At 72.6% G+C, this 57,671-nt stretch carries 48 protein-coding genes and 2 pseudogenes (1 of these 50 running past the window's edge); 27 read left to right on the top strand and 23 right to left on the bottom strand.

All coding sequences use genetic code 11. The annotated features are described in order from the left end of the window. Positions 1-445, bottom strand: partial view of a sensor histidine kinase gene (locus tag ABD353_RS21690; protein ID WP_344625303.1) — the beginning only. The gene continues 1,802 nt to the left of window position 1, outside the view; 445 of the gene's 2,247 nt are visible here — the first part of the coding sequence; the start codon lies at positions 443-445; the stop codon falls past the left edge of the window. 202 nt (positions 446-647) lie between these two features. Between ABD353_RS21690 and ABD353_RS21685 the strand changes: the two genes are divergently transcribed. From ABD353_RS21685 to ABD353_RS21615, 15 genes are all read left to right on the top strand, one after another. Beyond that, the gene (locus tag ABD353_RS21685; RefSeq protein ID WP_344625288.1) at positions 648-1,595 is read left to right on the top strand and encodes a Rossmann-like and DUF2520 domain-containing protein; all 948 of its coding nucleotides are present in this window, start codon (positions 648-650) and stop codon (positions 1,593-1,595) included. After that, the gene (gene panC, locus ABD353_RS21680) at positions 1,595-2,491 is read left to right on the top strand and encodes a pantoate--beta-alanine ligase (protein ID WP_344625289.1); all 897 of its coding nucleotides are present in this window, start codon (positions 1,595-1,597) and stop codon (positions 2,489-2,491) included. Before ABD353_RS21685 ends, panC (ABD353_RS21680) begins: the two co-directional genes overlap by 1 nt. An 89-nt stretch (positions 2,492-2,580) precedes the next feature. After that, positions 2,581-3,030 carry an aspartate 1-decarboxylase gene (panD, locus tag ABD353_RS21675; protein ID WP_344625290.1) on the top strand — a complete coding sequence of 150 codons (450 nt, stop codon included), beginning with the start codon at positions 2,581-2,583 and terminating at the stop codon, positions 3,028-3,030. Positions 3,031-3,046: 16 nt separating this feature from the next. Next, positions 3,047-4,705 carry an L-aspartate oxidase gene (locus tag ABD353_RS21670; protein WP_344625291.1) on the top strand — a complete coding sequence of 553 codons (1,659 nt, stop codon included), beginning with the start codon at positions 3,047-3,049 and terminating at the stop codon, positions 4,703-4,705. 43 nt (positions 4,706-4,748) lie between these two features. After that, positions 4,749-5,708 carry a carboxylating nicotinate-nucleotide diphosphorylase gene (gene nadC / locus ABD353_RS21665; RefSeq protein ID WP_344625292.1) on the top strand — a complete coding sequence of 320 codons (960 nt, stop codon included), beginning with the start codon at positions 4,749-4,751 and terminating at the stop codon, positions 5,706-5,708. A 25-nt stretch (positions 5,709-5,733) separates the two neighbouring features. Next, on the top strand, positions 5,734-6,519 hold the full coding sequence (locus ABD353_RS21660) for a type III pantothenate kinase (RefSeq protein ID WP_344625293.1): 786 nt from the start codon (positions 5,734-5,736) through the stop codon (positions 6,517-6,519). A 175-nt stretch (positions 6,520-6,694) separates the two neighbouring features. Further along, positions 6,695-7,369: a hypothetical protein gene (locus ABD353_RS21655; protein WP_344625294.1), complete on the top strand. Its 675-nt coding sequence runs from the start codon at positions 6,695-6,697 to the stop codon at positions 7,367-7,369. Between the two features lie 204 nt (positions 7,370-7,573). Further along, on the top strand, positions 7,574-9,280 hold the full coding sequence (locus ABD353_RS21650) for a hypothetical protein (protein ID WP_344625295.1): 1,707 nt from the start codon (positions 7,574-7,576) through the stop codon (positions 9,278-9,280). 104 nt (positions 9,281-9,384) lie between these two features. Continuing rightward, positions 9,385-10,971 carry a bifunctional lysylphosphatidylglycerol synthetase/lysine--tRNA ligase LysX gene (gene lysX, locus ABD353_RS21645; protein ID WP_425555221.1) on the top strand — a complete coding sequence of 529 codons (1,587 nt, stop codon included), beginning with the start codon at positions 9,385-9,387 and terminating at the stop codon, positions 10,969-10,971. 4 nt (positions 10,972-10,975) lie between these two features. Continuing rightward, positions 10,976-11,134: a hypothetical protein gene (locus tag ABD353_RS21640; RefSeq protein WP_030267803.1), complete on the top strand. Its 159-nt coding sequence runs from the start codon at positions 10,976-10,978 to the stop codon at positions 11,132-11,134. A 124-nt stretch (positions 11,135-11,258) separates the two neighbouring features. Continuing rightward, positions 11,259-11,687, top strand: a complete 429-nt coding sequence (locus ABD353_RS21635; protein WP_030267802.1) for a BlaI/MecI/CopY family transcriptional regulator — start codon at positions 11,259-11,261, stop codon at positions 11,685-11,687. Positions 11,688-11,696: 9 nt separating this feature from the next. Further along, on the top strand, positions 11,697-12,224 hold the full coding sequence (locus ABD353_RS21630; protein ID WP_344625296.1) for an amino-acid N-acetyltransferase: 528 nt from the start codon (positions 11,697-11,699) through the stop codon (positions 12,222-12,224). Between the two features lie 116 nt (positions 12,225-12,340). Then, positions 12,341-12,697, top strand: coding sequence for a histone-like nucleoid-structuring protein Lsr2 (locus ABD353_RS21625; RefSeq protein WP_344625297.1), 357 nt, complete (start codon positions 12,341-12,343; stop codon positions 12,695-12,697). Between the two features lie 657 nt (positions 12,698-13,354). Further along, positions 13,355-15,874 (top strand): ATP-dependent Clp protease ATP-binding subunit, encoded by a 2,520-nt coding sequence (locus ABD353_RS21620; RefSeq protein ID WP_344625298.1) that lies wholly within the window; start codon positions 13,355-13,357, stop codon positions 15,872-15,874. Between the two features lie 342 nt (positions 15,875-16,216). Next, positions 16,217-18,568, top strand: coding sequence for an immune inhibitor A domain-containing protein (locus ABD353_RS21615; RefSeq protein ID WP_344625299.1), 2,352 nt, complete (start codon positions 16,217-16,219; stop codon positions 18,566-18,568). Positions 18,569-18,659: 91 nt separating this feature from the next. Here the strand turns inward: ABD353_RS21615 and ABD353_RS21610 are convergent, their stop codons facing one another. Then, a complete protein-coding gene (locus tag ABD353_RS21610; RefSeq protein ID WP_344625306.1) occupies positions 18,660-19,769 on the bottom strand; it encodes a threonine aldolase family protein in 1,110 nt (369 codons plus the stop codon). A 414-nt stretch (positions 19,770-20,183) separates the two neighbouring features. Here ABD353_RS21610 and ABD353_RS21605 point away from each other — a divergent pair, with 414 nt between their 5' ends. Then, positions 20,184-21,170, top strand: coding sequence for a M23 family metallopeptidase (locus ABD353_RS21605; protein ID WP_344625300.1), 987 nt, complete (start codon positions 20,184-20,186; stop codon positions 21,168-21,170). 39 nt (positions 21,171-21,209) lie between these two features. On the opposite strand, the gene ABD353_RS21600 is transcribed toward ABD353_RS21605, so the two are convergent. Continuing rightward, a complete protein-coding gene (locus tag ABD353_RS21600; RefSeq protein WP_344625301.1) occupies positions 21,210-21,854 on the bottom strand; it encodes a TetR/AcrR family transcriptional regulator in 645 nt (214 codons plus the stop codon). A gap of 218 nt (positions 21,855-22,072) precedes the next feature. Between ABD353_RS21600 and ABD353_RS21595 the strand changes: the two genes are divergently transcribed. After that, a complete protein-coding gene (locus ABD353_RS21595) occupies positions 22,073-23,662 on the top strand; it encodes an MDR family MFS transporter (protein ID WP_344625302.1) in 1,590 nt (529 codons plus the stop codon). 62 nt (positions 23,663-23,724) lie between these two features. Here ABD353_RS21595 and ABD353_RS21590 read toward each other — a convergent pair whose 3' ends face one another. Further along, on the bottom strand, positions 23,725-25,314 hold the full coding sequence (locus ABD353_RS21590) for an MDR family MFS transporter (protein ID WP_344625302.1): 1,590 nt from the start codon (positions 25,312-25,314) through the stop codon (positions 23,725-23,727). A 218-nt stretch (positions 25,315-25,532) separates the two neighbouring features. Between ABD353_RS21590 and ABD353_RS21585 the strand changes: the two genes are divergently transcribed. Next, positions 25,533-26,177, top strand: coding sequence for a TetR/AcrR family transcriptional regulator (locus ABD353_RS21585; RefSeq protein WP_344625301.1), 645 nt, complete (start codon positions 25,533-25,535; stop codon positions 26,175-26,177). 39 nt (positions 26,178-26,216) lie between these two features. On the opposite strand, the gene ABD353_RS21580 is transcribed toward ABD353_RS21585, so the two are convergent. Beyond that, a complete protein-coding gene (locus tag ABD353_RS21580) occupies positions 26,217-27,203 on the bottom strand; it encodes a M23 family metallopeptidase (protein ID WP_344625300.1) in 987 nt (328 codons plus the stop codon). Between the two features lie 414 nt (positions 27,204-27,617). On the opposite strand from ABD353_RS21580, the gene ABD353_RS21575 reads away from it, so the two are divergent. After that, entirely contained in the window at positions 27,618-28,727 is a 1,110-nt protein-coding gene (locus ABD353_RS21575) for a threonine aldolase family protein (protein WP_344625306.1), read from the top strand. 91 nt (positions 28,728-28,818) lie between these two features. On the opposite strand, the gene ABD353_RS21570 is transcribed toward ABD353_RS21575, so the two are convergent. From ABD353_RS21570 to ABD353_RS21500, 15 genes are all read right to left on the bottom strand, one after another. Next, positions 28,819-31,170 carry an immune inhibitor A domain-containing protein gene (locus ABD353_RS21570; protein ID WP_344625299.1) on the bottom strand — a complete coding sequence of 784 codons (2,352 nt, stop codon included), beginning with the start codon at positions 31,168-31,170 and terminating at the stop codon, positions 28,819-28,821. 342 nt (positions 31,171-31,512) lie between these two features. After that, positions 31,513-34,032: an ATP-dependent Clp protease ATP-binding subunit gene (locus tag ABD353_RS21565; protein WP_344625298.1), complete on the bottom strand. Its 2,520-nt coding sequence runs from the start codon at positions 34,030-34,032 to the stop codon at positions 31,513-31,515. Between the two features lie 657 nt (positions 34,033-34,689). Further along, positions 34,690-35,046 carry a histone-like nucleoid-structuring protein Lsr2 gene (locus ABD353_RS21560; RefSeq protein ID WP_344625297.1) on the bottom strand — a complete coding sequence of 119 codons (357 nt, stop codon included), beginning with the start codon at positions 35,044-35,046 and terminating at the stop codon, positions 34,690-34,692. Positions 35,047-35,162: 116 nt separating this feature from the next. Then, on the bottom strand, positions 35,163-35,690 hold the full coding sequence (locus ABD353_RS21555) for an amino-acid N-acetyltransferase (protein WP_344625296.1): 528 nt from the start codon (positions 35,688-35,690) through the stop codon (positions 35,163-35,165). Positions 35,691-35,699: 9 nt separating this feature from the next. Further along, positions 35,700-36,128 (bottom strand): BlaI/MecI/CopY family transcriptional regulator, encoded by a 429-nt coding sequence (locus tag ABD353_RS21550; protein ID WP_030267802.1) that lies wholly within the window; start codon positions 36,126-36,128, stop codon positions 35,700-35,702. 124 nt (positions 36,129-36,252) lie between these two features. Next, positions 36,253-36,411, bottom strand: a complete 159-nt coding sequence (locus ABD353_RS21545) for a hypothetical protein (RefSeq protein ID WP_030267803.1) — start codon at positions 36,409-36,411, stop codon at positions 36,253-36,255. Between the two features lie 4 nt (positions 36,412-36,415). Beyond that, the gene (gene lysX, locus ABD353_RS21540; RefSeq protein ID WP_425555221.1) at positions 36,416-38,002 is read right to left on the bottom strand and encodes a bifunctional lysylphosphatidylglycerol synthetase/lysine--tRNA ligase LysX; all 1,587 of its coding nucleotides are present in this window, start codon (positions 38,000-38,002) and stop codon (positions 36,416-36,418) included. A gap of 104 nt (positions 38,003-38,106) precedes the next feature. Further along, positions 38,107-39,813: a hypothetical protein gene (locus tag ABD353_RS21535; RefSeq protein ID WP_344625295.1), complete on the bottom strand. Its 1,707-nt coding sequence runs from the start codon at positions 39,811-39,813 to the stop codon at positions 38,107-38,109. A gap of 204 nt (positions 39,814-40,017) precedes the next feature. After that, positions 40,018-40,692, bottom strand: a complete 675-nt coding sequence (locus ABD353_RS21530; RefSeq protein ID WP_344625294.1) for a hypothetical protein — start codon at positions 40,690-40,692, stop codon at positions 40,018-40,020. A gap of 175 nt (positions 40,693-40,867) precedes the next feature. Continuing rightward, a complete protein-coding gene (locus ABD353_RS21525; RefSeq protein WP_344625293.1) occupies positions 40,868-41,653 on the bottom strand; it encodes a type III pantothenate kinase in 786 nt (261 codons plus the stop codon). Between the two features lie 25 nt (positions 41,654-41,678). After that, entirely contained in the window at positions 41,679-42,638 is a 960-nt protein-coding gene (gene nadC / locus ABD353_RS21520) for a carboxylating nicotinate-nucleotide diphosphorylase (protein WP_344625292.1), read from the bottom strand. 43 nt (positions 42,639-42,681) lie between these two features. After that, on the bottom strand, positions 42,682-44,340 hold the full coding sequence (locus ABD353_RS21515; RefSeq protein ID WP_344625291.1) for an L-aspartate oxidase: 1,659 nt from the start codon (positions 44,338-44,340) through the stop codon (positions 42,682-42,684). Positions 44,341-44,356: 16 nt separating this feature from the next. Then, the gene (gene panD, locus ABD353_RS21510; RefSeq protein WP_344625290.1) at positions 44,357-44,806 is read right to left on the bottom strand and encodes an aspartate 1-decarboxylase; all 450 of its coding nucleotides are present in this window, start codon (positions 44,804-44,806) and stop codon (positions 44,357-44,359) included. 89 nt (positions 44,807-44,895) lie between these two features. After that, positions 44,896-45,792, bottom strand: a complete 897-nt coding sequence (gene panC / locus ABD353_RS21505; protein ID WP_344625289.1) for a pantoate--beta-alanine ligase — start codon at positions 45,790-45,792, stop codon at positions 44,896-44,898. After that, positions 45,792-46,739 carry a Rossmann-like and DUF2520 domain-containing protein gene (locus tag ABD353_RS21500; RefSeq protein ID WP_344625288.1) on the bottom strand — a complete coding sequence of 316 codons (948 nt, stop codon included), beginning with the start codon at positions 46,737-46,739 and terminating at the stop codon, positions 45,792-45,794. Before ABD353_RS21500 ends, panC (ABD353_RS21505) begins: the two co-directional genes overlap by 1 nt. Before the next feature lie 202 nt (positions 46,740-46,941). Between ABD353_RS21500 and ABD353_RS21495 the strand changes: the two genes are divergently transcribed. Genes ABD353_RS21495 through ABD353_RS21485 form a run of 3 tightly spaced genes read left to right on the top strand, consistent with a single transcriptional unit; the run spans position 46,942 to position 49,993 of the window. Beyond that, on the top strand, positions 46,942-49,188 hold the full coding sequence (locus ABD353_RS21495) for a sensor histidine kinase (RefSeq protein ID WP_344625287.1): 2,247 nt from the start codon (positions 46,942-46,944) through the stop codon (positions 49,186-49,188). Then, a complete protein-coding gene (locus ABD353_RS21490) occupies positions 49,185-49,628 on the top strand; it encodes a roadblock/LC7 domain-containing protein (RefSeq protein WP_344625286.1) in 444 nt (147 codons plus the stop codon). The genes ABD353_RS21495 and ABD353_RS21490 overlap by 4 nt, the downstream gene beginning before the upstream one ends. Further along, on the top strand, positions 49,625-49,993 hold the full coding sequence (locus tag ABD353_RS21485) for a DUF742 domain-containing protein (protein WP_344625285.1): 369 nt from the start codon (positions 49,625-49,627) through the stop codon (positions 49,991-49,993). The genes ABD353_RS21490 and ABD353_RS21485 overlap by 4 nt, the downstream gene beginning before the upstream one ends. 70 nt (positions 49,994-50,063) lie before the next feature. Here the strand turns inward: ABD353_RS21485 and ABD353_RS21480 are convergent, their stop codons facing one another. Both ABD353_RS21480 and ABD353_RS21475 read right to left on the bottom strand, forming a co-directional pair. Further along, the gene (locus ABD353_RS21480; RefSeq protein ID WP_344625284.1) at positions 50,064-50,753 is read right to left on the bottom strand and encodes a response regulator; all 690 of its coding nucleotides are present in this window, start codon (positions 50,751-50,753) and stop codon (positions 50,064-50,066) included. Positions 50,754-50,791: 38 nt separating this feature from the next. Then, positions 50,792-52,009, bottom strand: a complete 1,218-nt coding sequence (locus tag ABD353_RS21475) for a sensor histidine kinase (protein ID WP_344625283.1) — start codon at positions 52,007-52,009, stop codon at positions 50,792-50,794. Between the two features lie 130 nt (positions 52,010-52,139). Between ABD353_RS21475 and ABD353_RS21470 the strand changes: the two genes are divergently transcribed. Together ABD353_RS21470 and ABD353_RS21465 are read left to right on the top strand one after the other, a co-directional pair. Then, positions 52,140-53,144, top strand: coding sequence for an SAM-dependent methyltransferase (locus ABD353_RS21470; RefSeq protein WP_344625305.1), 1,005 nt, complete (start codon positions 52,140-52,142; stop codon positions 53,142-53,144). Between the two features lie 2 nt (positions 53,145-53,146). Next, positions 53,147-54,310: an NADH-quinone oxidoreductase subunit D gene (locus ABD353_RS21465; protein ID WP_344625282.1), complete on the top strand. Its 1,164-nt coding sequence runs from the start codon at positions 53,147-53,149 to the stop codon at positions 54,308-54,310. Between the two features lie 45 nt (positions 54,311-54,355). Here the strand turns inward: ABD353_RS21465 and ABD353_RS21460 are convergent, their stop codons facing one another. Then, on the bottom strand, positions 54,356-55,141 hold the full coding sequence (locus ABD353_RS21460) for a DUF3109 family protein (RefSeq protein WP_344625304.1): 786 nt from the start codon (positions 55,139-55,141) through the stop codon (positions 54,356-54,358). A 321-nt stretch (positions 55,142-55,462) separates the two neighbouring features. On the opposite strand from ABD353_RS21460, the gene ABD353_RS21455 reads away from it, so the two are divergent. From ABD353_RS21455 to ABD353_RS21450, 3 genes and pseudogenes are all read left to right on the top strand, one after another. Further along, positions 55,463-55,807, top strand: coding sequence for a hypothetical protein (locus tag ABD353_RS21455; protein ID WP_344625281.1), 345 nt, complete (start codon positions 55,463-55,465; stop codon positions 55,805-55,807). A 40-nt stretch (positions 55,808-55,847) separates the two neighbouring features. Continuing rightward, positions 55,848-56,078, top strand: a pseudogene (locus ABD353_RS40715) (WXG100-like domain-containing protein); the annotation flags it as partial. 103 nt (positions 56,079-56,181) lie between these two features. Further along, positions 56,182-57,671: pseudogene (locus ABD353_RS21450) on the top strand (hypothetical protein); the annotation flags it as partial.

Here is a 57,671-nt window from a genome sequence, read left to right as displayed (position 1 = left end):
CGCGGGTGATGACGGCCTGGCGGAGCGGGGCGAGGCCGTCGGTGGCGGTGATCATCGCGGTGAGGGTGTCCCGCTGTTCGGCGGTGAGCTCGTCCTGCCGGTCGGGGTTCTCGGCGGCGGCCCGCACGGCGCGGACCTTCTCGTCGGTGGCCCGCTCCTGCGCGGTGTAGGCGGCGAGGGCGGCCGGGTCGCCGCCGGAGCCCAGGTACTCGGCGGCCAGCCGGCGCTCGATCTGGATCTGGCCGACGGCGGTGTCCACCGGGCTGCCGAAGTACTCGTAGGCGTCCTTGAGGCGGACGAGGGCGCGCAGGTCGCCGGTCATCGAGACCATGGCGAAGGTCCACAGTCCGACCAGGGCGACGACGGGGATCAGCACCAGCGCGATGATGCGGGTACGGATGGTGCGGGGTCGGCGCGGGCGGGCAAGGCCGAGGCGTCTGGGCATGGTCTCCCTCGTGTCCCGGGGCTCGGACTGCGCCAAGTTACCCGGCCGTAGCGTTCGGGTCGCCAGGAGGGTCGTGAAGCTTCCGTGGAGATCCGGGGGCCGGCCCCGCGCGGCGGGGGCGCACCGGCCGCCCCGTACGATGGAGCGGTACGTCTGGTACCTGCACAGGACTGGAACGGGAAGCAATGACGAGGGCCGAGCCGTGAGCGCGTCCGACAATGCCCCGGCCCTCGGGCCGACCGACCCCTTCGGGGATCCGCTGGACCCGGAGAACCGGCCCGCCCGGCTCTCCGTCGGCGTGGTCGGCACCGGCCGGGTCGGCCCGGCGCTGGGCGCCGCGCTGCAGCTGGCCGGGCACCGGGTGGTCGCCGCCTCCGGGGTGTCCGCGGCCTCCCGGCGCCGCGCCGAGGCGCTGCTGCCCGGCGTGCGGCTGGTGACGCCGCCGCAGGTGCTGGCCGCCGCCGACTTGGTGCTGCTGACGGTGCCCGACGACGCGCTCGCCGACCTCGCCGCCGGGCTGGCCGCGACCGGCGCGATCCGCCCGGGCCAGATCGTGGTGCACACCTCCGGCGCGCACGGCGTGGCGGTGCTGGAGCCCGCCGCCCGGGCCGGCGCGCTGCCGCTGGCGCTGCACCCGGCGATGACCTTCACCGGCACCTCGGTGGACCTGGCCCGGCTGGCCGGCTGCCCGTTCGGGGTGACCGCCCCCGACGAGCTGCGCCCGGTCGCCGAGGCGCTGGTCGTGGAGATGGGCGGCGAGCCCGAGTGGGTGCCCGAGGAGGTCCGCCCGCTCTACCACACGGCGCTCGCGCACGGCGCGAACCACCTGGTCACCCTGGTCGCGCAGGCGATGGAGCTGCTGCGCGGGGCCGGGGTCGCCGAGCCGGGGCAGCTGCTCGGCCCGCTGCTCGGCGCGGCCCTGGACAACGCGCTGCGCTCCGGCGACGCCGCGCTGACCGGCCCGGTCGCCCGCGGCGACGCCGGGACGCTCCGCCGGCACCTGCAGCAGTTGCGGACGGCGTCCCCGGACATCGGGCAGGCGTACCGTGCGATGGCCCGGGCCACCGCACAGCGGGCGGTCCGCGGCGGACCGCTCAAGGAAGAGGCGGCGGCTGCGCTGCTGGACGTACTCGACGAGGAGACCCCCTGATGGCACGCGGCAAGCAGCCGGCGAAGGCGAAGGCCCCCCGCACCACCGAGCTCACCCGCACGGTGGAGGAGTTCGAGGCCGCGTTCTGGCCCGACGACCAGCCGGTGGACAACGCCGTGGTGATGACCATGGGCGCGCTGCACGCCGGCCACGCCGCGCTGATCCGGGCGGCCCGCCGCCAGGTCGGCCGGGACGGCCGGGTGGCCGTGACGGTCTTCGTCAACCCGCTGCAGTTCGGCGCCGGCGAGGACCTGGAGCGCTACCCGCGCACCCTGGACGCCGACCTGGAGGTCGCCCGCGAGGCCGGCGCCGACGTGGTCTTCGCCCCGACCGTCGAGGAGGTGTACCCCAACGGCGAGCCGCTCGTCCGGCTGTCCGCCGGGCCGATGGGCGACGGCTTCGAGGGCGCGTCCCGCCCCGGCCACTTCGACGGCATGCTGACCGTCGTCGCCAAGCTGCTGCACATCACCGACCCGGACTTCGCCTTCTTCGGCGAGAAGGACGCCCAGCAGCTGGCGATCGTCCGCCGCATGGTCGCCGACCTGGACTTCGACGTGGAGATCGTCGGCGTCCCGACCGTCCGCGAGGAGGACGGGCTGGCGCTCTCCTCCCGCAACCGCTTCCTCTCCGACACCGAGCGCGGGCAGGCCCTGGCGCTGTCCCGGGCGCTGTTCGCCGGCCGCGACGCGGGCGCGCAGGGCGCGAAGGCGGTCCGCGAGGCCGCCGCGGCCGTCCTGGACGGCGCCGACGGTGTCACCCCCGACTACCTCGCCCTGATCGACCCGGACTCCTTCACCGAGGTGCCGGACGACTTCACCGGCGAGGCCCTGCTGGCCGTGGCCGCCAAGGTGGGCCCCGCCCGCCTGATCGACAACGTCGGCGTCATCGTCCGGTAGCGCACCACCCCGCACCACCCCGCTCGACCCCCCGTAGGCATGCACTCTCCCCCGGCCCCGCCGGGGGTCCCACCAGGAGGCGTGACCAGATGCTCCGCACCATGCTCAAGTCCAAGATCCACCGCGCCACGGTGACCCAGGCCGACCTGCACTACGTCGGCTCCGTCACCGTCGACGAGGACCTGCTCGACGCCGCGGACCTGCTCCCCGGCGAGCTCGTCCACATCGTCGACATCAACAACGGCGCCCGCCTGGAGACCTACACCATCGCGGGCCCGCGCGGCTCCGGCGTGATCGGCATCAACGGTGCCGCCGCGCGCCTGGTGCACCCGGGCGACCTCGTGATCCTCATCGCGTACGGCCAGATGGACACCGCCGAGGCCAAGGCGTACCTGCCCAAGGTCGTCTTCGTCGACGGGGACAACCGGATCACCGGCATGGGCGGGGACCCGGCCGAGGCGCCCGAGGGCAGTGGCCTGCTCCGCGGCGACCGGGCGTACCGTGATGCGGACGGCGCGAGTGCCGACGCCGCGCGCTGAAGGAGCCAGTGAAGCCATGCCGTACCGCCTGACCGCCCCCGCCCCGGGCTGGACCGCGACCACCGACGTCGTCGTGGTCGGCTCCGGCGTCGCGGGCCTGACCGTCGCGCTCAACGTCCGCCGGGCCGGCCTGCGGGCCACGGTGGTCACCAAGGCGATGCTGGACGACGGCTCCACCCGCTGGGCCCAGGGCGGCATCGCCGCCGCCCTGGGCGAGGGCGACACCCCCGAGCAGCACCTCGACGACACCCTCGTCGCCGGCGCCGGCCTGTGCGACGAGGACGCGGTGCGCACCCTCGTCACCGAGGGCCCGGACGCCGTGCGCCGGCTCATCGCCGTCGGCGCCGCCTTCGACCAGGACGAGGACGGCACGATCCTGCTCACCCGCGAGGGCGGCCACCACCGCCGCCGGATCGCGCACGCCGGCGGCGACGCCACCGGCGCGGAGATATCCCGCGCCCTGGTCGCCGCCGTCCGCAACGACCCCGGCATCGAGCTGATCGAGCACGCGCTCGTCCTCGACCTGCTCACCGACGCCGACGGGCACGCGGCCGGCCTCACCCTGCACGTCATGGGCGAGGGCCAGCGGGACGGCGTCGGCGCCATCCGCGCCCGCGCCGTGGTGCTCGCCACCGGCGGCATGGGCCAGGTCTTCTCCGCGACCACCAACCCGGCGGTCTCCACCGGCGACGGCGTCGCCCTCGCGCTGCGCGCCGGGGCCGAGGTCGCCGACCTGGAGTTCGTCCAGTTCCACCCGACCGTGCTCTGGCTCGGGGCCGACGCCGAGGGCCAGCAGCCGCTGGTCTCCGAGGCTGTCCGCGGCGAGGGCGCGCACCTGGTCGACGCCTCCGGCGAGCGCTTCATGCTCGGGCAGCACGAACTCGCCGAGCTCGCCCCGCGCGACATCGTCGCCAAGGCGATCACCCGGCAGATGCAGCTGCGCGGCACCGACCGCATGTACCTGGACGGCCGGCACTTCGGCGCCGAGATGTGGGAGCACCGCTTCCCGACCATCCTCGCCTCCTGCCGGGCCCACGGCATCGACCCGGTCACCGACCTGATCCCGGTCGCCCCCGCCGCCCACTACGCCTCCGGCGGCGTGCGCACCGACCCGGCCGGCCGCACCACGGTGCCCGGCCTGTACGCCTGCGGCGAGGTCGCCTGCACCGGTGTGCACGGCGCCAACCGGCTCGCCTCCAACTCCCTGCTGGAGGGCCTGGTCTTCGCCGAGCGGATCGCCGCCGACCTGGCCGCCCGGCACGCCGCCGGCGACCTGCCCGAGCGGGCCGTCGACGTCGCCGCCGCCCTGGAGGCCAGCACCGTGCCGCTGCTCGCCCCCGAGGCGCGCGCCGAGATCCAGCGGCTGATGTCCCGCGGGGCCGGCGTGCTGCGCTCGGCCGGGTCGATGGCCGCCACCGCCGAGGGCCTCACCGTCCTCGCCCGGGAGGCCTCCGCCTACCTGGACGAGGGCAAGCCGGCCGACCCCCGGGTGGAGACCTGGGAGGCCGCCAACCTGCACCTGGTCGCCACCGCACTGGTCGCCGCCGCGGCCCGCCGCGAGGAGACCCGCGGCTGCCACTGGCGCGAGGACTTCCCCGACCGCGACGACGCCCGCTGGCAGCACCACCTGGTCACCACCCTCGACGCCGACGGACACCCGAGCGTCCGGGCGTGACACCGTCCCCGGCGCACCCGGCCGATCACCTAGGAGCACCACGATGACCCACGACGAACTTCCGCTCGCCTCCGGCGGCTGCGGCGACGGCTGCGCCTGCGGCGAGGGCGAGGCGTACGAGACCGGGCTGGACCCGGCGCTGGCGGCACTGCTGGAGGAGGCCGGCCTGGACCCGGTCGAGGTCGAGGACGTCGCGATGCTCGCGCTCGGCGAGGACCTGGCCGGCGGCGAGGACGTCACCTCGGTGGCGACCGTCCCCGCGGACGCCGTCGCCACCGCCGACTTCACCGCCCGCTCGGCCGGCGTGGTCGCCGGCCTGCGGGTGGCCGAGGCCGTCGTCTCGCTGGTCTGCGAGGAGGAGTTCGAGGTCGAGCGGCACGTCGAGGACGGCGCCCGGGTCGAGGCCGGCCAGGTGCTGCTCTCGGTGCGCAGCCGCACCCGCGACCTGCTGACCGCCGAGCGCAGCGCGCTGAACCTGCTCTGCCACCTGTCCGGCATCGCCACCGCGACCCGGGCCTGGGCGGACGCCCTGGAGGGCACCGGCGCGGTCGTCCGCGACACCCGCAAGACCACCCCGGGCCTGCGGGCGCTGGAGAAGTTCGCCGTCCGCTGCGGCGGCGGCGCCAACCACCGGATGGCGCTGTCCGACGCCGCGCTGGTGAAGGACAACCACGTGGTGGCGGCCGGCGGCGTCGCGGAGGCGTTCCGCGCGGTGCGGGCGGCGTACCCGGACCTCCCCGTCGAGGTGGAGGTGGACACCCTGGAGCAGATCGCGCCGGTGCTGGAGGCCGGGGCGGACCTGGTCCTGCTCGACAACTTCACCGTGCCGCAGCTCAAGGAGGCCGTCGCCCTGGTGGCCGGCCGGGCGAAGCTGGAGGCGTCCGGCGGACTGACCCTGGCCACCGCCCGCGAGGTCGCCGAGACTGGTGTCGACTACCTGGCCGTCGGGGCCCTGACGCACTCTTCGCCGATCCTCGACATCGGCCTGGACCTCCGCGCCTGACTCCGCCTCAACAGAAAGCCATCCCGTGCTCCTCACCATCGACGTCGGCAACACCCAGACCACGCTCGGCCTGTTCGACGGTGAGGACATCGTCGAACACTGGCGGATCTCCACCGACCCGCGGCGCACCGCGGACGAGCTGGCGGTGCTGATGCAGGGCCTGATGGGTGCCCACCCCATCGTGTCCGCCGAGGACAAGGTGGCGGGGCTGTCGATCTGCTCGTCCGTGCCCGCCGTGCTCCACGAGCTCCGCGAGGTGACGCGCCGTTACTACGGCGACGTGCCCGCGGTGATCGTGGAGCCGGGGGTGAAGACCGGGGTGCACGTCCTGATGGACAACCCCAAGGAGGTCGGCGCCGACCGGATCGTGAACGCACTGGCCGCCAACCACCTCTACGGCGGCCCGTGCATCGTGGTGGACTTCGGCACCGCCACCACCTTCGACGCGGTGAACGCCCGCGGCGACTACGTGGGCGGCGCGATCGCGCCCGGCATCGAGATCTCGGTGGAGGCGCTGGGCCTGCGCGGCGCGCAGCTGCGCAAGATCGAGTTGGCCCGCCCCCGCAACGTCATCGGCAAGAACACCGTTGAAGGGATGCAGTCCGGCATCCTGTACGGCTTCGCCGGGCAGGTCGACGGCCTGGTCAACCGGATGGCCCGGGAGCTCTCCAAGGACCCGGACGACGTCCAGGTGATCGCCACCGGCGGCCTGGCCCCGCTGGTCCTCGGCGAGGCCGAGACCGTCGACGTGCACGAGCCCTGGCTCACCCTGATCGGCCTGCGGCTGGTCTGGGAGCGCAACAAGGCGTGAACGGGCATTCCCGCCAAGCCCGCTGACGGACGGTCGGCCCCACGGGGCCGGCCGTCGTCACGTCGGATCAGCGGCAGATACGCCAATCGGGACAACTGCGGCGCCAATCGCCCGAAATCGGACGTACGCCACGTACTGTCACCTCATGCCTACGCCACACGGATCGCGGGGCGGCATGGCTTTCAGCGCCGACGAAGTCCGCGTGCTGCGCCGCGCCCTTGCCCAAGCCCTCTACCCGGCCCTCCCCGACGACCGGCTGCACCTACCCGGACCGTCCGGCGCGCTGTGGGCGGAGGACGTCCAGGACGCGCTGCGCCTCACCGAGTCCATCGACGAGGCCGTCCGGGAGGGCGGCCGGCTGCGCAGCTTCCTGCTGGCCGACCTGGCCCGCTACCGGTCCGCGCTGCCCGGCGGCGCCCGCGGCTACCTGGAACGGCTGGAGGAGGCCGTGTCGGACGGCTACCTCCCCACCCCCGAGGACCTGTCGGCGCTCCGCTCGCTCTCCCGGCAGCCGTGCGGCCCCGCCGAGCACGCCCGGCGCTCCCGGCTGGCCGGCCGCTGCCACGCGATGGCGGAGGCCGAGGTCCGCGAGCGGCTGTCGTTCGCCTCCGGCCAGCGCCATCTGATGGCCGTACCGAGCCCGGCGTGCGAACCCCTGCCCGCCCCGACCCTTGGAGGACGCGTTCCGATGAGCAGCACCCCCAGGCCCCCGGCCCACGGCGAGCAGCCGCAGCCCCGCAGGATGCCCACCCCCGCCGAGCTCTTCGGCCGCCGCCCCAAGTCCAGGCCGCAGTCCCAGCCGCCCGCGCCGGACGACGAGGAGGCCGAGCTCGCCACCGGCACCGGCTGAGGCACCCCCGTTCGGCGGGGGCCCCGCCGCGCGTCGATGTGTCGACTCTGCAATGGGCCCGGGGGAATTTCGGTCACAGATCGACAACACTCGCTGCCGGTACGAACGGTCACGTCCCGAACTGTCCGATTCATCTGCCCGTGACTCCCCCGGGGCCGCCCTAGGGTCTGCGCCACACGCAAAACCGAAGACCCTGGGGGGAAAATGCGCATCGGACGCACACGCGCCCTTGCCCTGGCGACGGCCGTCGCAGCCGTCGCACTCGGCGGCTCCGCCGCCGCGCCGGCATTCGCCGCCGACCTCGTGCTCGACGCTCCGACAGCGGTGTCCCTCGTCCCGGCGCCCGCGAGCGGCGACCCGGTGGCGAAGCACGTCACGCTGAACCTGACCGGCACCGTGAAGACCGGTTCGCACGACATCACGTACACGTTCGACGCGAGCGGCCTGGCCGGCCTGGCGGAGTTCGCCCCGGAACTCGGCAACGCCGCCTGCACCGTCCAGGGCGCCGTGACCACCTGCAAGGGCACCTTCTACTCGCAGGACGGCAGGCTCAACCAGCAGATCAACCCGCAGCTCACCGCCCTCAAGGGCGCCGAGCTCGGCAAGACCGGCCACCTCAAGGTCACGGAGACCACCGACGCCGGGACGGTCAGCGCCGACGTGAGCGTCTCGGTCGGCGGGCCGGACCTGCGGGTGAAGACCAAGGAGCAGCTGACGGGCGTGAAGCCCGGCTCGACGATCACCCCGTCCGTCCAGGTGGTGAACCAGGGCTCGCTCCCCAGCGGCCGACTGGTCCTCGTCCTCAGCGGGATCGCCGGGGTGAAGCCCGAACGACAGTTCGCCAACTGCGACTACGCCACCGGCGCGGGCAGCCAGGCCCCTTCCTACGAAGTGGCGATCTGCACCGTCAACACCTCGGTCGCCCCCGGTGAGACGGTGACGATCGACCCGATGAAGTTCGGCGTCGACAGCAGCGCCCTGCACAGCTACATCGACGTCGCGGTGCTCCCCGGCGAGGGCGAGGACACCGCCTGGTACCGCAAGAGCATGACCTTCGTGCACGGCCCCGCCGGCAAGCGGCTCACCGCCGGCAAGCCCGAGTCGGACGACACGAAGCCCGGTCCGCCGAACGCCACGCAGTACGCCGAGAACATGGTGTCGATCGCGCTGGACGTGGACAACACCGCCGACTTCTCGGCCATCGGCGCGTGGAAGCCGGGTGCCGACGGCCACCAGGGGAAGCTCACGGTCGGGCTGCGCAACAGCGGCCCGGGACACCTCTACGACCGCAGCGGCGGCGAGGCCGCGCCGAACGTCCTCGTGGTGTTCCCCAAGGGCGTCACCGTGGCCAAGGAGCCCGCGGGCTGCAGCGCCGTCCGCTGGGAGAACGGCCAGGAGGTCAAGAACCCCGTCAAGTGGGCCTGCGACGCACCGTCGGACGTGCCCGCCGGCTTCCAGAAGACGTACGACTTCGACCTGAAGGTCACCGCCGCAGACCCGGTCGCGGTGGTCTCGCTGCAGAACACCCGGAGCTCCGTCGAGCCCGGCCACCCCTCCGCCGTCATGCCGTGGGACCACAACCCGGGCAACGACCTGACCCGGGTGACGCTCGGGACCAAGGCCGACGGCTCCGTGCCCACCCCGGGTGCCTCCCCGAGCGCCTCCGCCTCGCCCAGCACGCCGACCGGCAGCGCCTCGCCCTCCACCCACGCCTCGCCGTCCGCCTCGGCCTCGGCCTCGCAGAGCGCGGGTGCGGGTGCGGGTGCGGGCTCGGCCTCGTCCGGCGGAGGTGCCCTCGCGTTCACCGGCGCGTCCGGGCTCGGCACCATCGCCGCGGCCGGCACCGGCGCGGTGCTGATCGGCGGCGCGGTGTTCCTGGCCACGCGCCGCCGCAAGGGCGCCCACCAGTAACACCCCCCTCCGCGTCGGCGGCCCCGGAGCGCCTCCGCGGCGCTCCGGGGCCGCCGCGCGAAACCCGTGCGGGAGCGCGGCCCGGCGGTGGCTACCCTTGTGGGGTGAGCGATCAGACCACCGTGCCCCAGGCCGACGACCTCCCCGAGCAGATGCGCATCCGGCGCGAGAAGCTGGACCGGCTCCGGGCGGCCGGAATCGACCCCTACCCGGTCGGCTTCCCCCGCACCACGACCATCGCCGACCTCCGTGCCAAGCACCCCGACCTGGCCGCGGACACCGCGACCGGCGAGCGGGTCGGCATCACCGGCCGCGTCATCCTGGCCCGCACCGGCGGCAAGCTCTGCTTCGCCACCCTGCGCGACGGCTCGGGCGACCTGCAGGTGATGCTCTCGCTGGACAAGCTGGGCGAGGAGCGGCTGGCGGCCTGGAAGTCCGACATCGACCTCGGCGACCAGGTCGGCGTGGAGGGCGAGGTCATCACCTCCCGCCGCGGCGAGCTGAGCGTCATGGTCGACCGGTGGGAGCTCACCGCCAAGTGCCTGCGCCCGCTGCCGGACAAGCACAAGGGCCTGACCGACCCGGAGGCCCGGGTCCGCCAGCGGTACGTGGACCTCATCGTGAACCCCGAGGCGCGCGAGATGCTCCAGCTGCGCACCAAGGTGATCCGCTCGATCCGCCGCACCTACGAGGACCGCGGCTACCTCGAGGTCGAGACGCCGATGCTGCAGCCGATCCACGGCGGCGCCAACGCGCGTCCGTTCAAGACCCACATCAACGCGTACGACATCGAGCTCTACCTGCGCATCGCGACCGAGCTCTACCTCAAGCGCCTGGTGGTCGGCGGCGCCGAGAAGGTCTTCGAGATCAACCGGAACTTCCGCAACGAGGGCGCCGACGCGACCCACAACCCGGAGTTCACCGCCCTGGAGTCGTACGAGGCGTACGGCGACTACGACACCCAGGCCGAGCTGATCCGCGCGATCGTCGTCAACGCCGCCCGGGACGCCCTCGGCACCACCGTGGTCCGCGGCCTCGGCCCGGACGGCGAGGAGCACGAGATCGACCTGGCCGAGCCGTGGGAGGAGGTCTCGGTGTACCCGGGCATCTCCGCCCGCCTCGGCACCGAGATCACCCCGGAGACCTCCGTCGAGGAGCTCCGCGCGCTCGCCGACGGCGCCGGCGTGCCGTGGGAGAAGGAGTGGGGCCACGGCCAGATCGTCCTGGAGATGATCGAGCGGCTGCTGGAGCACCACGCGATCCGGCCGACCTTCATCCGGGACTACCCGACCGAGGTCTCCCCGCTGACCCGCCAGCACCGCTCGGTCGCCGGCGTCGCGGAGAAGTGGGACCTGGTGATCTTCGGCACCGAGATCGGCACCGCCTACTCCGAGCTGATCGACCCGGTCGAGCAGCGCGCCCGCCTGACCGCCCAGTCGCTGCTGGCGGCCGGCGGCGACGTCGAGGCGATGCAGCTGGACGAGGACTTCCTGCGCGCCCTGGAGTACGCGATGCCGCCCACCGGCGGCCTCGGTCTCGGCGTGGACCGTCTGATCATGCTGCTCACCGGCAAGAACATCCGCGAGACGGTGCTCTTCCCGCTGGTGCGGCCCGATCAGCGAAGTGGGGCAGAGACCAGGAGCAGCAGCGGCGCCGCCGCTGCGGACGACGCAGAAGCAGAAGAGGAGTGACCTGATGGACTACGTCAGCGCGATCGTGCCGCCGCTGGTCATGGCGATCGGCTTCGGCTTCCTGGTGCGGGCGATCATCCGCAGCCAGGGCGGCGCCCAGAAGGCCAAGGAGGACGCCGCCGCCGACGCGATGGCCGCCGCGGCCCCTCGCGCCGCGGAATAGCCTCGGCGGGCCCGTTCGACACGCACACCGGCGCGCCGCCGCCCCCGCCAAGGGGGTGGCGGCGCGCCGGTCTGCTTGCCGAATCGCCGATTTTGTCCGAATCAGTTCCTATCCTGGCCGGACTATGGTGCGGCAACTCGGAGAACTCGAGAACGACATCATGACCAGGGTCTGGCAGTGGAACCGCCCGGTCACGGTTCGCGAGGTTCTGCAGGATCTGCGGACGGAACGCGATATCGCGTACACCACCGTGATGACGGTGCTCGACAAGCTGTACAGAAAGGGCTGGCTCCGGCGGGAACAGGTCGGCCGGGCGTATCGATATGAGCCGGTCTCCTCGCGCGAGGCGTACACCGCGGCGCTGATGAACGACGCCTGGGCGACGAGCGACAATCCGGCGGCGGCGCTGGTGCACTTCTTCGGACTGATGTCGCCGGAGCAGCGCGAGGCGCTGCGGGACGCCCTGCGGGTGGCCGCCGTCCTTCCCGCGGAACCGCCGCGGCCCGGGACGGAACGGGGCACCGGGGAGACCGGCGGCGGCGCGGCACGATAACGTCCCGGCATGGAGGTCACCATCCGCCGGGCGCGGACCACCGATGTGCGGGCAGTACGGGCACTCATCGACGCCTACTCGCGCGACGGCATTCTGCTCGACAAGCCCACGGTCACCCTGTTCGAATCCGTTCAGGAGTTCTGGGTGGCCGAGCGCGACGACACCGGCACGGTGGTCGCCTGCGGTGCGCTGCACGTCATGTGGGAGGACCTGGCGGAGGTCCGCACGCTGGCGGTGCACCCCTCCTGCAAGGGCCTGGGCCTCGGACACCTCCTGCTGGAGAAGCTGCTGCAGACCGCGCGCTGGCTCGGCGTCCGTCGGATTTTCTGCTTGACGTTCGAGGTGGCGTTCTTCGCGAAACACGGTTTCGTCGAGATCGGGGAAACCGACGATCGTACGTCAGACCCGGCGGCCGTGGCCACGGAAGTCTATGAAGAACTCCTGCGCTCGTACGACGAAGGAGTCGCGGAGTTCCTGGACCTGGAGCGGGTGAAGCCCAACACCCTGGGCAACTCGCGCATGCTCCTGCGCCTCTGAGCGCGCCCTTGTGAGCCTTGCGGGACGCATCCCGATCGGGTAGGGGTTTGAGTTTTCCGGGAAAAGGCGGTTTCCTTTGCCTAGGCAATGGCTCGTTTACTCGGAAAGGGAAGCCCGTGGCACAGAGGGTGCAGGTCATTCTTGAAGACGATCTCGACGGCGGCTCCGCGGACGAGACGGTGATGTTCGCGCTGGACGGCGTTGCCTACGAGATCGACCTGAAGAGCGCCAACGCGGAGAAGCTCCGCGATCTGCTGGCGCCGTACGTGGACAAGGGCCGCAAGCAGAGCGGCCGCATCGCGGGGGCGCGCCGCAGCAGCGGTGCCGGTCGCGGCGCGGGTCGTTCGTCCGCCGCCGGCCCGGACACCGCGAAGATCCGCAGCTGGGCCAAGGAGCAGGGCCTGGAGATCAACGACCGCGGTCGCGTGCCGAGCGACATCAAGGCGAAGTACGACAAGGCGCACGCGTCCTGACCGGTGGCCGTGCGGCCGGGCCCGGGGCGCGCGCCCCGGAGCCGGCCGGGCCCGGTCGGCCGGGGTCGCGCCGCGGTCGTCCGCCCGTTGTCATGGCAGGTGCATGATCGGCCGGTCCGATGACGGGCAGCGGGACGGCACCGGGCTGTGCAACGCTGGAGGAAGCGGAACGGCCCTGCGGGAAGCGTCCGACCGGCGCACCCCCGGGCCCGATCGGCCGACGCCGGACGGTGGAGCCGGCGCCGGACCGTTGATGCGCCGTCACTCCCGCCGCGCCGACCGGCGCTCCGGGGGCCGGACTTCTCGCCAGGCGAACAGCGCCACCGGGGAAACAGCGCGAATCTCACCCCGAGACCGGGTATGAATGCAGGTGGGCGGGGTCGCAGGGCCCCGACCGGGCAGTTCGCGCGGCCGGCCGTCCCCTCAGCCGGAGCCTCTGTTCGCCGATGGCGTAGCGGCCATCAGGTGCATCGGGGCCCTCTGTGGGAACACCGTCTCCCAGCATCAGGTTGGGAATGGTGTCGGCTGGTCGCGCAGCATGATGTCCCCACGCGAGTGGGGTTGTCCGTGGGCCGCGCCGCTGAGCGGGACTAGCATGCGGAAGGACAGGGCGGGGACGGACCCCGAACTGGCCGACCGCTCTGAGGAGCGAAAACGATGTTCGAAAGGTTCACCGACCGCGCGCGGCGGGTTGTCGTCCTGGCTCAGGAAGAAGCCCGGATGCTCAACCACAACTACATCGGCACCGAGCACATCCTCCTGGGTCTGATCCACGAGGGTGAGGGTGTCGCCGCCAAGGCCCTGGAGAGCCTCGGGATCTCGCTCGAGGCGGTCCGGCAGCAGGTCGAGGAGATCATCGGCCAGGGGCAGCAGGCCCCGTCCGGCCACATCCCCTTCACCCCCCGGGCGAAGAAGGTCCTGGAGCTGTCGCTCCGCGAGGCCCTTCAGCTCGGCCACAACTACATCGGCACCGAGCACATCCTGCTCGGCCTGATCCGCGAGGGCGAGGGCGTCGCCGCCCAGGTCCTGGTGAAGCTGGGCGCCGATCTGAACCGGGTCCGGCAGCAGGTCATCCAGCTGCTCTCCGGTTACTCCGGCGGCGGCAAGGAGTCGGCGGGCGCCGGCGGCCCCGCCGAGGGCACTCCCTCCACCTCGCTGGTCCTCGACCAGTTCGGCCGCAACCTGACGCAGGCCGCCCGCGAGGCCAAGCTCGACCCGGTGATCGGGCGCGAGAAGGAGATCGAGCGGGTCATGCAGGTGCTGTCCCGCCGCACCAAGAACAACCCCGTGCTGATCGGCGAGCCCGGCGTCGGCAAGACCGCCGTCGTCGAGGGCCTGGCCCAGGCGATCGTCAAGGGCGAGGTCCCGGAGACCCTCAAGGACAAGCAGCTCTACACCCTGGACCTCGGCGCCCTGGTCGCCGGCTCCCGGTACCGCGGTGACTTCGAGGAGCGCCTGAAGAAGGTGCTCAAGGAGATCCGCACCCGCGGCGACATCATCCTGTTCATCGACGAGCTGCACACCCTGGTCGGTGCGGGCGCCGCCGAGGGCGCGATCGACGCCGCCAGCATCCTCAAGCCGATGCTGGCCCGCGGCGAGCTGCAGACCATCGGTGCCACCACGCTCGACGAGTACCGCAAGCACCTGGAGAAGGACGCCGCGCTGGAGCGCCGCTTCCAGCCGATCCAGGTCGCCGAGCCGTCGCTGCCGCACACCATCGAGATCCTCAAGGGCCTGCGCGACCGGTACGAGGCGCACCACCGCGTCTCGATCACCGACGCCGCCCTGGTCGCCGCCGCCACCCTGGCCGACCGGTACATCTCGGACCGCTTCCTGCCGGACAAGGCGATCGACCTGATCGACGAGGCCGGCTCCCGGATGCGCATCCGCCGGATGACCGCGCCGCCGGACCTGCGCGAGTTCGACGAGAAGATCGCCGAGGTCCGCCGCGAGAAGGAGAGCGCGATCGACGCGCAGGACTTCGAGAAGGCCGCCTCGCTGCGCGACGACGAGAAGCAGCTGCTCACCGCGAAGGCCAAGCGGGAGAAGGAGTGGAAGGCCGGCGACATGGACGTCGTCGCCGAGGTGGACGAGGAGCTCATCGCCGAGGTCCTGGCCACCGCCACCGGCATCCCGGTCTTCAAGCTGACCGAGGAGGAGTCCTCCCGCCTGCTGCGCATGGAGGACGAGCTGCACAAGCGCGTCATCGGCCAGAAGGACGCCATCAAGGCGCTCTCCCAGGCCATCCGGCGCACCCGTGCGGGCCTCAAGGACCCGAAGCGCCCCGGCGGCTCGTTCATCTTCGCCGGTCCGTCCGGTGTCGGTAAGACGGAGCTGTCCAAGACGCTGGCGGAGTTCCTCTTCGGCGACGAGGACGCGCTGATCGCACTCGACATGTCGGAGTTCTCGGAGAAGCACACGGTCTCCCGGCTGTTCGGCTCCCCGCCCGGCTACGTGGGCTACGAGGAGGGCGGCCAGCTGACCGAGAAGGTGCGCCGCAAGCCCTTCTCCGTCGTCCTCTTCGACGAGGTGGAGAAGGCCCACCCGGACATCTTCAACTCGCTGCTGCAGATCCTGGAGGACGGCCGCCTGACCGACTCCCAGGGCCGCGTGGTCGACTTCAAGAACACGGTCATCATCATGACCACCAACCTCGGCACCCGGGACATCTCCAAGGGCTTCAACCTGGGCTTCGCGGCCACGGGTGACGCCCAGAGCGGGTACGAGCGGATGAAGGCCAAGGTCAGCGAGGAGCTCAAGCAGCACTTCCGGCCGGAGTTCCTGAACCGCGTCGACGACATCGTGGTCTTCCACCAGCTGTCCGAGGACGACATCATCCAGATCGTCGACCTCATGATCGCCAAGGTGGACCAGCGTCTGAAGGACCGCGACATGGGTCTCGAACTCAGCGTCGAGGCCAAGAAGCTGCTGGCGAAGAAGGGCTACGACCCGATCCTGGGCGCCCGTCCGCTGCGCCGGACGATCCAGCGCGAGATCGAGGACCACCTGTCCGAGAAGATCCTCTTCGGCGAGCTGCGCGCCGGCCACATCGTGGTCGTCGGCACCGAGGGCGAGGGCAAGGAAGCGAAGTTCACCTTCCGCGGCGAGGAGAAGTCCCCGGTGGCCGACACCCCGGCGGCCGCGGTCTCGACCTCCGGACCGGACCTGACCAAGTAACCGGTCGTACGTAAAAGGACTCGGCCCCGACGGAACGTCGGGGCCGAGTCCTTTTCAGTTTTAAAACTGTTTAGACATCCATAACCTGTGATTTCGCCCCGCCGGAGCCTCCGGCGGGGCGTCGTGCCGCTCGTGCGGGTGCGATGGATGCCCCAACTGCGGGCCCCGCTTTACTCTTGACTGCCCATCAGTTGATCACGGCTGCCGGAGGATAGCGTTGTGATCATGCATGGTCAAGGTCTTTCTTTTTGACCTGGGCTTGGATCAAATGTCGTCCACCTGTCTTTCATTGGTTCGCCGGCGGGCCAAGAGCCGAGCCGGCAAGGGGAGGACGTCACCACGTTGAAGATATCCAAGAGGGCCGCTGCGGCCACTGCTGCCATCGCGGTCACGGCCGCGCTCGGCACGGGCCTGCTGCCCGGGACGGCCACCGCCGCCACGCCGGCCCCTGTCTCGCACGACCCTGCCGATGCGCAGGCGCTCAAGGTCGACCACGACCTGCCGGGCCCGCTGACCGCCAAGGTCGAGGCCGAGCAGAAGGCCGCCACCGAGCAGCTCCTGGCGGGCACCGCCAAGGTCGAGAAGCACGGCAGCAGCACCTCCGTGAAGCTGGGCCGCGACAAGTACGTCGAGCTGGCCCGTGAGCGCACGGACAAGATCTTCACCATCCTCGTCGACTTCGGCGACCAGGTGGACAACACCACCACCACCCCGGACGGCAAGGTCAAGTACGGCGGCCAGCCCGGCCCGGCGCACAACATGATCGCCCAGCCCGACCGGTCGAAGGACAACTCGACCGCCTGGCAGGCCGATTACAACCAGGCGCACTACCAGGACATGTACTTCTCCAAGACCGGCGACTCGCTGAAGACCTTCTACGAGAAGCAGTCCTCGGGCCGCTACTCGGTCGACGGCCAGGTCACCGACTGGGTGAAGGTGCCGTGGAACGAGGCCCGTTACGGCTCGGACTACTGCGGCCAGCACGTCTGCAACAACGCGCAGGACCTGATCCGCGACGGCATCAACGCCTGGGTCGCCGACCAGAAGGCCAAGGGCCAGACGGACGAGCAGATCAAGGCCACCATCGCGCAGTACGACCAGTGGGACCGGTACGACTACGACCACGACGGCAACTTCAACGAGCCCGACGGTTACATCGACCACTTCCAGATCGTGCACGCCGGTGAGGACCAGTCCGCCGGCGGCGGCGTCCAGGGCACCGACGCGCTCTGGGCCCACCGCAGCTACGTCTACGGCGCCCAGGCCGGCAAGACCGGCCCGGACAACAACAAGCTCGGTGGCACCCCGGTCGGCACCAGCGGCCTCTGGGTCGGCGACTACACCATGCAGCCCGAGAACGGCGGCCTCGGTGTCTTCGCCCACGAGTACGGCCACGACCTCGGTCTGCCGGACCTGTACGACACCACGGGCAAGGACGACAACTCGGTCGGCTTCTGGTCGCTGATGTCCTCCGGTTCCTGGCTGGGCGACGGCAAGTCGTCGATCGGCGACAAGCCGGGCGACCTCGACGCCTGGAGCAAGCTGCAGCTCGGCTGGCTGAACTACGACAAGGCCAGCGCCAACAAGCTGTCCTTCCACTGGACCGGTCCGGCGGAGTACAACAGCAAGCGCCCGCAGGCCGTCGTGGTCGACCTTCCGAACAAGACGGTCACCACCGAGATCAACACCCCGTTCGCGGGTGCGAACGAGTGGTGGAGCGGCAGCGCGGACGACCTGAACGTCTCGCTGGTGCGTGATGTCGACCTGACCGGCAAGACCTCGGCGACGCTGACCGCCAAGGCCTGGTACGACATCGAGCAGGACTACGACTACGGCTACGCCGAGGTCTCCACCGACGGCGGCGCCCACTGGACGGCCATCGACGGCACCTTCAACGGCACCCCGCTGCAGAAGGACGGCGCCGACGCGCCGGGCCTCACCGGCAACTCGGGCGGCAAGTGGGGCGACCTGTCCTACTCGCTGAACGCCTACGCCGGCAAGGCCGTCAAGGTCCGCTTCCACTACACCACCGACGGCGGCCTGCACATGAAGGGCCTCGCGCTGGACAACATCGCGGTCAACGCCGACGGTGCCGCGCTGTTCAGCGACGACGCGGAGCAGGGTGACAACGGCTGGACCGCCACCGGCTTCTCGCGGATCACGGGCAAGTTCTCCAAGGAGTACGCCCAGCACTACATCGTCGAGAACCGTCAGTACGTGTCCTACGACACCACGCTGAAGACCGGTCCGTACGTGTTCGGTTCCGCGGCCCGCCCGGACTGGGTGGACCACTACCAGAACCAGAACGGCATCCTGATCTGGCTGTGGGACACCTCGCAGTCCGACAACAACGTGACCGACCACCCGGGCTCCGGCCTGATCCTGCCGGTCGACTCGCACCCGACCCCGATCTCCTGGGCCGACGGCACCCTGATGCGCCCGCGCATCCAGGGTTACGACTCGCCCTTCGGGTTCGAGCGCACCGACGGCCTGCAGCTGCACCGTGCCGACGTGCTCACCAAGATCCCGAGCGCGGCCGGCGTCACCACCTTCAACGACCACACCAAGAAGTACTGGGACGAGAAGACCCCGTACTCCAGCGTGAAGGTGCCGGACACCCACACCGCGATCGACGTGCTGTGGAACAGCTCCAACAAGCTGGAGACCATCCTGATGGTCCGCCCGTCCTTCTGATCGGCACCCTCGGGTACTGACAGTTGACACTGCGTCGGCCCGGTTCCTCCGGCGGGAGGAACCGGGCCGACGTGCGTTCCGGCCCGTGGCGTCAGAGCAGTGCCAGCAGGGCCGCCATCGCCTTGCCCACGTCCTCGGACGTCCACTCCAGGGCGGCGGCGCCCACCGTCACCTCGGTCATCGCGAGGCCGGGCGCCCCCGGCTCGTCCCAGTAGTGGAACAGCGCGATGCCCTGCTCCTCCGCGAGCCGCAGGGTGGCCTCGGTGAGGGCGTCCGCGGTGTGCGGCAGCCAGAGCCGGAACTGGTGGGTGTGCGGCGGCAACGGGTCGATCCGGGCGCCGGGCACCTCGGCCAGGGCCGCGGCGACCGTCCTGGCGTGCGCCACGTACCGCGGCAGGCGCGGGAGTTCGCGCTCCAGCCCGACGAGCGCGGAGAGCGCCGCGGGCCACTGCTGGAAGAGCTTCCCGCCGTACCGGTGCTGCCACACCCGGGCCTCCCGGGCGAAGGCCTCGCCACCGGCCAGCAGGGCGCCGCTGAGGCCGCCCAGCGACTTGTAGCAGGAGACGTACACCGAGTCCGCCAGCGCGGCGATCTCCGGCAGCGGGTGCCCGAGGTGGACGGTGGACTCCCAGAGCCGGGCGCCGTCGAGGTGCACCCGGGCGCCGAGTTCGCGGGCGGCGGCGACCGTCTCCACCAGCTGCTCCCAGGCGGGCAGCACGAACCCGGCGTCGCGCAGCGGGAGTTCCACCATCAGGGTGCCGAACCGCTCCTCACAGGTGCGGAGTTCGGCGGGGGTGGGCAGCCGCGGTGCGGTGGTCGGCCAGACGGCGTGCAGGCCGGTGAGCCGGGTGAGGGCCCGCCGCTCGTGCAGCTCCGGGTGGGCGAGCGGGTGCATCGCCACCATCGGGCTGCCGGTGCGCTCCGCCCAGTACCGCAGGGCCACCTGCTGCGCCATGGTGCCGGTCGGGAAGTAGACGGCGGCCTCCCGGCCCAGCAGGGCCGCCACCCGCCGCTCCAGGGCGCGGACCACCCCGTCCCCGTACACGTCGGGCCGCTCGTCAAGGTCGTGGACCCCTTCCGCTTCGGCGGCGAGCGACGCCATCCGCTCGCGCAGGCTGACCGGTCGGCTGCCCGAGAGCAGCCGGCCGCAGGACCGGAATGCGGCGTACCGCCGCTGCTGGAGTTCCTCGTTCACGGTCAGATCTTCGCCCGGACTCGTGCCCGCCGTCCCGGTCGGCGCGACCGGTCGGCACGAGAACGACGGAAATGTGCCCGTACCGCTCCACCCACGACCCCTCGGGACCGTGCGTGACCGCCCGGACGCGCGGCCGGCGCGGGCCGTGAGGGGCGTCACGATTGGCGGCCGCGGGGCGGGGTACCGCGGGTGGCAGTGGTCACAGGGCAGGGGCCCGGTACGAACGCGGGTAGTAGCGGGCGGGGCCGGTACGGCCGGGCGGGACGGGCCGGTCGCCGAAGGCCCGGTGTCCAGCACGACGGACCGTCGTAGGTCACACCGTTTGGGTACGTCCGGCCGAGCGACTACACCGGAGTGGTCCCCGCCAGGGAGCCGTGCGGCTCCGCTGCGCACCGCCCCCTTCCGCGAGGTCCAGCCACCATGCCTTCGTTCTCCGACGCCACCCGTCGCATCGTCCGCACGGCCTCCGCCGGCACCGCCGCGGCCCTGCTCAACGCCCGTTCGCTGTCCGCCCGCGCCCTGAACGGCGGGCTGCCGGGCACCTCGGCGGGCTCGCTCTCGGGTGTCCGGGCGGCGGCCTCGCCGGTGCTGGGGAACCGGGCGAAGGTGGCCTCGGGCGGCGTCGCCGCGCTGGCGCTGGGCGCCCTGCTGCTGCCGGGCCACGCCGCGGCGCAGACGACCGTCCACCCGACGGTGCCGGGCAGCTCGGTGTTCACCGCGTCCGCCGCGCCGCAGCAGGAGAACCGGGTCGTGCAGGTGGCCGCGCCGAGCACCTACAAGCAGCCGCGCTCGGTCTCCTCGCAGGACTCCGTCGCGGTGGCGCACAACCTCGCCCAGCCGCCGGCCGAGCAGCCCCAGCCCGCCGCCCAGCCGCAGCAGCAGGCGCAGCCCGCCCAGCAGGCCCAGCCGCAGCAGCAGGCGCAGCCCGCCCAGCAGGCCCAGCCGCAGCAGCAGGCGCAGCCGGCCCAGCCCGCCCCGGCGCCGGCCCCGGCGCAGCCCTCCTGGTCCTCCCCCGCGCCCGGCGCGCCGACCAGCAACCCGTACCACAAGACCAACCACAGCTACGCGGCTGGCTTCCACACCGGTGTGGACTTCGCCGTCCGCCCGGGCACCCCGCTGGTCTCGGTGGGCGACGCCACCGTGGTATCGGCCGGATGGGCCGGCGCGTACGGCAACCAGGTCGTGCTGAAGCTGTCGGACGGCCACTTCGCCCAGTACGCGCACATGTCGAAGCTCGGCGTGCACGCGGGCCAGAAGGTGCACGCCGGTGACCGGGTCGGCCTGTCCGGCAACACCGGCAACTCGACCGGCCCGCACCTGCACTTCGAGATCCGCACCGCGAACCAGTACGGCGCGGTGATCGACCCGATCAAGTACCTCTCGGCGCACGGCGCGACGAACTTCTGATCGCACCCCTCGCGGGAGGACCGGCCGCCGGGGCCGCCGTCAGGAGGCGGCCGCCCCGGCGGCCGCCGTTTCGCCGGCCGAGATGCCGGACGCTATCTCCAGGGCGAGTTCGACGGCCGCCGCCATCGCCTCCGGGAGGGTGGCCGGCGGGGCCTCGGCGCAGGCCTCGGCGTGCTCGCCGGGCTCGCCGTGGTCCTGCTTGAGCAGGAAGAACGCCGAGTTGATCGAGAAGAGCGCCACGGTGGCGCGCAGCCGCTCCCGGAAGGTCGCGCCCGGGCCCTGGATGAGCCCGATCATCGCCAGCATCCGGTCCTTGAACTCGGAGCCGGCCGCGGAGTCCCGCAGGGCGGGCTGGTTCTCGTGGAAGAAGCGGAGCAGCGGAGCGCGGTCGGCCATGCCGGCGGCGAAGCGCCGGACCAGCTCGTCGCGGACCTCCGGCGACCAGGGCCGGTCGCGGCCCCAGGCGATCGCCTCGTCTATCGGCGCGGCCATGGACTCGACGATGCCGTGGACGATGTCGTCCTTGGTCTTGAAGTGGTAGTACAGCGCGGCCTTGGTGACGCCGAGGCGGTCGGCGATCTCGCGCAGCGAGGTCTTCTCGTACCCCTGTGAGGCGAAGAGTTCCAGGGCCACCTCGATGATGCGCGCTCGGGTGTCGCTGCGGGGGCTCTGGGTCGTACTCATCGCTGGGTGGCCTGCCTCGTGGCTGCGGTGGGTGGCGGTGGCGCTCCGGCTCCGGCGCGCCTCCAGGGTCCATTCTCCCTGTCCGGGGGCGGTCCGCCGAAACCGGCTTGACGTCCGGCTGGGGGACAACTTACCGTGCGACCCGACCGATAACTAGCCGGTCGACAAGTAAGTAAGCCGCGGACCACGCGGCCGAGCCGCTCCCGGGGAGATTCTCGATGTCACACCAGCAGGTAGAAAAAGCTGCGGACGGCCCCGCAGCCGACGCCGCGGGGGCGGTCGACGCCCTCCCCCGCTCGCCGCGCGAGATCCGGTTGGTGATGATCGGCCTCGTCGTCGCGATGCTGCTCGCCATGCTCGACAACCTGATCGTCGGCACCGCGATGCCGACCATCGTCGGTGAGCTCGGCGGCGCCGAGCACCTGTCGTGGGTGGTCACCGCCTACACGCTGGCGACCGCGGCCTCGACCCCCGTCTGGGGCAAGCTCGGCGACATGTTCGGCCGCAAGGGCACCTTCGTCCTGTCGATCGCGATCTTCCTGGCGGGTTCGGCGCTCTCCGGCCTGTCCGGCTCGATGGGCCAGCTGATCGCCTTCCGCGCCGTGCAGGGCCTCGGCGCCGGCGGTCTGATGGTCGGCGTGATGTCGATCATGGGTGCGCTCGTCCCGCCGCGCGACCGCGGCAAGTACCAGGGCATGTTCGCCGCGGTGATGGCGCTCGCCACCATCGGCGGCCCCCTGATCGGCGGCTTCATCACCGACCACCTGAGCTGGCGCTGGACGTTCTATATCAACCTGCCGCTCGGCGTGCTCGCGCTGGCCTTCATCGTGATCACCCTGAAGCTGCCCACCGTCCGCTCCACCGCCCGGATCGACTACCTGGGCGCGCTGCTGCTGACCGTCGGCATCACCTCGCTCGTCCTGGTCACCACCTGGGGCGGCTCGGAGTACGCCTGGGGCTCCAAGCAGATCCTGGGCCTCGGCGCGCTCGGCGTCGCCTCGCTGATCGGCTTCTGTTACGTGGAGCAGCGGGTCGAGGAGCCGATGCTGCCGCTGACGCTCTTCAAGAACCGCAACTTCGCCCTGGTCTCGGTGATCGGCTTCATCGTCGGTTTCGCGATGTTCGGCGCGGTGACCTTCCTGCCGCTCTACCAGCAGACGGTGCAGGGCGCCTCGGCGACCAACTCCGGCCTGCTGCTGATGCCGATGATGTTCGGCATGCTGGTGATCTCGCTGGTGGTCGGCCAGGCCATCACCAAGACCGGCAAGTACCGGATCTACCCGATCATCGGCACCGCGGTGATGGCGGGCGGCTCGCTGCTGCTCTCCACCCTCGGCACCGAGACCAGCCGGTTCACCTCGGCCTGCTGGATGGTCGTGCTGGGCGCCGGCATGGGCTTCCTGATGCAGGTGACCATGCTGGTCGCGCAGAACAGCGTCGAGCTCAAGGACATGGGCGTGGCCTCCTCCACCGCCACGCTGTTCCGCACCATCGGCGGTTCGATCGGTGTGGCGCTCTTCGGTGCGCTCTTCACCCACCAGGTCACCGCGACCATGAAGGAGCGGCTCGGCGGCGCCGGCGGCGCGAAGAGCGCCAACCTCGGCCAGATGGGCCCCGAGGCGCTGCGCAAGCTGCCCGCGCCCGTCCAGGACGCCTACCACCACGCCGTCGCCAACGGCATGCACACGGTGTTCCTCTGGGGTGCCGTGATCAGCCTGGTCGCGGTCGCCGCGGCGGTCTTCCTGCGCGAGGTGCCGCTGCGCAGCGGCGCGGCGCAGAAGCCGGAGACGCAGCTCGAAGCGGTCTGATCCCCGCACGACGACGGGGCCCGCCCGGCACGTGCCGGGCGGGCCCCGTCGTCGTGCGGGGATCAGACCGCTTCGAGCTGCGTCTCCGGCTTCTGCGCCGCGCCGCTGCGCAGCGGCACCTCGCGCAGGAAGACCGCCGCGGCGACCGCGACCAGGCTGATCACGGCACCCCAGAGGAACACCGTGTGCATGCCGTTGGCGACGGCGTGGTGGTAGGCGTCCTGGACGGGCGCGGGCAGCTTGCGCAGCGCCTCGGGGCCCATCTGGCCGAGGTTGGCGCTCTTCGCGCCGCCGGCGCCGCCGAGCCGCTCCTTCATGGTCGCGGTGACCTGGTGGGTGAAGAGCGCACCGAAGAGCGCCACACCGATCGAACCGCCGATGGTGCGGAACAGCGTGGCGGTGGAGGAGGCCACGCCCATGTCCTTGAGCTCGACGCTGTTCTGCGCGACCAGCATGGTCACCTGCATCAGGAAGCCCATGCCGGCGCCCAGCACGACCATCCAGCAGGCCGAGGTGAACCGGCTGGTCTCGGTGCCGAGGGTGGAGAGCAGCAGCGAGCCGCCCGCCATCACCGCGGTGCCGATGATCGGGTAGATCCGGTACTTGCCGGTCTTGGTGATGGCCTGGCCGACCACCAGCGAGATCACCAGCATGCCGAACATCATCGGCATCAGCAGCAGGCCGGAGTTGGTCGCCGAGGCGCCCTGCACCGTCTGCTGGTAGAGCGGCAGGAAGGTCACCGCGCCGAACATCGCGAAACCGACGATGAAGCCGATCACCGAGACCAGGGCGAAGTTGCGGTTCTTGAAGAGCGTCAGCGGCAGCATCGGCTCCTCGACCCGCTGCTCCACGTAACAGAAGCCGATCAGCGAGGCGACGCCGAGCGCGCCGAGGCCCAGGATCTGCTTGGAGCCCCAGGCGTACTCCGAGCCGCCCCAGGTGGTGACCAGGACGAGCGAGGTGATGCCGACGGTCAGCAGCAGCGCGCCCAGGTAGTCGATCCGGGCGGTGGAGCGGACGGTGGGCAGCTTCAGGGTGATCACGATGAAGGCCAGCGCGAGCACGCCGAGCGGCAGGTTGATATAGAACGTCCAGCGCCAGCTCAGGTGGTCGGTGATGAAGCCGCCGATCAGGGGGCCGCCGATGGTGGCGAGCGCCATCACCGCGGCGAACATGCCCTGGTACTTGCCGCGGTCGCGCGGCGGGACGAGCGCACCCATGATCGACATCACGCCGACCATCAGACCGCCGGCGCCGAGGCCCTGCACGGCGCGGAAGGCGATCAGCTGGCCCATCGAGCCGGACAGGCCGGAGAGCGCCGAACCCGCCAGGAAGATCGCGATCGACAGGACGAAGGTGCCCTTGCGGCCGAACATGTCGCCGAGCTTGCCCCAGACGGGGGTCGAGGCCGCGGTCGCCAGCGTGTAGGCGGTGACCACCCACGACAGGTGCTCGGCGCCGCCGAGCTCACCGACGATGGTCGGCATCGCGGTGCCGACGATCAGGTTGTCGAGCATGGCGAGCAGCATCGCGACGACGAGGCCGATCATCACCAACCGGATCTCGCGCGGCGAGCGGGGGAGGGCGTCGACCGCCCCCGCGGCGTCGGCTGCGGGGCCGTCCGCAGCTTTTTCTACCTGCTGGTGTGACATCGAGAATCTCCCCGGGAGCGGCTCGGCCGCGTGGTCCGCGGCTTACTTACTTGTCGACCGGCTAGTTATCGGTCGGGTCGCACGGTAAGTTGTCCCCCAGCCGGACGTCAAGCCGGTTTCGGCGGACCGCCCCCGGACAGGGAGAATGGACCCTGGAGGCGCGCCGGAGCCGGAGCGCCACCGCCACCCACCGCAGCCACGAGGCAGGCCACCCAGCGATGAGTACGACCCAGAGCCCCCGCAGCGACACCCGAGCGCGCATCATCGAGGTGGCCCTGGAACTCTTCGCCTCACAGGGGTACGAGAAGACCTCGCTGCGCGAGATCGCCGACCGCCTCGGCGTCACCAAGGCCGCGCTGTACTACCACTTCAAGACCAAGGACGACATCGTCCACGGCATCGTCGAGTCCATGGCCGCGCCGATAGACGAGGCGATCGCCTGGGGCCGCGACCGGCCCTGGTCGCCGGAGGTCCGCGACGAGCTGGTCCGGCGCTTCGCCGCCGGCATGGCCGACCGCGCTCCGCTGCTCCGCTTCTTCCACGAGAACCAGCCCGCCCTGCGGGACTCCGCGGCCGGCTCCGAGTTCAAGGACCGGATGCTGGCGATGATCGGGCTCATCCAGGGCCCGGGCGCGACCTTCCGGGAGCGGCTGCGCGCCACCGTGGCGCTCTTCTCGATCAACTCGGCGTTCTTCCTGCTCAAGCAGGACCACGGCGAGCCCGGCGAGCACGCCGAGGCCTGCGCCGAGGCCCCGCCGGCCACCCTCCCGGAGGCGATGGCGGCGGCCGTCGAACTCGCCCTGGAGATAGCGTCCGGCATCTCGGCCGGCGAAACGGCGGCCGCCGGGGCGGCCGCCTCCTGACGGCGGCCCCGGCGGCCGGTCCTCCCGCGAGGGGTGCGATCAGAAGTTCGTCGCGCCGTGCGCCGAGAGGTACTTGATCGGGTCGATCACCGCGCCGTACTGGTTCGCGGTGCGGATCTCGAAGTGCAGGTGCGGGCCGGTCGAGTTGCCGGTGTTGCCGGACAGGCCGACCCGGTCACCGGCGTGCACCTTCTGGCCCGCGTGCACGCCGAGCTTCGACATGTGCGCGTACTGGGCGAAGTGGCCGTCCGACAGCTTCAGCACGACCTGGTTGCCGTACGCGCCGGCCCATCCGGCCGATACCACGGTGGCGTCGCCCACCGAGACCAGCGGGGTGCCCGGGCGGACGGCGAAGTCCACACCGGTGTGGAAGCCAGCCGCGTAGCTGTGGTTGGTCTTGTGGTACGGGTTGCTGGTCGGCGCGCCGGGCGCGGGGGAGGACCAGGAGGGCTGCGCCGGGGCCGGCGCCGGGGCGGGCTGGGCCGGCTGCGCCTGCTGCTGCGGCTGGGCCTGCTGGGCGGGCTGCGCCTGCTGCTGCGGCTGGGCCTGCTGGGCGGGCTGCGCCTGCTGCTGCGGCTGGGCGGCGGGCTGGGGCTGCTCGGCCGGCGGCTGGGCGAGGTTGTGCGCCACCGCGACGGAGTCCTGCGAGGAGACCGAGCGCGGCTGCTTGTAGGTGCTCGGCGCGGCCACCTGCACGACCCGGTTCTCCTGCTGCGGCGCGGCGGACGCGGTGAACACCGAGCTGCCCGGCACCGTCGGGTGGACGGTCGTCTGCGCCGCGGCGTGGCCCGGCAGCAGCAGGGCGCCCAGCGCCAGCGCGGCGACGCCGCCCGAGGCCACCTTCGCCCGGTTCCCCAGCACCGGCGAGGCCGCCGCCCGGACACCCGAGAGCGAGCCCGCCGAGGTGCCCGGCAGCCCGCCGTTCAGGGCGCGGGCGGACAGCGAACGGGCGTTGAGCAGGGCCGCGGCGGTGCCGGCGGAGGCCGTGCGGACGATGCGACGGGTGGCGTCGGAGAACGAAGGCATGGTGGCTGGACCTCGCGGAAGGGGGCGGTGCGCAGCGGAGCCGCACGGCTCCCTGGCGGGGACCACTCCGGTGTAGTCGCTCGGCCGGACGTACCCAAACGGTGTGACCTACGACGGTCCGTCGTGCTGGACACCGGGCCTTCGGCGACCGGCCCGTCCCGCCCGGCCGTACCGGCCCCGCCCGCTACTACCCGCGTTCGTACCGGGCCCCTGCCCTGTGACCACTGCCACCCGCGGTACCCCGCCCCGCGGCCGCCAATCGTGACGCCCCTCACGGCCCGCGCCGGCCGCGCGTCCGGGCGGTCACGCACGGTCCCGAGGGGTCGTGGGTGGAGCGGTACGGGCACATTTCCGTCGTTCTCGTGCCGACCGGTCGCGCCGACCGGGACGGCGGGCACGAGTCCGGGCGAAGATCTGACCGTGAACGAGGAACTCCAGCAGCGGCGGTACGCCGCATTCCGGTCCTGCGGCCGGCTGCTCTCGGGCAGCCGACCGGTCAGCCTGCGCGAGCGGATGGCGTCGCTCGCCGCCGAAGCGGAAGGGGTCCACGACCTTGACGAGCGGCCCGACGTGTACGGGGACGGGGTGGTCCGCGCCCTGGAGCGGCGGGTGGCGGCCCTGCTGGGCCGGGAGGCCGCCGTCTACTTCCCGACCGGCACCATGGCGCAGCAGGTGGCCCTGCGGTACTGGGCGGAGCGCACCGGCAGCCCGATGGTGGCGATGCACCCGCTCGCCCACCCGGAGCTGCACGAGCGGCGGGCCCTCACCCGGCTCACCGGCCTGCACGCCGTCTGGCCGACCACCGCACCGCGGCTGCCCACCCCCGCCGAACTCCGCACCTGTGAGGAGCGGTTCGGCACCCTGATGGTGGAACTCCCGCTGCGCGACGCCGGGTTCGTGCTGCCCGCCTGGGAGCAGCTGGTGGAGACGGTCGCCGCCGCCCGCGAACTCGGCGCCCGGGTGCACCTCGACGGCGCCCGGCTCTGGGAGTCCACCGTCCACCTCGGGCACCCGCTGCCGGAGATCGCCGCGCTGGCGGACTCGGTGTACGTCTCCTGCTACAAGTCGCTGGGCGGCCTCAGCGGCGCCCTGCTGGCCGGTGGCGAGGCCTTCGCCCGGGAGGCCCGGGTGTGGCAGCACCGGTACGGCGGGAAGCTCTTCCAGCAGTGGCCCGCGGCGCTCTCCGCGCTCGTCGGGCTGGAGCGCGAACTCCCGCGCCTGCCGCGGTACGTGGCGCACGCCAGGACGGTCGCCGCGGCCCTGGCCGAGGTGCCCGGCGCCCGGATCGACCCGTTGCCGCCGCACACCCACCAGTTCCGGCTCTGGCTGCCGCACACCGCGGACGCCCTCACCGAGGCCACCCTGCGGCTCGCGGAGGAGCAGGGCATCGCGCTGTTCCACTACTGGGACGAGCCGGGGGCGCCCGGCCTCGCGATGACCGAGGTGACGGTGGGCGCCGCCGCCCTGGAGTGGACGTCCGAGGACGTGGGCAAGGCGATGGCGGCCCTGCTGGCACTGCTCTGACGCCACGGGCCGGAACGCACGTCGGCCCGGTTCCTCCCGCCGGAGGAACCGGGCCGACGCAGTGTCAACTGTCAGTACCCGAGGGTGCCGATCAGAAGGACGGGCGGACCATCAGGATGGTCTCCAGCTTGTTGGAGCTGTTCCACAGCACGTCGATCGCGGTGTGGGTGTCCGGCACCTTCACGCTGGAGTACGGGGTCTTCTCGTCCCAGTACTTCTTGGTGTGGTCGTTGAAGGTGGTGACGCCGGCCGCGCTCGGGATCTTGGTGAGCACGTCGGCACGGTGCAGCTGCAGGCCGTCGGTGCGCTCGAACCCGAAGGGCGAGTCGTAACCCTGGATGCGCGGGCGCATCAGGGTGCCGTCGGCCCAGGAGATCGGGGTCGGGTGCGAGTCGACCGGCAGGATCAGGCCGGAGCCCGGGTGGTCGGTCACGTTGTTGTCGGACTGCGAGGTGTCCCACAGCCAGATCAGGATGCCGTTCTGGTTCTGGTAGTGGTCCACCCAGTCCGGGCGGGCCGCGGAACCGAACACGTACGGACCGGTCTTCAGCGTGGTGTCGTAGGACACGTACTGACGGTTCTCGACGATGTAGTGCTGGGCGTACTCCTTGGAGAACTTGCCCGTGATCCGCGAGAAGCCGGTGGCGGTCCAGCCGTTGTCACCCTGCTCCGCGTCGTCGCTGAACAGCGCGGCACCGTCGGCGTTGACCGCGATGTTGTCCAGCGCGAGGCCCTTCATGTGCAGGCCGCCGTCGGTGGTGTAGTGGAAGCGGACCTTGACGGCCTTGCCGGCGTAGGCGTTCAGCGAGTAGGACAGGTCGCCCCACTTGCCGCCCGAGTTGCCGGTGAGGCCCGGCGCGTCGGCGCCGTCCTTCTGCAGCGGGGTGCCGTTGAAGGTGCCGTCGATGGCCGTCCAGTGGGCGCCGCCGTCGGTGGAGACCTCGGCGTAGCCGTAGTCGTAGTCCTGCTCGATGTCGTACCAGGCCTTGGCGGTCAGCGTCGCCGAGGTCTTGCCGGTCAGGTCGACATCACGCACCAGCGAGACGTTCAGGTCGTCCGCGCTGCCGCTCCACCACTCGTTCGCACCCGCGAACGGGGTGTTGATCTCGGTGGTGACCGTCTTGTTCGGAAGGTCGACCACGACGGCCTGCGGGCGCTTGCTGTTGTACTCCGCCGGACCGGTCCAGTGGAAGGACAGCTTGTTGGCGCTGGCCTTGTCGTAGTTCAGCCAGCCGAGCTGCAGCTTGCTCCAGGCGTCGAGGTCGCCCGGCTTGTCGCCGATCGACGACTTGCCGTCGCCCAGCCAGGAACCGGAGGACATCAGCGACCAGAAGCCGACCGAGTTGTCGTCCTTGCCCGTGGTGTCGTACAGGTCCGGCAGACCGAGGTCGTGGCCGTACTCGTGGGCGAAGACACCGAGGCCGCCGTTCTCGGGCTGCATGGTGTAGTCGCCGACCCAGAGGCCGCTGGTGCCGACCGGGGTGCCACCGAGCTTGTTGTTGTCCGGGCCGGTCTTGCCGGCCTGGGCGCCGTAGACGTAGCTGCGGTGGGCCCAGAGCGCGTCGGTGCCCTGGACGCCGCCGCCGGCGGACTGGTCCTCACCGGCGTGCACGATCTGGAAGTGGTCGATGTAACCGTCGGGCTCGTTGAAGTTGCCGTCGTGGTCGTAGTCGTACCGGTCCCACTGGTCGTACTGCGCGATGGTGGCCTTGATCTGCTCGTCCGTCTGGCCCTTGGCCTTCTGGTCGGCGACCCAGGCGTTGATGCCGTCGCGGATCAGGTCCTGCGCGTTGTTGCAGACGTGCTGGCCGCAGTAGTCCGAGCCGTAACGGGCCTCGTTCCACGGCACCTTCACCCAGTCGGTGACCTGGCCGTCGACCGAGTAGCGGCCCGAGGACTGCTTCTCGTAGAAGGTCTTCAGCGAGTCGCCGGTCTTGGAGAAGTACATGTCCTGGTAGTGCGCCTGGTTGTAATCGGCCTGCCAGGCGGTCGAGTTGTCCTTCGACCGGTCGGGCTGGGCGATCATGTTGTGCGCCGGGCCGGGCTGGCCGCCGTACTTGACCTTGCCGTCCGGGGTGGTGGTGGTGTTGTCCACCTGGTCGCCGAAGTCGACGAGGATGGTGAAGATCTTGTCCGTGCGCTCACGGGCCAGCTCGACGTACTTGTCGCGGCCCAGCTTCACGGAGGTGCTGCTGCCGTGCTTCTCGACCTTGGCGGTGCCCGCCAGGAGCTGCTCGGTGGCGGCCTTCTGCTCGGCCTCGACCTTGGCGGTCAGCGGGCCCGGCAGGTCGTGGTCGACCTTGAGCGCCTGCGCATCGGCAGGGTCGTGCGAGACAGGGGCCGGCGTGGCGGCGGTGGCCGTCCCGGGCAGCAGGCCCGTGCCGAGCGCGGCCGTGACCGCGATGGCAGCAGTGGCCGCAGCGGCCCTCTTGGATATCTTCAACGTGGTGACGTCCTCCCCTTGCCGGCTCGGCTCTTGGCCCGCCGGCGAACCAATGAAAGACAGGTGGACGACATTTGATCCAAGCCCAGGTCAAAAAGAAAGACCTTGACCATGCATGATCACAACGCTATCCTCCGGCAGCCGTGATCAACTGATGGGCAGTCAAGAGTAAAGCGGGGCCCGCAGTTGGGGCATCCATCGCACCCGCACGAGCGGCACGACGCCCCGCCGGAGGCTCCGGCGGGGCGAAATCACAGGTTATGGATGTCTAAACAGTTTTAAAACTGAAAAGGACTCGGCCCCGACGTTCCGTCGGGGCCGAGTCCTTTTACGTACGACCGGTTACTTGGTCAGGTCCGGTCCGGAGGTCGAGACCGCGGCCGCCGGGGTGTCGGCCACCGGGGACTTCTCCTCGCCGCGGAAGGTGAACTTCGCTTCCTTGCCCTCGCCCTCGGTGCCGACGACCACGATGTGGCCGGCGCGCAGCTCGCCGAAGAGGATCTTCTCGGACAGGTGGTCCTCGATCTCGCGCTGGATCGTCCGGCGCAGCGGACGGGCGCCCAGGATCGGGTCGTAGCCCTTCTTCGCCAGCAGCTTCTTGGCCTCGACGCTGAGTTCGAGACCCATGTCGCGGTCCTTCAGACGCTGGTCCACCTTGGCGATCATGAGGTCGACGATCTGGATGATGTCGTCCTCGGACAGCTGGTGGAAGACCACGATGTCGTCGACGCGGTTCAGGAACTCCGGCCGGAAGTGCTGCTTGAGCTCCTCGCTGACCTTGGCCTTCATCCGCTCGTACCCGCTCTGGGCGTCACCCGTGGCCGCGAAGCCCAGGTTGAAGCCCTTGGAGATGTCCCGGGTGCCGAGGTTGGTGGTCATGATGATGACCGTGTTCTTGAAGTCGACCACGCGGCCCTGGGAGTCGGTCAGGCGGCCGTCCTCCAGGATCTGCAGCAGCGAGTTGAAGATGTCCGGGTGGGCCTTCTCCACCTCGTCGAAGAGGACGACGGAGAAGGGCTTGCGGCGCACCTTCTCGGTCAGCTGGCCGCCCTCCTCGTAGCCCACGTAGCCGGGCGGGGAGCCGAACAGCCGGGAGACCGTGTGCTTCTCCGAGAACTCCGACATGTCGAGTGCGATCAGCGCGTCCTCGTCGCCGAAGAGGAACTCCGCCAGCGTCTTGGACAGCTCCGTCTTACCGACACCGGACGGACCGGCGAAGATGAACGAGCCGCCGGGGCGCTTCGGGTCCTTGAGGCCCGCACGGGTGCGCCGGATGGCCTGGGAGAGCGCCTTGATGGCGTCCTTCTGGCCGATGACGCGCTTGTGCAGCTCGTCCTCCATGCGCAGCAGGCGGGAGGACTCCTCCTCGGTCAGCTTGAAGACCGGGATGCCGGTGGCGGTGGCCAGGACCTCGGCGATGAGCTCCTCGTCCACCTCGGCGACGACGTCCATGTCGCCGGCCTTCCACTCCTTCTCCCGCTTGGCCTTCGCGGTGAGCAGCTGCTTCTCGTCGTCGCGCAGCGAGGCGGCCTTCTCGAAGTCCTGCGCGTCGATCGCGCTCTCCTTCTCGCGGCGGACCTCGGCGATCTTCTCGTCGAACTCGCGCAGGTCCGGCGGCGCGGTCATCCGGCGGATGCGCATCCGGGAGCCGGCCTCGTCGATCAGGTCGATCGCCTTGTCCGGCAGGAAGCGGTCCGAGATGTACCGGTCGGCCAGGGTGGCGGCGGCGACCAGGGCGGCGTCGGTGATCGAGACGCGGTGGTGCGCCTCGTACCGGTCGCGCAGGCCCTTGAGGATCTCGATGGTGTGCGGCAGCGACGGCTCGGCGACCTGGATCGGCTGGAAGCGGCGCTCCAGCGCGGCGTCCTTCTCCAGGTGCTTGCGGTACTCGTCGAGCGTGGTGGCACCGATGGTCTGCAGCTCGCCGCGGGCCAGCATCGGCTTGAGGATGCTGGCGGCGTCGATCGCGCCCTCGGCGGCGCCCGCACCGACCAGGGTGTGCAGCTCGTCGATGAACAGGATGATGTCGCCGCGGGTGCGGATCTCCTTGAGCACCTTCTTCAGGCGCTCCTCGAAGTCACCGCGGTACCGGGAGCCGGCGACCAGGGCGCCGAGGTCCAGGGTGTAGAGCTGCTTGTCCTTGAGGGTCTCCGGGACCTCGCCCTTGACGATCGCCTGGGCCAGGCCCTCGACGACGGCGGTCTTGCCGACGCCGGGCTCGCCGATCAGCACGGGGTTGTTCTTGGTGCGGCGGGACAGCACCTGCATGACCCGCTCGATCTCCTTCTCGCGCCCGATCACCGGGTCGAGCTTGGCCTCGCGGGCGGCCTGCGTCAGGTTGCGGCCGAACTGGTCGAGGACCAGCGAGGTGGAGGGAGTGCCCTCGGCGGGGCCGCCGGCGCCCGCCGACTCCTTGCCGCCGCCGGAGTAACCGGAGAGCAGCTGGATGACCTGCTGCCGGACCCGGTTCAGATCGGCGCCCAGCTTCACCAGGACCTGGGCGGCGACGCCCTCGCCCTCGCGGATCAGGCCGAGCAGGATGTGCTCGGTGCCGATGTAGTTGTGGCCGAGCTGAAGGGCCTCGCGGAGCGACAGCTCCAGGACCTTCTTCGCCCGGGGGGTGAAGGGGATGTGGCCGGACGGGGCCTGCTGCCCCTGGCCGATGATCTCCTCGACCTGCTGCCGGACCGCCTCGAGCGAGATCCCGAGGCTCTCCAGGGCCTTGGCGGCGACACCCTCACCCTCGTGGATCAGACCCAGGAGGATGTGCTCGGTGCCGATGTAGTTGTGGTTGAGCATCCGGGCTTCTTCCTGAGCCAGGACGACAACCCGCCGCGCGCGGTCGGTGAACCTTTCGAACATCGTTTTCGCTCCTCAGAGCGGTCGGCCAGTTCGGGGTCCGTCCCCGCCCTGTCCTTCCGCATGCTAGTCCCGCTCAGCGGCGCGGCCCACGGACAACCCCACTCGCGTGGGGACATCATGCTGCGCGACCAGCCGACACCATTCCCAACCTGATGCTGGGAGACGGTGTTCCCACAGAGGGCCCCGATGCACCTGATGGCCGCTACGCCATCGGCGAACAGAGGCTCCGGCTGAGGGGACGGCCGGCCGCGCGAACTGCCCGGTCGGGGCCCTGCGACCCCGCCCACCTGCATTCATACCCGGTCTCGGGGTGAGATTCGCGCTGTTTCCCCGGTGGCGCTGTTCGCCTGGCGAGAAGTCCGGCCCCCGGAGCGCCGGTCGGCGCGGCGGGAGTGACGGCGCATCAACGGTCCGGCGCCGGCTCCACCGTCCGGCGTCGGCCGATCGGGCCCGGGGGTGCGCCGGTCGGACGCTTCCCGCAGGGCCGTTCCGCTTCCTCCAGCGTTGCACAGCCCGGTGCCGTCCCGCTGCCCGTCATCGGACCGGCCGATCATGCACCTGCCATGACAACGGGCGGACGACCGCGGCGCGACCCCGGCCGACCGGGCCCGGCCGGCTCCGGGGCGCGCGCCCCGGGCCCGGCCGCACGGCCACCGGTCAGGACGCGTGCGCCTTGTCGTACTTCGCCTTGATGTCGCTCGGCACGCGACCGCGGTCGTTGATCTCCAGGCCCTGCTCCTTGGCCCAGCTGCGGATCTTCGCGGTGTCCGGGCCGGCGGCGGACGAACGACCCGCGCCGCGACCGGCACCGCTGCTGCGGCGCGCCCCCGCGATGCGGCCGCTCTGCTTGCGGCCCTTGTCCACGTACGGCGCCAGCAGATCGCGGAGCTTCTCCGCGTTGGCGCTCTTCAGGTCGATCTCGTAGGCAACGCCGTCCAGCGCGAACATCACCGTCTCGTCCGCGGAGCCGCCGTCGAGATCGTCTTCAAGAATGACCTGCACCCTCTGTGCCACGGGCTTCCCTTTCCGAGTAAACGAGCCATTGCCTAGGCAAAGGAAACCGCCTTTTCCCGGAAAACTCAAACCCCTACCCGATCGGGATGCGTCCCGCAAGGCTCACAAGGGCGCGCTCAGAGGCGCAGGAGCATGCGCGAGTTGCCCAGGGTGTTGGGCTTCACCCGCTCCAGGTCCAGGAACTCCGCGACTCCTTCGTCGTACGAGCGCAGGAGTTCTTCATAGACTTCCGTGGCCACGGCCGCCGGGTCTGACGTACGATCGTCGGTTTCCCCGATCTCGACGAAACCGTGTTTCGCGAAGAACGCCACCTCGAACGTCAAGCAGAAAATCCGACGGACGCCGAGCCAGCGCGCGGTCTGCAGCAGCTTCTCCAGCAGGAGGTGTCCGAGGCCCAGGCCCTTGCAGGAGGGGTGCACCGCCAGCGTGCGGACCTCCGCCAGGTCCTCCCACATGACGTGCAGCGCACCGCAGGCGACCACCGTGCCGGTGTCGTCGCGCTCGGCCACCCAGAACTCCTGAACGGATTCGAACAGGGTGACCGTGGGCTTGTCGAGCAGAATGCCGTCGCGCGAGTAGGCGTCGATGAGTGCCCGTACTGCCCGCACATCGGTGGTCCGCGCCCGGCGGATGGTGACCTCCATGCCGGGACGTTATCGTGCCGCGCCGCCGCCGGTCTCCCCGGTGCCCCGTTCCGTCCCGGGCCGCGGCGGTTCCGCGGGAAGGACGGCGGCCACCCGCAGGGCGTCCCGCAGCGCCTCGCGCTGCTCCGGCGACATCAGTCCGAAGAAGTGCACCAGCGCCGCCGCCGGATTGTCGCTCGTCGCCCAGGCGTCGTTCATCAGCGCCGCGGTGTACGCCTCGCGCGAGGAGACCGGCTCATATCGATACGCCCGGCCGACCTGTTCCCGCCGGAGCCAGCCCTTTCTGTACAGCTTGTCGAGCACCGTCATCACGGTGGTGTACGCGATATCGCGTTCCGTCCGCAGATCCTGCAGAACCTCGCGAACCGTGACCGGGCGGTTCCACTGCCAGACCCTGGTCATGATGTCGTTCTCGAGTTCTCCGAGTTGCCGCACCATAGTCCGGCCAGGATAGGAACTGATTCGGACAAAATCGGCGATTCGGCAAGCAGACCGGCGCGCCGCCACCCCCTTGGCGGGGGCGGCGGCGCGCCGGTGTGCGTGTCGAACGGGCCCGCCGAGGCTATTCCGCGGCGCGAGGGGCCGCGGCGGCCATCGCGTCGGCGGCGGCGTCCTCCTTGGCCTTCTGGGCGCCGCCCTGGCTGCGGATGATCGCCCGCACCAGGAAGCCGAAGCCGATCGCCATGACCAGCGGCGGCACGATCGCGCTGACGTAGTCCATCAGGTCACTCCTCTTCTGCTTCTGCGTCGTCCGCAGCGGCGGCGCCGCTGCTGCTCCTGGTCTCTGCCCCACTTCGCTGATCGGGCCGCACCAGCGGGAAGAGCACCGTCTCGCGGATGTTCTTGCCGGTGAGCAGCATGATCAGACGGTCCACGCCGAGACCGAGGCCGCCGGTGGGCGGCATCGCGTACTCCAGGGCGCGCAGGAAGTCCTCGTCCAGCTGCATCGCCTCGACGTCGCCGCCGGCCGCCAGCAGCGACTGGGCGGTCAGGCGGGCGCGCTGCTCGACCGGGTCGATCAGCTCGGAGTAGGCGGTGCCGATCTCGGTGCCGAAGATCACCAGGTCCCACTTCTCCGCGACGCCGGCGACCGAGCGGTGCTGGCGGGTCAGCGGGGAGACCTCGGTCGGGTAGTCCCGGATGAAGGTCGGCCGGATCGCGTGGTGCTCCAGCAGCCGCTCGATCATCTCCAGGACGATCTGGCCGTGGCCCCACTCCTTCTCCCACGGCACGCCGGCGCCGTCGGCGAGCGCGCGGAGCTCCTCGACGGAGGTCTCCGGGGTGATCTCGGTGCCGAGGCGGGCGGAGATGCCCGGGTACACCGAGACCTCCTCCCACGGCTCGGCCAGGTCGATCTCGTGCTCCTCGCCGTCCGGGCCGAGGCCGCGGACCACGGTGGTGCCGAGGGCGTCCCGGGCGGCGTTGACGACGATCGCGCGGATCAGCTCGGCCTGGGTGTCGTAGTCGCCGTACGCCTCGTACGACTCCAGGGCGGTGAACTCCGGGTTGTGGGTCGCGTCGGCGCCCTCGTTGCGGAAGTTCCGGTTGATCTCGAAGACCTTCTCGGCGCCGCCGACCACCAGGCGCTTGAGGTAGAGCTCGGTCGCGATGCGCAGGTAGAGCTCGATGTCGTACGCGTTGATGTGGGTCTTGAACGGACGCGCGTTGGCGCCGCCGTGGATCGGCTGCAGCATCGGCGTCTCGACCTCGAGGTAGCCGCGGTCCTCGTAGGTGCGGCGGATCGAGCGGATCACCTTGGTGCGCAGCTGGAGCATCTCGCGCGCCTCGGGGTTCACGATGAGGTCCACGTACCGCTGGCGGACCCGGGCCTCCGGGTCGGTCAGGCCCTTGTGCTTGTCCGGCAGCGGGCGCAGGCACTTGGCGGTGAGCTCCCACCGGTCGACCATGACGCTCAGCTCGCCGCGGCGGGAGGTGATGACCTCGCCCTCCACGCCGACCTGGTCGCCGAGGTCGATGTCGGACTTCCAGGCCGCCAGCCGCTCCTCGCCCAGCTTGTCCAGCGAGAGCATCACCTGCAGGTCGCCCGAGCCGTCGCGCAGGGTGGCGAAGCAGAGCTTGCCGCCGGTGCGGGCCAGGATGACGCGGCCGGTGATGCCGACCCGCTCGCCGGTCGCGGTGTCCGCGGCCAGGTCGGGGTGCTTGGCACGGAGGTCGGCGATGGTCGTGGTGCGGGGGAAGCCGACCGGGTAGGGGTCGATTCCGGCCGCCCGGAGCCGGTCCAGCTTCTCGCGCCGGATGCGCATCTGCTCGGGGAGGTCGTCGGCCTGGGGCACGGTGGTCTGATCGCTCACCCCACAAGGGTAGCCACCGCCGGGCCGCGCTCCCGCACGGGTTTCGCGCGGCGGCCCCGGAGCGCCGCGGAGGCGCTCCGGGGCCGCCGACGCGGAGGGGGGTGTTACTGGTGGGCGCCCTTGCGGCGGCGCGTGGCCAGGAACACCGCGCCGCCGATCAGCACCGCGCCGGTGCCGGCCGCGGCGATGGTGCCGAGCCCGGACGCGCCGGTGAACGCGAGGGCACCTCCGCCGGACGAGGCCGAGCCCGCACCCGCACCCGCACCCGCGCTCTGCGAGGCCGAGGCCGAGGCGGACGGCGAGGCGTGGGTGGAGGGCGAGGCGCTGCCGGTCGGCGTGCTGGGCGAGGCGGAGGCGCTCGGGGAGGCACCCGGGGTGGGCACGGAGCCGTCGGCCTTGGTCCCGAGCGTCACCCGGGTCAGGTCGTTGCCCGGGTTGTGGTCCCACGGCATGACGGCGGAGGGGTGGCCGGGCTCGACGGAGCTCCGGGTGTTCTGCAGCGAGACCACCGCGACCGGGTCTGCGGCGGTGACCTTCAGGTCGAAGTCGTACGTCTTCTGGAAGCCGGCGGGCACGTCCGACGGTGCGTCGCAGGCCCACTTGACGGGGTTCTTGACCTCCTGGCCGTTCTCCCAGCGGACGGCGCTGCAGCCCGCGGGCTCCTTGGCCACGGTGACGCCCTTGGGGAACACCACGAGGACGTTCGGCGCGGCCTCGCCGCCGCTGCGGTCGTAGAGGTGTCCCGGGCCGCTGTTGCGCAGCCCGACCGTGAGCTTCCCCTGGTGGCCGTCGGCACCCGGCTTCCACGCGCCGATGGCCGAGAAGTCGGCGGTGTTGTCCACGTCCAGCGCGATCGACACCATGTTCTCGGCGTACTGCGTGGCGTTCGGCGGACCGGGCTTCGTGTCGTCCGACTCGGGCTTGCCGGCGGTGAGCCGCTTGCCGGCGGGGCCGTGCACGAAGGTCATGCTCTTGCGGTACCAGGCGGTGTCCTCGCCCTCGCCGGGGAGCACCGCGACGTCGATGTAGCTGTGCAGGGCGCTGCTGTCGACGCCGAACTTCATCGGGTCGATCGTCACCGTCTCACCGGGGGCGACCGAGGTGTTGACGGTGCAGATCGCCACTTCGTAGGAAGGGGCCTGGCTGCCCGCGCCGGTGGCGTAGTCGCAGTTGGCGAACTGTCGTTCGGGCTTCACCCCGGCGATCCCGCTGAGGACGAGGACCAGTCGGCCGCTGGGGAGCGAGCCCTGGTTCACCACCTGGACGGACGGGGTGATCGTCGAGCCGGGCTTCACGCCCGTCAGCTGCTCCTTGGTCTTCACCCGCAGGTCCGGCCCGCCGACCGAGACGCTCACGTCGGCGCTGACCGTCCCGGCGTCGGTGGTCTCCGTGACCTTGAGGTGGCCGGTCTTGCCGAGCTCGGCGCCCTTGAGGGCGGTGAGCTGCGGGTTGATCTGCTGGTTGAGCCTGCCGTCCTGCGAGTAGAAGGTGCCCTTGCAGGTGGTCACGGCGCCCTGGACGGTGCAGGCGGCGTTGCCGAGTTCCGGGGCGAACTCCGCCAGGCCGGCCAGGCCGCTCGCGTCGAACGTGTACGTGATGTCGTGCGAACCGGTCTTCACGGTGCCGGTCAGGTTCAGCGTGACGTGCTTCGCCACCGGGTCGCCGCTCGCGGGCGCCGGGACGAGGGACACCGCTGTCGGAGCGTCGAGCACGAGGTCGGCGGCGAATGCCGGCGCGGCGGCGGAGCCGCCGAGTGCGACGGCTGCGACGGCCGTCGCCAGGGCAAGGGCGCGTGTGCGTCCGATGCGCATTTTCCCCCCAGGGTCTTCGGTTTTGCGTGTGGCGCAGACCCTAGGGCGGCCCCGGGGGAGTCACGGGCAGATGAATCGGACAGTTCGGGACGTGACCGTTCGTACCGGCAGCGAGTGTTGTCGATCTGTGACCGAAATTCCCCCGGGCCCATTGCAGAGTCGACACATCGACGCGCGGCGGGGCCCCCGCCGAACGGGGGTGCCTCAGCCGGTGCCGGTGGCGAGCTCGGCCTCCTCGTCGTCCGGCGCGGGCGGCTGGGACTGCGGCCTGGACTTGGGGCGGCGGCCGAAGAGCTCGGCGGGGGTGGGCATCCTGCGGGGCTGCGGCTGCTCGCCGTGGGCCGGGGGCCTGGGGGTGCTGCTCATCGGAACGCGTCCTCCAAGGGTCGGGGCGGGCAGGGGTTCGCACGCCGGGCTCGGTACGGCCATCAGATGGCGCTGGCCGGAGGCGAACGACAGCCGCTCGCGGACCTCGGCCTCCGCCATCGCGTGGCAGCGGCCGGCCAGCCGGGAGCGCCGGGCGTGCTCGGCGGGGCCGCACGGCTGCCGGGAGAGCGAGCGGAGCGCCGACAGGTCCTCGGGGGTGGGGAGGTAGCCGTCCGACACGGCCTCCTCCAGCCGTTCCAGGTAGCCGCGGGCGCCGCCGGGCAGCGCGGACCGGTAGCGGGCCAGGTCGGCCAGCAGGAAGCTGCGCAGCCGGCCGCCCTCCCGGACGGCCTCGTCGATGGACTCGGTGAGGCGCAGCGCGTCCTGGACGTCCTCCGCCCACAGCGCGCCGGACGGTCCGGGTAGGTGCAGCCGGTCGTCGGGGAGGGCCGGGTAGAGGGCTTGGGCAAGGGCGCGGCGCAGCACGCGGACTTCGTCGGCGCTGAAAGCCATGCCGCCCCGCGATCCGTGTGGCGTAGGCATGAGGTGACAGTACGTGGCGTACGTCCGATTTCGGGCGATTGGCGCCGCAGTTGTCCCGATTGGCGTATCTGCCGCTGATCCGACGTGACGACGGCCGGCCCCGTGGGGCCGACCGTCCGTCAGCGGGCTTGGCGGGAATGCCCGTTCACGCCTTGTTGCGCTCCCAGACCAGCCGCAGGCCGATCAGGGTGAGCCAGGGCTCGTGCACGTCGACGGTCTCGGCCTCGCCGAGGACCAGCGGGGCCAGGCCGCCGGTGGCGATCACCTGGACGTCGTCCGGGTCCTTGGAGAGCTCCCGGGCCATCCGGTTGACCAGGCCGTCGACCTGCCCGGCGAAGCCGTACAGGATGCCGGACTGCATCCCTTCAACGGTGTTCTTGCCGATGACGTTGCGGGGGCGGGCCAACTCGATCTTGCGCAGCTGCGCGCCGCGCAGGCCCAGCGCCTCCACCGAGATCTCGATGCCGGGCGCGATCGCGCCGCCCACGTAGTCGCCGCGGGCGTTCACCGCGTCGAAGGTGGTGGCGGTGCCGAAGTCCACCACGATGCACGGGCCGCCGTAGAGGTGGTTGGCGGCCAGTGCGTTCACGATCCGGTCGGCGCCGACCTCCTTGGGGTTGTCCATCAGGACGTGCACCCCGGTCTTCACCCCCGGCTCCACGATCACCGCGGGCACGTCGCCGTAGTAACGGCGCGTCACCTCGCGGAGCTCGTGGAGCACGGCGGGCACGGACGAGCAGATCGACAGCCCCGCCACCTTGTCCTCGGCGGACACGATGGGGTGGGCACCCATCAGGCCCTGCATCAGCACCGCCAGCTCGTCCGCGGTGCGCCGCGGGTCGGTGGAGATCCGCCAGTGTTCGACGATGTCCTCACCGTCGAACAGGCCGAGCGTGGTCTGGGTGTTGCCGACGTCGATGGTGAGGAGCACGGGATGGCTTTCTGTTGAGGCGGAGTCAGGCGCGGAGGTCCAGGCCGATGTCGAGGATCGGCGAAGAGTGCGTCAGGGCCCCGACGGCCAGGTAGTCGACACCAGTCTCGGCGACCTCGCGGGCGGTGGCCAGGGTCAGTCCGCCGGACGCCTCCAGCTTCGCCCGGCCGGCCACCAGGGCGACGGCCTCCTTGAGCTGCGGCACGGTGAAGTTGTCGAGCAGGACCAGGTCCGCCCCGGCCTCCAGCACCGGCGCGATCTGCTCCAGGGTGTCCACCTCCACCTCGACGGGGAGGTCCGGGTACGCCGCCCGCACCGCGCGGAACGCCTCCGCGACGCCGCCGGCCGCCACCACGTGGTTGTCCTTCACCAGCGCGGCGTCGGACAGCGCCATCCGGTGGTTGGCGCCGCCGCCGCAGCGGACGGCGAACTTCTCCAGCGCCCGCAGGCCCGGGGTGGTCTTGCGGGTGTCGCGGACGACCGCGCCGGTGCCCTCCAGGGCGTCCGCCCAGGCCCGGGTCGCGGTGGCGATGCCGGACAGGTGGCAGAGCAGGTTCAGCGCGCTGCGCTCGGCGGTCAGCAGGTCGCGGGTGCGGCTGCGCACCGAGAGCAGCACCTGGCCGGCCTCGACCCGGGCGCCGTCCTCGACGTGCCGCTCGACCTCGAACTCCTCCTCGCAGACCAGCGAGACGACGGCCTCGGCCACCCGCAGGCCGGCGACCACGCCGGCCGAGCGGGCGGTGAAGTCGGCGGTGGCGACGGCGTCCGCGGGGACGGTCGCCACCGAGGTGACGTCCTCGCCGCCGGCCAGGTCCTCGCCGAGCGCGAGCATCGCGACGTCCTCGACCTCGACCGGGTCCAGGCCGGCCTCCTCCAGCAGTGCCGCCAGCGCCGGGTCCAGCCCGGTCTCGTACGCCTCGCCCTCGCCGCAGGCGCAGCCGTCGCCGCAGCCGCCGGAGGCGAGCGGAAGTTCGTCGTGGGTCATCGTGGTGCTCCTAGGTGATCGGCCGGGTGCGCCGGGGACGGTGTCACGCCCGGACGCTCGGGTGTCCGTCGGCGTCGAGGGTGGTGACCAGGTGGTGCTGCCAGCGGGCGTCGTCGCGGTCGGGGAAGTCCTCGCGCCAGTGGCAGCCGCGGGTCTCCTCGCGGCGGGCCGCGGCGGCGACCAGTGCGGTGGCGACCAGGTGCAGGTTGGCGGCCTCCCAGGTCTCCACCCGGGGGTCGGCCGGCTTGCCCTCGTCCAGGTAGGCGGAGGCCTCCCGGGCGAGGACGGTGAGGCCCTCGGCGGTGGCGGCCATCGACCCGGCCGAGCGCAGCACGCCGGCCCCGCGGGACATCAGCCGCTGGATCTCGGCGCGCGCCTCGGGGGCGAGCAGCGGCACGGTGCTGGCCTCCAGGGCGGCGGCGACGTCGACGGCCCGCTCGGGCAGGTCGCCGGCGGCGTGCCGGGCGGCCAGGTCGGCGGCGATCCGCTCGGCGAAGACCAGGCCCTCCAGCAGGGAGTTGGAGGCGAGCCGGTTGGCGCCGTGCACACCGGTGCAGGCGACCTCGCCGCAGGCGTACAGGCCGGGCACCGTGGTGCGGCCGGCCGGGTCGGTGCGCACGCCGCCGGAGGCGTAGTGGGCGGCGGGGGCGACCGGGATCAGGTCGGTGACCGGGTCGATGCCGTGGGCCCGGCAGGAGGCGAGGATGGTCGGGAAGCGGTGCTCCCACATCTCGGCGCCGAAGTGCCGGCCGTCCAGGTACATGCGGTCGGTGCCGCGCAGCTGCATCTGCCGGGTGATCGCCTTGGCGACGATGTCGCGCGGGGCGAGCTCGGCGAGTTCGTGCTGCCCGAGCATGAAGCGCTCGCCGGAGGCGTCGACCAGGTGCGCGCCCTCGCCGCGGACAGCCTCGGAGACCAGCGGCTGCTGGCCCTCGGCGTCGGCCCCGAGCCAGAGCACGGTCGGGTGGAACTGGACGAACTCCAGGTCGGCGACCTCGGCCCCGGCGCGCAGCGCGAGGGCGACGCCGTCGCCGGTGGAGACCGCCGGGTTGGTGGTCGCGGAGAAGACCTGGCCCATGCCGCCGGTGGCGAGCACCACGGCGCGGGCGCGGATGGCGCCGACGCCGTCCCGCTGGCCCTCGCCCATGACGTGCAGGGTGAGGCCGGCCGCGTGCCCGTCGGCGTCGGTGAGCAGGTCGAGGACGAGCGCGTGCTCGATCAGCTCGATGCCGGGGTCGTTGCGGACGGCGGCGACCAGGGCGCGGGATATCTCCGCGCCGGTGGCGTCGCCGCCGGCGTGCGCGATCCGGCGGCGGTGGTGGCCGCCCTCGCGGGTGAGCAGGATCGTGCCGTCCTCGTCCTGGTCGAAGGCGGCGCCGACGGCGATGAGCCGGCGCACGGCGTCCGGGCCCTCGGTGACGAGGGTGCGCACCGCGTCCTCGTCGCACAGGCCGGCGCCGGCGACGAGGGTGTCGTCGAGGTGCTGCTCGGGGGTGTCGCCCTCGCCCAGGGCGGCGGCGATGCCGCCCTGGGCCCAGCGGGTGGAGCCGTCGTCCAGCATCGCCTTGGTGACCACCGTGGCCCGCAGGCCGGCCCGGCGGACGTTGAGCGCGACGGTCAGGCCCGCGACGCCGGAGCCGACCACGACGACGTCGGTGGTCGCGGTCCAGCCCGGGGCGGGGGCGGTCAGGCGGTACGGCATGGCTTCACTGGCTCCTTCAGCGCGCGGCGTCGGCACTCGCGCCGTCCGCATCACGGTACGCCCGGTCGCCGCGGAGCAGGCCACTGCCCTCGGGCGCCTCGGCCGGGTCCCCGCCCATGCCGGTGATCCGGTTGTCCCCGTCGACGAAGACGACCTTGGGCAGGTACGCCTTGGCCTCGGCGGTGTCCATCTGGCCGTACGCGATGAGGATCACGAGGTCGCCCGGGTGCACCAGGCGCGCGGCGGCACCGTTGATGCCGATCACGCCGGAGCCGCGCGGGCCCGCGATGGTGTAGGTCTCCAGGCGGGCGCCGTTGTTGATGTCGACGATGTGGACGAGCTCGCCGGGGAGCAGGTCCGCGGCGTCGAGCAGGTCCTCGTCGACGGTGACGGAGCCGACGTAGTGCAGGTCGGCCTGGGTCACCGTGGCGCGGTGGATCTTGGACTTGAGCATGGTGCGGAGCATCTGGTCACGCCTCCTGGTGGGACCCCCGGCGGGGCCGGGGGAGAGTGCATGCCTACGGGGGGTCGAGCGGGGTGGTGCGGGGTGGTGCGCTACCGGACGATGACGCCGACGTTGTCGATCAGGCGGGCGGGGCCCACCTTGGCGGCCACGGCCAGCAGGGCCTCGCCGGTGAAGTCGTCCGGCACCTCGGTGAAGGAGTCCGGGTCGATCAGGGCGAGGTAGTCGGGGGTGACACCGTCGGCGCCGTCCAGGACGGCCGCGGCGGCCTCGCGGACCGCCTTCGCGCCCTGCGCGCCCGCGTCGCGGCCGGCGAACAGCGCCCGGGACAGCGCCAGGGCCTGCCCGCGCTCGGTGTCGGAGAGGAAGCGGTTGCGGGAGGAGAGCGCCAGCCCGTCCTCCTCGCGGACGGTCGGGACGCCGACGATCTCCACGTCGAAGTCCAGGTCGGCGACCATGCGGCGGACGATCGCCAGCTGCTGGGCGTCCTTCTCGCCGAAGAAGGCGAAGTCCGGGTCGGTGATGTGCAGCAGCTTGGCGACGACGGTCAGCATGCCGTCGAAGTGGCCGGGGCGGGACGCGCCCTCGAAGCCGTCGCCCATCGGCCCGGCGGACAGCCGGACGAGCGGCTCGCCGTTGGGGTACACCTCCTCGACGGTCGGGGCGAAGACCACGTCGGCGCCGGCCTCGCGGGCGACCTCCAGGTCGGCGTCCAGGGTGCGCGGGTAGCGCTCCAGGTCCTCGCCGGCGCCGAACTGCAGCGGGTTGACGAAGACCGTCACGGCCACCCGGCCGTCCCGGCCGACCTGGCGGCGGGCCGCCCGGATCAGCGCGGCGTGGCCGGCGTGCAGCGCGCCCATGGTCATCACCACGGCGTTGTCCACCGGCTGGTCGTCGGGCCAGAACGCGGCCTCGAACTCCTCCACCGTGCGGGTGAGCTCGGTGGTGCGGGGGGCCTTCGCCTTCGCCGGCTGCTTGCCGCGTGCCATCAGGGGGTCTCCTCGTCGAGTACGTCCAGCAGCGCAGCCGCCGCCTCTTCCTTGAGCGGTCCGCCGCGGACCGCCCGCTGTGCGGTGGCCCGGGCCATCGCACGGTACGCCTGCCCGATGTCCGGGGACGCCGTCCGCAACTGCTGCAGGTGCCGGCGGAGCGTCCCGGCGTCGCCGCGGGCGACCGGGCCGGTCAGCGCGGCGTCGCCGGAGCGCAGCGCGTTGTCCAGGGCCGCGCCGAGCAGCGGGCCGAGCAGCTGCCCCGGCTCGGCGACCCCGGCCCCGCGCAGCAGCTCCATCGCCTGCGCGACCAGGGTGACCAGGTGGTTCGCGCCGTGCGCGAGCGCCGTGTGGTAGAGCGGGCGGACCTCCTCGGGCACCCACTCGGGCTCGCCGCCCATCTCCACGACCAGCGCCTCGGCGACCGGGCGCAGCTCGTCGGGGGCGGTCACCCCGAACGGGCAGCCGGCCAGCCGGGCCAGGTCCACCGAGGTGCCGGTGAAGGTCATCGCCGGGTGCAGCGCCAGCGGCAGCGCGCCGGCCCGGGCGGCGGGCTCCAGCACCGCCACGCCGTGCGCGCCGGAGGTGTGCACCACGATCTGGCCCGGGCGGATCGCGCCGGTCGCGGCCAGCCCGGCGGCGAGGTCGGCGAGCGCGTCGTCGGGCACCGTCAGCAGCACCAAGTCGGCGGCGGCCAGCACCTGCGGCGGCGTCACCAGCCGCACGCCGGGCAGCAGCGCCTCGGCGCGGCGCCGGGAGGCCGCGGACACCCCGGAGGCGGCGACCACCCGGTGCCCGGCCAGCTGCAGCGCGGCGCCCAGCGCCGGGCCGACCCGGCCGGTGCCGACCACGCCGACGGAGAGCCGGGCGGGCCGGTTCTCCGGGTCCAGCGGATCCCCGAAGGGGTCGGTCGGCCCGAGGGCCGGGGCATTGTCGGACGCGCTCACGGCTCGGCCCTCGTCATTGCTTCCCGTTCCAGTCCTGTGCAGGTACCAGACGTACCGCTCCATCGTACGGGGCGGCCGGTGCGCCCCCGCCGCGCGGGGCCGGCCCCCGGATCTCCACGGAAGCTTCACGACCCTCCTGGCGACCCGAACGCTACGGCCGGGTAACTTGGCGCAGTCCGAGCCCCGGGACACGAGGGAGACCATGCCCAGACGCCTCGGCCTTGCCCGCCCGCGCCGACCCCGCACCATCCGTACCCGCATCATCGCGCTGGTGCTGATCCCCGTCGTCGCCCTGGTCGGACTGTGGACCTTCGCCATGGTCTCGATGACCGGCGACCTGCGCGCCCTCGTCCGCCTCAAGGACGCCTACGAGTACTTCGGCAGCCCGGTGGACACCGCCGTCGGCCAGATCCAGATCGAGCGCCGGCTGGCCGCCGAGTACCTGGGCTCCGGCGGCGACCCGGCCGCCCTCGCCGCCTACACCGCGCAGGAGCGGGCCACCGACGAGAAGGTCCGCGCCGTGCGGGCCGCCGCCGAGAACCCCGACCGGCAGGACGAGCTCACCGCCGAACAGCGGGACACCCTCACCGCGATGATCACCGCCACCGACGGCCTCGCCCCGCTCCGCCAGGCCGTCATCACCCGCGCCCTGAGCTGGGACGCCGCGGTCGAGCGGTACACCGCCGCCGTCGAGCCGTCCTTCGCCGTCGAGTCCGCGCTCACCGCCCTGCAGGCCGGCCGGCTCGCCCGCGAGGCCCAGGTGGTCGTCGAACTCGTCCGGGTGCGCGAGTTCGTCTCCCGCGAGGACGCCCTCGGCTCCGGCGCCCGGGCCGCAGGCTCCTTCACCCCCGCCCAGTTCCGCGCCTTCGCCGCCGTCGTCGAGGACCGCCGGGTCTTCCAGCGGACCTACGTCGCCGCGCTGCCCGCGGACTCCCGGGCCGGCTTCGAGACCTTCGCCGTCGACCCCCGCTACACCGCGCTCACCGCCGCCGAGGACGGCGTCCTGGACGCCGGCGCCGACGCCGCCGGCCGCGCCGTCGACCGCAACGGCTGGCGCACCACCATGGACCCGGTCGTCCACCGCTACATGGAGCTGTGCAAGGACGCCGCGCTCAACTCCGCCGCCCGCGGCCGCGCCTACGCCGGCGACCAGCTGCTGAAGGCCGGCCTCGCCGGCGGCGCCGGCCTGCTCGCCGTGGTGTTCTCCGTCTGGTACTCGGTGCGCACCGGCCGGCGGATCACCCGCCGCCTGACCCGGCTGCGGGTCGCCGCCGACCGGCTGGCCAACCGCCAGCTGCCCGACGTCGTCCGCCGCCTGGCCGCCGGCGAGACCGTCGACGTCGAGCGGGCCGCACCACGGCTCGCCTTCGCCGCCGGCGAGCACGACGACGAGATCGGCGACCTCGGCCGCGCCCTCAACCACGCCCGCCGCGCCGCCGTCGAGGCCGCCGTCGAACAGGCCCGCCTGCGGGCCGGCATCTCCGGCGTCTTCGTCAACATCGCCCGCCGCAGCCAGGCCCTGATCCACCGCCAGCTCAAGCAGCTCGACGCCATGGAACGCCGCGCCACCGACCCCGACGAGCTCGCCGACCTCTTCCGCGTCGACCACCTCGCCACCCGGATGCGCCGCCACGCCGAGGGCCTGATCATCCTCTCCGGCGCCGCCCCCGGCCGGCGCTGGCGCAAGCCCGTCCCGCTGGTCGAGGTGGTCGGCTCCGCGGTCGGCGCCGTCGAGGAGTACGAGCGGGTGGTCGTCCCGCCGATGCCGCAGGTCTTCGTCTCCGGCGCCGCCGTCGGCGACCTCGCCCCCACCTGGTCGCCGAACTCATCGAGAACGCCACGGTCTTCTCCCCGCCGCACGCCCAGGTCCATGCGGGCCGGCGAGGCCGCCCACGGCTGCGTGCTGGAGATCGACGACCGCGGCCTCGGCATGGACGAGGACGAACTCGCCGCCGCCAACCGCACCCTCGCCGAACCGCAGGAGTTCGACCCCACCCGCACCGAACGGCTCGGCCTCTTCGTCACCAGCCGGCTCGCCCGCCGCCACGGCATCGAGGTGGCGCTGCGCCGCTCCCCGTACGGCGGCACCACCGCCGTGGTGCTGCTGCCGAAGGCCGTCCTCGCGGAGCCGCCCGAGCCCGCGCCGCGGCCCGTCCCGGTGCCCGAGGCGCCGGCCGGGGCCGAGCCCGGACCCGTGGCCGAGGCGCCCGCGGCGGCCGTGCTGCCGATGCGGCGCGCCCTGCCCACCCGGACCCGCCAGGCGTCCCTCTCGCCCCGGCTGCAGGACCCGCCCGGGGCGGACGCCCCCGCCGGGCCGCCCGCCGGAGGACCCGAGATCTCGGCCGAGCAGATGGGCGCCGTCTTCGGCGCGTTCCAGCGCGGGCTGGACCGCGGCCGTGGCCGCGGCACCGACGCCCGCACCCCGCACGACCCGGAGGACGAACGATGAGCACGCCCGAGACCACCGAGCAGGCCGCCGGCGGCCTGGACTGGCTCCTGGAGGACCTGGTCGACCGCACCGAGCACGTCCGCCAGGCCGTGCTGCTCTCCTCCGACGGCCTGCCCACCGCGGCCTCCGCCGGGCTGAGCACCGAGGACGCCGACCACCTCGCCGCCGTCTGCTCCGGCTTCCACAGCCTCGCCCGCGGCGTCGGCAGCCGCTTCGAGGCCGGCTCGGTCCGGCAGACCATGGTGATGCTGGAGGACGCCTTCCTCTTCGTCTCCCCGGCCGGCGAGGGCAGCTGCCTGGCCGTGCTCTGCGGGCCGCAGGCGGACGTCGGCCAGATCGCGTACGAGATGCAGATGCTCGTCCGCCGGGTCGGGCGCCACCTTTCCACCCCCGCCCGGGCCGGCGCCGAACCGGCCGCCGGCCCGGGGGCGGCCACATGAGCGGGCACTGGTACGACGACGAGGCCGGCCCGATGGTCCGGCCGTTCACCCTGACCGGCGGGCGCACCCGCTCCGCCGAGGGCGAGCGCTACGACCTGCTGGCCGCGGTCTCGGCGGTGCCGGACGCCGAACCGGCCGCCCACCTGGACCACGCCCGCAGCGCCCTGCTGGACCGGATCCGGGACCGGCCCTGCCCGCTGGCCGAACTGGCCGCCGACGCCGACCTGCCGATCGGCGCCCTGCGGGTGCTGCTCGGCGACCTCGTCCAGGCCGGACTCGTCCGGGTCGGCCAGGGTGCCGCCGAGGCCGGCCGCCCGGACGTCCGCCTGCTCCGCGAGGTCATCCAGGGCCTGCGGCGGCTCTGACCGGGGACACCCGAGGGGGGCGCCGGGGCCACCCGCCGGGGGCGGCCCCGCGCCGCGGTACGAACCCCGGTCAGTCCGTGGCGCCCGCGCGGACCAGGCCGTTCTCGTAGGCCAGCACCACGGCCTGGACGCGGTCGCGCAGGCCCAGCTTGGCCAGGATCCGACCGACGTGGGTCTTCACGGTGGCCTCCGACAGGGTCAGCCGGGCGGCGATCTCGCCGTTCGACAGGCCCTGCGCCACCAGCAGGAACACCTCCCGCTCGCGGTCGGTGAGCGGCTCCAGCACCGGCGAGCCGGGCGCCGTCGACGGCGTCGGCAGCACCTGCGCGAAGCGGTCGATCATGCGGCGGGTGGTGGTCGGCGCGACCACCGCGTCACCGCCGTGCACCGCGCGGATCGCCGCGACCAGCTCCGTCGGCGGGACGTCCTTCAGCAGGAAGCCGCTCGCCCCGGCCTTCAGCGCGGCGAAGGCGTACTCGTCCAGGTCGAAGGTGGTCAGGATGAGCACGTGCGGCGCCCCCGGCAGCGGCGCGCCGGACTCGTCCAGGCAGATCCGCCGGGTGGCCTGCACGCCGTCCAGCCGCGGCATGCGGACGTCCATCAGCACCACGTCGACCTCCGTCCCGGCGAGCAGCTCCAGCGCCTGCGCGCCGTCGCCCGCCTCGGCGGCGATCTCGATGTCGCCCTGCGACTGCAGGACCATCCGGAAGCCCGTACGCAGCAGCTCCTGGTCGTCCACGAGCATCACGCGGATGGTCACGGTCGGTTCTCCTTCACCTGATCGGTCGTGCCCCGGACTCAGCCGGCGGCCTTGAGGGGGAGGACGGCCCGGATCCGGAAGCCGCCGCCCGGCCGCGGGCCGATGTCGAGGCTGCCGCTCACCATGCCGACCCGCTCGCGCATGCCGATCAGACCATGGCCGGGCCCGTCGCCACCACCGTCCATCTGCTCGGCGGTGCTGCCGCGGCCGTCGTCCTCGACCAGCACCTCCAGGTCGCGGTCGCCGAAGTCCACCGCGACCCGGGCCCGGGCGCCCGGACCTCCGTGCTTGCGCACGTTGGTCAGCGCCTCCTGGACGATCCGGTACACCGTCAGCTCCAGGCCGCGCGGCAGCTCCCGCGGCTCGCCCGAGGTGGCGAAGTCCACCGGCAGGCCGGCCGTGCGGACCTGCTCCAGCAGCTCCGGCAGCTCCTCCACGCCGGGCTGCGGGACGTACTCCTCGGCCGTCTCCGACGTCCGCAGCACGCCGAGCAGCCGGCGCATCTCCACCAGCGCCTGGCGGCCGGTCGCGGCGATCGTGCCGAGCGCCTCCTTCGCCTGCTGCGGCGAGTTGTCCAGCACGTAGGCGGCGCCGTCGGCCTGAACGATCATCACCGAGACGTTGTGCGCGACCACGTCGTGCAGCTCCCGGGCGATCCGGGCGCGCTCGGCCGCCACCGCCACCTTCGCCTGTGCGTCCCGCTCGCGCTCCAGCCGGGCCGCCCGGTCCTCCAGCTCGACCAGGTAGGCCCCGCGGACCCGGGTCAGCCGGCCCCACGCCCAGCAGAGCACGAACGGCGTCGACATCAGCACCGCCACGAACACCAGCTGCCAGGTGCTCGGCCCCGGCGGCGGCGACGGGTCGTCCGGCACCGGGTCGCCGCTGTTGTCGAACCGCCACAGCGTCAGCGGACCGGCCACCAGACCCACCGCGAGCACCAGCCGGGACGCCCACCGCGAGCCGAAGGCCGCCCCCGTGTACGCGAACACCAGGTAGCCGATGGCCGAGGCGCCCGGAGTCACGTCCAGCACGAGCTGGCCCAGCCCGAGCGCGGTGCCCCCGGCCGCGGCCAGGTCCGGGTACCGGCGCCGGACCACCATCAGCGCGGCGATCGCCAGCGAGAAGGCCAGACCGCCGTAGAGCTGCAGGTCCGACTCCGAGAAGTCGGACAGCACGCCGAGCAGGAGGACCACCAGCGCCCAGGCGGAGTCGACCACCATCGGGTGACGGCGGAGCCAGGCGTTGAGTCGATGCACGCTCCAAGCCTAGGCAGTCGCACACCGCCCCCAGGTCCGCCGCGAGAGCGATCCGCCATCCGCCGCAGGGTGGAGACGGCCCCCGCCGGGACACCCCCGCCGACCGGTAGCGTCGACCCACGTGACCTGGATGCGGTGGCGGCCCGCCATGGAGGAGGCGCTGTACGGCGCGGACGGCTTCTACCGGGGCCCGGAGGGGCCGGCCGGGCACTTCCGCACCTCCGTGCACGCCTCGCCGCTGTTCGCCGGAGCCGTCGCCCGGCTGCTCGCCGAGACCGACGAGGCCCTCGGCCGCCCGGACGAGCTCGCCCTGGTCGACGTGGGCGCCGGCCGCGGCGAACTCGTCACCGGAGTCCTCGCCGCCCTCGCCCCCGAGCTCGCCGCCCGGGTCCGCCCCCACGCCGTCGAACTCGCCGCCCGCCCGGCCGGCCTGCCCCCGTCCGTGGTGTGGACGGACACCCTGCCGACCGGGCTGACCGGGCTGCTCTTCGCCAACGAGTGGCTCGACAACGTGCCGCTCGACCTCGCCGAACCCGACGAGGACGGCGTGCTGCGCTACGTCGAGGTCGGGCCCGACGGAGAGGAACGCCCCGGCGGCCCGCTGGAGGCCGCCGACGCCGCCTGGGCCGCCCGCTGGTGGCCGGACGGCGACCGGATCGAACTCGGCCGCACCCGCGACGAGGCCTGGGCCTCGGCCGTCGCCGCCCTCGACCGCGGCCTCGCCGTCGCCGTCGACTACGCCCACACCGCCGCCGACCGGCCGCCGTTCGGCACCCTCGCCGGATTCCGCGGCGGCCGCGAGGTCCGGCCCGTGCCCGACGGCAGCTGCGACGTCACCGCGCACGTCGCCCTGGACTCGGCCGCTTCGGCGGCCGCCCCGACCGTCCACAGCCTGTGGACGACGCAGCGGGCCGCACTGCGCGCCCTCGGCGTGCACGGCGGACGGCCGCCGCTCGCCCTCGCCTCCACCGACCCGGCCGGCTACCTGCGGGCCCTCGGCGGGGCCGGCGAGGCCGCCGAACTGACCGACCCGGCCGGCCTCGGCGGCTTCGGCTGGCTGGCCCAGGCCGTCCGCATGCCGGTACCGCGGAGCCTGGAGGGACTCCCCGCACCCGCGGGGTGGCAGACTCTGTAGCCATGAGGGAGACCACGGTCGGCATCGGCGCGGGTGCGCAGCAGCTCACGGGTGAGCTGGGCACCAGCGACATGGTGCTCAACATCGGCCCGCAGCACCCGTCCACGCACGGCGTGCTCCGGCTGAAGCTGGTGCTGGACGGCGAGCGGATCGTCACCGCGGAGCCGGTCATCGGCTACATGCACCGCGGCGCCGAGAAGCTCTTCGAGGCCCGCGACTACCGCCAGATCATCATGCTGGCGAACCGGCACGACTGGCTCTCCGCCTTCTCCAACGAACTCGGCGTCGTCCTCGCCGTCGAGCGGATGCTCGGCATGGAGGTCCCCGAGCGGGCGGTGTGGATCCGCACCCTGCTCGCCGAGCTCAACCGGGTGCTCAACCACCTGATGTTCCTCGGCTCCTACCCGCTGGAGCTCGGCGGCATCACCCCGATCTTCCACGCCTTCCACGGCCGCGAGGAGCTCCAGCACGTCCTGGAGGAGGCCTCCGGCGGGCGCATGCACTACATGTTCAACCGGGTCGGCGGCCTCAAGGAGGACCTCCCGGCCGGCTGGCTCGGCCGCGTCCGGCAGGCCGTCGCCGCCGTCCGCAAGCAGCTCCCGGTCTACGAGGACCTCGTCCTCGGCAACGAGATCTTCCGCGGCCGCACCGCCGGGGTCGGCACCCTCACCCGCGAGCAGGTGCACGCCTACGGCGTCAGCGGCCCGATCGCCCGGGCCAGCGGGGTCGACTTCGACCTCCGCCGCGACGAGCCCTACCTCGCGTACGGGGAGCTCGCCGACCTGCTGACCGTCGTCGTGCGGGAGGAGGGCGACTGCCTGGCCCGCTTCGAGTGCCTGCTGGAGCAGACCGCCAACTCGCTCGACCTCGCCGACGCCTGCCTCGACCGGCTCGCCGGGCTCGCCCCGGGGCCGGTCAACCTGCGGCTGCCCAAGGTCCTCAAGGCGCCGGAGGGCACCACCTACGCCTGGACCGAGAACCCGCTCGGCATCAACGGCTACTACCTGGTGTCCCGCGGCGACAAGACGCCCTGGCGGCTCAAGCTCCGCTCCGCCTCGTACAACAACATCCAGGCCCTCACCGAACTCCTGCCGGGCACCCTGGTCGCCGACATGGTCGCCATCCTCGGCTCGATGTTCTTCGTCGTCGGCGACATCGACAAGTAGGGGAAACCCATAGGGGTGCCCCCACGCGCCCCTGGGCGGTTCCTCCTACCTGTCCGCCGGGTGCGGGGCGAGCTTCTTGTGGCCCTTGGTGGCGATGCGCTGCTCGCAGAGGGAGACCAGGACGGCGTACGCCTCGGGCCCCATCAGTTCGGTGAGCTCCGCGCGGTAGCTGACGTACACCGGGTCCGGCGCGCCGTGCGCCTCCGGGCTGCCGGTGCACCACCAGTGCAGGTCGTGGCCGCCCGGCCCCCACCCGCGGCGGTCGTACTCGCCGATGCTCACCTGCAGGTAGCGGGTGTCGTCCGGCCGGTCGATCCAGTCGTAGGTGCGGCGGACGGGGAGCTGCCAGCAGACGTCCGGCTTGGTCTCCAGCGGCTCGCGGTCCTCCTGCAGGGCCAGGATGTGCAGCGCGCAGCCCGCGCCGCCGGGGAAGTCCGGGCTGTTGCGGAAGAGGCAGGCGCCGTCGATCCGCCGGGTCTGCCGGTCGCCGTCCTCGTCGAGCATGGTGATGCCGCCGTCGAGGCGGATCCGGCCCTTGGCGTCGGTGCCGTGCGGGTGGTTCTCCCAGATCTCCGGAGTGAGCCGGGCGGCGTGGCCGGCGACCCGCTGCTCGTCCTCCTCGTCCGAGTAGTGGGCGCCGAGGGTGCAGCAGCCGTCGGAGGCGCCGCGGCCCTCCTGGATGCCGTGGCACCCCCGGCCGAAGATGCAGCCCCAGTTGGAGGTGAGCCAGGTGAGGTCGCAGCGGAACACCTGCTCCTCGTCGGCCGGGTCGGTGAACTCTGCCCAGGCGCGCGGGAAGTCCAGCGGGACCTCGGGCCGCACGGTCGGCATCGCGAGGTCGACCACCGTAGAGGCCGGCTTCGTGCCGTTCTTCTTCGGCTTCTTGTGCTGTGCGGTGTCTGCTGCTGCCACGCTGCAAGGGTATGGCCTCGGCTGCCGTTTCCCGACGGCGCCGGAGCCGCGCACCGGCGGCGCACCTGCCCCGCACCCCGCCCGCACGGGCCGTGCACCGGCCGTGCGCACCCGTCCGCCGGGTCGTGAAGGCAGGGTGAAGAGGCTCACCGCGGCACGGGCCGCCCCGCGCCCGGGGCCTAGGATGGCGGGCTGCAGACGGCTGCGTGCGGGGACGGGACGCGACGACGGGGGACGGGGATGGCCGACAGGGTTCTGCTGAAGCCTTGGGAACTGCACGGCGAGGGGCGGGAGTTCGAGACCGTCTCGAACGACTTCGCGCGGGCCGCGCTCGACCTGGAGAACGGACTGGCCGCGCTCGGCACCCCCTGGGGGCGGGACGAGCCGGGCCAGGGCTTCGGCCAGGTGTACGAGGGCGCCCGGGAGGGCGTGCTGGCCGGGCTGCAGGGCCTGGCCGACCGGCTCGGCGGCATCGGAACCGGCCTGCACACCATGGCCGACAACGCGGAGCAGAACGAGCAGGGCAACCGCGACGCGTTCCGGGCGGTCGGCCCGGGAACCGGCGCCGCTCCCACCGCGCTCTGAGTCGACGGACCGTCAAGCCGCACCACCGAAGGGGGACCACATGCCCAGGAACCTGCCCGAGGAGCTGGCTCCGGTCATGGCCCGGCTCGGCCGCCACTGGCCGGAGGCCGACGAGGACGCACTGCGCCGCGCGGGCGGCCTGTGGCGCGAGTTCGGCGCCGAGGCCGAACGGCTGGGCCGGCGCGGCGTCTCGGCCGCCGAGCGCGTCACCGGCGAGAACTCCGGCCCGGCCGTCGAGGCCTTCGCCGAGCACTGGCGCGGCTTCAGCGGCGGCGGCCGTCGACGACTGCAAGGCCCGGCTGATCGCCGTCCTCACCGAGCTCGCCGAGGAGATCGCGGAGGCGGACAAGGCGGAGGCCGCAGCCGCCGCCCAGGTGAAGGCCGCGCAGGGGGAGGGCCTCTCCGGCCTGGTCGGGCAGGTCGTCGGCACGGTGAAGGGCGCGGCCGCCGAGGCCGGCGAGGCGATCGCGGTCGAGGCCGCGAAGATCAAGGTCAGCGCGCTGCTGGCGGAGCTCGGCCGGGAGATGAAGGACGGCCTGCAGGCGGCCCTGAAGGAGCCCGCCGTGACGGCCCTGGAGCGCATAGCGCAGGCCGACGGCGCCGGGAAGCACGGGCAGTTCCGCACCCTCAGCGCCGCCCGTTCCGGCGGGGAGATGACCGGCAAGCTGCTCGGCACCGCCGTCGGCGGTGCCGCCGCGGTGGCCGGGGTCAGCGGCGTCTCCGCCGCGCTCAACCCGGACGGCACGGTCGCCACCGACGCGCAGGGCCGCCCGGTGCTGGTCGGCGCGGACGGCAAGCGGCTGCCCGCGGTGGACGGGGTCAGCGTGCAGGTCGGCGCGGACGGCCGCCCGGTGCTCGGCGCCGACGGCAAGCCCGTGCTGCTCGACGCCGCGGGCGCCCCGGTGGCGGGCCTCGCGCTGGGCGCCGACGGCAAGCCGCTGACCGACGCCCAGGGCAAGCCGCTGACGGTCGGCGCCGACGGGGCGGTCGGCGACACCGGCCTCTCCCTGGCCGTCGGCAAGGACGGCCGGCCCGTCCTCGACGCGCACGGCCGCCCGGTCATGCTGGACGCGGAGGGCAACCCGGCCGCCGGCCTGGCCGTGGGCAAGGACGGCAAGCTGCTCACCGACGCCGACGGCAGGCCGCTGGTCGCCGGGACGGGCCGGGACGGCCGCCCGCTGGTGGACGCGGCCGTCGGCCCCGACGGCGTCCGGCTCGGCGCGGACGGCCTCCCGGTGGCCGCCGCCGACCTGGGCACCGGCCCGGGCGGGCACGGCGTCCCCGGCACCTCCGGTGACCCGGACGGCCTCGGCGGCCCCGGCGTCCGGACCGCCGACGGCCCGGCGGGCACGACGAGGACCGGCCCCGGCCGGACCGCACCGGTCCTGGACGTGGACCTGCAGGCCGCCCCGGCCGCGGGCGTCCAGGTGACGGCCGCCCCGCAGCAGGCCGTCCAGGCCCCGCCCGCCGACACCGGCGGCCACCGCGGCGGGTACGGCAGCGGGTACGGCGGCTACAGCACCCCCTCCGGCGGCCACACCACGCCCGCTCCGCCGGTGTACGAGCCGGACGGCTACGACCCGCCGGCCGCGGGTCCGCGGCCCGGCCCGATCTCCGTGCACACCGATTCGGTGGTGGTCGCCCCGCCGTCCCCGCAGACCTACGGCCCGCCCGCCGAGGTGCCGACCGGTGGCATCCGGCACGGCGGCGACTACGCCGTCCCGGCCGCGCCGGTGGCGCCCGCGGCCGGCTCCGGCTTCCCGCTCGGCCCGGTCGGCGGCGGTCCGGCCGCCGGTGCGGGCCCGGTCGCGGGCGCCGCGGTGCCGCCGGTCGGCATGGGGCAGACTGGCTGCCCTCGCGTCGT

Origin of the sequence: Kitasatospora arboriphila (assembly GCF_039528095.1) — a bacterium.
GTDB lineage: Bacteria > Actinomycetota > Actinomycetes > Streptomycetales > Streptomycetaceae > Kitasatospora > Kitasatospora arboriphila.
Note: the sequence above shows the minus strand (reverse complement) of the source record. Positions and strands in the feature narration are given on the sequence as shown.

Coding starts and splice junctions, on each gene's coding strand:
- ABD353_RS21535 (WP_344625295.1), bottom strand. CDS start 39,813: ATGCGCATCGGACGCACACGCGCCCTTGCCCTGGCGACGGCCGTCGCA.
- nadC (WP_344625292.1), bottom strand. CDS start 42,638: ATGACCCACGACGAACTTCCGCTCGCCTCCGGCGGCTGCGGCGACGGC.
- ABD353_RS21580 (WP_344625300.1), bottom strand. CDS start 27,203: ATGCCTTCGTTCTCCGACGCCACCCGTCGCATCGTCCGCACGGCCTCC.
- ABD353_RS21470 (WP_344625305.1), top strand. CDS start 52,140: ATGCGGTGGCGGCCCGCCATGGAGGAGGCGCTGTACGGCGCGGACGGC.
- ABD353_RS21465 (WP_344625282.1), top strand. CDS start 53,147: ATGAGGGAGACCACGGTCGGCATCGGCGCGGGTGCGCAGCAGCTCACG.
- ABD353_RS21490 (WP_344625286.1), top strand. CDS start 49,185: ATGAGCACGCCCGAGACCACCGAGCAGGCCGCCGGCGGCCTGGACTGG.
- ABD353_RS21515 (WP_344625291.1), bottom strand. CDS start 44,340: ATGCCGTACCGCCTGACCGCCCCCGCCCCGGGCTGGACCGCGACCACC.
- ABD353_RS21460 (WP_344625304.1), bottom strand. CDS start 55,141: ATGCCGACCGTGCGGCCCGAGGTCCCGCTGGACTTCCCGCGCGCCTGG.
- ABD353_RS21640 (WP_030267803.1), top strand. CDS start 10,976: ATGGACTACGTCAGCGCGATCGTGCCGCCGCTGGTCATGGCGATCGGC.
- ABD353_RS21585 (WP_344625301.1), top strand. CDS start 25,533: ATGAGTACGACCCAGAGCCCCCGCAGCGACACCCGAGCGCGCATCATC.
- ABD353_RS21595 (WP_344625302.1), top strand. CDS start 22,073: ATGTCACACCAGCAGGTAGAAAAAGCTGCGGACGGCCCCGCAGCCGAC.
- panD (WP_344625290.1), bottom strand. CDS start 44,806: ATGCTCCGCACCATGCTCAAGTCCAAGATCCACCGCGCCACGGTGACC.
- ABD353_RS21565 (WP_344625298.1), bottom strand. CDS start 34,032: ATGTTCGAAAGGTTCACCGACCGCGCGCGGCGGGTTGTCGTCCTGGCT.
- ABD353_RS21590 (WP_344625302.1), bottom strand. CDS start 25,314: ATGTCACACCAGCAGGTAGAAAAAGCTGCGGACGGCCCCGCAGCCGAC.
- ABD353_RS21550 (WP_030267802.1), bottom strand. CDS start 36,128: ATGGTGCGGCAACTCGGAGAACTCGAGAACGACATCATGACCAGGGTC.
- ABD353_RS21650 (WP_344625295.1), top strand. CDS start 7,574: ATGCGCATCGGACGCACACGCGCCCTTGCCCTGGCGACGGCCGTCGCA.
- ABD353_RS21455 (WP_344625281.1), top strand. CDS start 55,463: ATGGCCGACAGGGTTCTGCTGAAGCCTTGGGAACTGCACGGCGAGGGG.
- panC (WP_344625289.1), bottom strand. CDS start 45,792: ATGGCACGCGGCAAGCAGCCGGCGAAGGCGAAGGCCCCCCGCACCACC.
- ABD353_RS21620 (WP_344625298.1), top strand. CDS start 13,355: ATGTTCGAAAGGTTCACCGACCGCGCGCGGCGGGTTGTCGTCCTGGCT.
- panD (WP_344625290.1), top strand. CDS start 2,581: ATGCTCCGCACCATGCTCAAGTCCAAGATCCACCGCGCCACGGTGACC.
- ABD353_RS21600 (WP_344625301.1), bottom strand. CDS start 21,854: ATGAGTACGACCCAGAGCCCCCGCAGCGACACCCGAGCGCGCATCATC.
- ABD353_RS21605 (WP_344625300.1), top strand. CDS start 20,184: ATGCCTTCGTTCTCCGACGCCACCCGTCGCATCGTCCGCACGGCCTCC.
- ABD353_RS21630 (WP_344625296.1), top strand. CDS start 11,697: ATGGAGGTCACCATCCGCCGGGCGCGGACCACCGATGTGCGGGCAGTA.
- ABD353_RS21555 (WP_344625296.1), bottom strand. CDS start 35,690: ATGGAGGTCACCATCCGCCGGGCGCGGACCACCGATGTGCGGGCAGTA.
- nadC (WP_344625292.1), top strand. CDS start 4,749: ATGACCCACGACGAACTTCCGCTCGCCTCCGGCGGCTGCGGCGACGGC.
- ABD353_RS21495 (WP_344625287.1), top strand. CDS start 46,942: ATGCCCAGACGCCTCGGCCTTGCCCGCCCGCGCCGACCCCGCACCATC.
- ABD353_RS21635 (WP_030267802.1), top strand. CDS start 11,259: ATGGTGCGGCAACTCGGAGAACTCGAGAACGACATCATGACCAGGGTC.
- ABD353_RS21485 (WP_344625285.1), top strand. CDS start 49,625: ATGAGCGGGCACTGGTACGACGACGAGGCCGGCCCGATGGTCCGGCCG.
- ABD353_RS21655 (WP_344625294.1), top strand. CDS start 6,695: ATGGCTTTCAGCGCCGACGAAGTCCGCGTGCTGCGCCGCGCCCTTGCC.
- ABD353_RS21670 (WP_344625291.1), top strand. CDS start 3,047: ATGCCGTACCGCCTGACCGCCCCCGCCCCGGGCTGGACCGCGACCACC.
- ABD353_RS21545 (WP_030267803.1), bottom strand. CDS start 36,411: ATGGACTACGTCAGCGCGATCGTGCCGCCGCTGGTCATGGCGATCGGC.
- panC (WP_344625289.1), top strand. CDS start 1,595: ATGGCACGCGGCAAGCAGCCGGCGAAGGCGAAGGCCCCCCGCACCACC.
- ABD353_RS21530 (WP_344625294.1), bottom strand. CDS start 40,692: ATGGCTTTCAGCGCCGACGAAGTCCGCGTGCTGCGCCGCGCCCTTGCC.